Origin of the sequence: Paenibacillus sp. FSL H8-0034, from assembly GCF_038000305.1 — a bacterium.
Classification (GTDB): Bacteria; Bacillota; Bacilli; order Paenibacillales; family NBRC-103111; genus Paenibacillus_S.
In genome coordinates, this window is record NZ_JBBOBS010000001.1 from 6495276 (window position 1) to 6552946 (window position 57671).

The window sequence follows — 57671 nt, forward strand, 5'->3', positions numbered from 1 at the left end:
CTCTGTAGATGAATTTGCGATTGCCTTTAGTGAGTTAGCGGAACAATACAGAGCATGGTTCCGAAGCCAGGACGACTTGGAGCAAACCATTGTGCTCGAGAACCCGTACGCCCGTACGCGCATCACTCGATTATCAGAAATTGTGCTGCAAGTGGTTAACCACGGCAGTTACCACCGCGGCAATGTTTCTGCAATGCTGCGTCAGTTGGGCTACGCATCTACCATGAACGACTATTCACTTTTTTGGTACCAGGGGCCTGCGGAATCCATTTCCTCCATATGATGAGTTGATACCAACTGAGAACAGAGAATTAAGTCTCCTTTGCTATTACTCTCCATATGTTAGAAAGGAGATTGTATTTTATATATGGAAATTGAAAATCTAAGTACAGTACAATCGAGAGAAGATTTGAGGATTTGGCTGCAGGAAAATGGTAAGACTGAAAAATCTTGTTGGGTAGTAGTTAGTATGACGCCAAACCCGGATACGTTGCTATATTTGGATGCAGTCGAGGAATCTTTGTGCTTTGGATGGATTGATGGAGTCAAAAAGAAAATAGCTGAAAATGGGCTGGTGCAGAGACTGTCTCCAAGAATCCAAAGAAGTTCTTGGACTGAATTGAATAAAGAACGTGTCCGCCGGCTCGAAAAGCTGGGGTTAATGAGAGATGAAGGAAGAAACGTACTTCCTGATATGAATCACGATTCTTTTAAAATAGATAGGGTTATCGAGCAAAGGTTAAAAGAGGAACGGGATGTATATGAAAATTTCTTGGCATTTCCAGCTCTTTATAAAAGAGTTCGGATCGACACGATACAAAGCAATAAAAATCAGCCCGAATTATTTAAGAGTCGATTAGACAAATTTATAACAAACACTAAAGACAATACATTGTACGGTCAATGGCATGATAATGGACGCCTTCTAGATTATTAAGATGCGCTGCTTGTCCTAACTGCGGTCACAAAAATACGAACAGGGCTGTGGAAAACGGATTTATTGCGAATTGTTCTTGCACAGCCGCCGCCAGTCCATCAATGGATTATCGAAGTGGTCAGACGATGAAAGCCTGGCGTGCAGAGCCGCTCTATTGGTTCTCACGCCATTCCGTCGTCTTGATGGTTGTGCCGAGTGTAGTTAATCGATACAGACCAATAACAACTGGATTAGCCTGCACCAATCCTTCACGCAAAAGGTCTTTGAGTGACTGATTTACGTCGGATAGATTACTCGATGCTTTCGGAAGCTGACCAGCGATCTGCGCCGGTGTCTGCCATTCAGTGGTCAATGCCAATAATACCGATTGTTGCAGTGGAGTCATGCTCATGCTTTCTTCCTCCTTTTTTACTAATAAACTCCCTCAATGGAGAATCACTTTTGTTTGTTTCCTTTAAAGTTAAACTGAATAAAACCATAATCGGTTAAGGCTCCAAAGTACAAAGCCAGAACGTCGAAGAAAAAGAAATAAGGATACCGTTCACAAAACCTCGTCCAATATTTACATTGTAAATCATACGATCAAAATTTTCCAATAAATAACTACCTGTCCCAAACCATACAAAAAGCCTCCTCTAAATCCATAATGATCCTGGGATTGGAGGCGGCTTTTTATATTTTAATACGTTGTTTGATCAAGGCCAGAGATTCCTACTGTCTCGACAATTTCGGGATTTGCTTCTCTACCCGTAACTCTTTGTTTTAGAAGTTTTCTCGGCAAATTTATTGAAATAATTTTGGGTACAAAGAAGAAATTTCTCCAGAGAGTCCCTCTTTCACTTTTTTACTTACATCATCAGCAATAATTTCATATAAATCCAACTCAACTCCATCTATTGCGATTTTCGCAATATCCTTTGGATCTGCCTTCGGTGCTTTGACGTTGGCTGTCATGTCCGTATCCATGAAAGCAACGTGAAGTCCCGCAACTCTAATATTATTTAAGGCTAAACTTAAACGTAATGCATTTGTCATTCCCCACTCGGCTGATTTAGCAGCAGAATAAGCTCCTTCATTGCCAATACTGAACCAAGATAATACAGATAAAATGTTTAGTATCGTCCCCCCTCCATTGTTTTCAATTATCGGTGCGAAGGCACGAATCATAGATAATGTGCCAAAAACATGCGTGTTGAATTCCAAGTTTATATCGTCAAACTTACCAGTCAAAAGGTCAGCTCCTGTGGATGTACCGGCATTATTGATCAGAAGGGTTACATCGCCAGCGGCCGCAGCAGCGGCTGCCACAGATTCGGGATCTGTAATATCGAGTTGAAGCGGCACAGCGCCTGGCAAATCAATTGAAGCTGGATTCCTAGCTCCAGCATATACTTTAGCTCCTCTTTTAAGAAGCTCTTGGGCCAAATTCTTGCCAAGACCTCGGTTAGAACCACTGATAATTGCAACTTGTTTAGAAATATCCATGTCACTACTCCTTTTTTGTTTGTTCTTTAGTGTACTCAATTATTGTTTTTTATCGTCACCAGCTTATTCAAGCTTGTCTCAATCCTTTTGAGAACTATCGTTCTCAAAAAGGCAAAAAAAATTATCCAGTACTAACAGCAATCTTGCCTTCTAGTAATTTGGTCATGAGTTGTTGCTCCCCCGAATTGAATTTTGAATGATGCTAGATCCCCCTGCTACTGCGAATGATTACAATGGCAATGTCATCCCAGCTGAATCAACATGTGTATATGCACAGTTTGAAGTAAATAAATCATCGGGAGACGTTTCACAGTGCTCCCGTGATCCTCAACAAGTCGTTTCGAAGAGCGCGTGCGTGCTCATAACCAATTTCAGTTTCATATTCATGTTGCGCTGCTTCCCATAAAGGCATTGCTTCTTCGATTTTAAGGCATCCGCTTGGCGACAGAGAGAGCAAGTGCCGACGCGGCTCGTTGAGATGACGAGTGGTCAATACATAGCCTTGAATTTGTAAAGGCTTCAAGGCCCGCACTAAAGTTGTACGATCCATCAGCAGCATCTCAGCCAGCTCATTCATTGTCAGTTCCTGATGGCGCTCAATGAAGTTTAGTATCGCTAATTGAGTCGAAGTTATTCCAGACGGTTCAAGATGACGTTCATACAGTTTTGTTACGTACCGGGTCATTTGCCGCGCGACTAAACAGTGACAGGATAAAGGTCCAAGATCATTCATGTATTCAATATATATGTGTATATGCACAAAAGCAAGCTTTTTATGATATACAATTTTTTCGCTCTAATAATAAGCTTCCTTCATAGTTATAATTGTGGTGAAAAGAATATTACAATGACTAATTTGGCCAAGGTCGCCGAGGTGCGTGATATGAAAGTATTTATCAAAAAATAGCAAGCTGAAATAATGATGTTTATGGAATGATTTCGTCTTTTCTCTTATGAATAAACTCGAGTGCAGATTGATTTTCTATAATCGTTCCCTGCTCCATCTTAATGAAACGATCGGCGACTTTTCTAGCCAGGCTCAAGTTATGCGTAATAAAAATAAGTGAAAAGCCTTTTTCGTTCTGCAACTGCTTCAATAAACGCATCACATTGGCCTGTGTCGAAGGGTCAAGCATCGTGTGAATTTCATCGGCAATTAACAGCTTTGGTTGCAAAATCAGGGATCTCGCTATGGCGACGCGCTGGAGCTGTCCTCCGCTCAATTCGCTGCATTTTTGCTCAAGAAAGCCATCATGGTTCGGCAACTGCACCTGTTGCAGCAAATGCTTCACTTGCTCTAAACGGTTTGCCTGAGATCCTTGTTTGAGCACATCCAGCGGTTCCTGAATGGCCTGCTTGACCCTAAAGTAAGGACTGATTGCTGAATAGGGATCCTGCAACACCATCTGGATACCGTGCATTTTTGCTGAAGCCTGCTGCATTTTTACAGGTTCATTTTCAAAAAGAATTTCGCCGCAATCCGGGAGTAATAATCCTGCCAACATCAGGCCAAGCGTCGATTTACCGGAACCGGACTGACCGATTAGCGCCACAGCTTCACCCGCACGGATTGAAATCGAGCAGCTGTGGCAAGCAGGGCGCTTCCCAAACATTTTGCTTACTTTGTTTGCCTGCAGCAACGTTACAATACCACCGCGTAAACAGGAGACACGTTGATTATCCTCACCGCAATCTTGCAGTTCAGGACGTTCTGTTGCACAACGTTCGATCGCTTGCGTGCAGCGATTGTAAAACGTACAGCCACCATGGTCAGAGGGCGGACGCAGCGATGGAATGCCCCATAAGTCAAGATAGGGATTCAGTTCCGGAGAAGACTGGATTAGCCCCAGGGTATAAGGATGTTGTGGTTTTCGCAACAAATCGCTTGTATGCCCCTCTTCCATCACCTGACCCTGATCAAGCACGATTAACTTGTCTGTCAGACTTTGAATGACTGGGAATTCATGCGAAATGACCAAAAGTGCAAATCTGAATTGTCGCTGCAGCGTATCGATCAAGGTTATGATCTCTTGCTTAAGCTGCGTATCCATAGCGGTTGTAGGTTCATCGAGAATCACCAACTGCGGTTCGCAGGCCAGCGCCATAGCGAGCAAAAAACGCTGCCGCATGCCACCGGAAAGCTGATGTGGATACATGCCCATAATGTCCTCTTCTAGTTGGACCAACCGTATGTAATCGGCCGCTACGGCATACGCTGCTTTCTTATCCATGCTCTTGTGCTTGATCAAAGGCTCTACGATTTGTTGCGATAACGTTAAAACAGGATTTAAAACGTGCAGTCCATTTTGAAACATGAGTGCAGCCTGATTCCAGCGAATGCGATTGCGCTCGGATTCTTTTAACGCCAAAAAAGAAACCCCATCATAGCAAATGTCACCGCTGTAGATATGTTCATCTCGGATCAAACCCATCAATGCTCGGGCGACTGTCGTTTTTCCACTGCCGGATTCCCCGATTAGACCAAGTCGCTCACCGGCGCGAAGCGTGAAGGACAGATCGTAAATCGCCCTTTGCCGATCAGCTTGGGACGGGTAAGCGATTTTCAAATGTTGAACGGCGACTGAAAACATCATGGCCTCCTTATTCGCGGACCAAGTCCGACTTTTTCTCCAGCTCCCGGGTCAGGAGAGCAAGAGAGAGTACAAACAATAGCAGAGCAGCCAAAGGCGAAATCACCCACCACTTCCAAAACGGCGTATAATAGATGCTTTTAAATTGCACTGCATGATGCAAAATCAATCCCCAGCTTCTGGATAGCGGATCACCCAAACCGAGATAGGACAAGCTGGCTTCAGCAATCACAGCGTGATTCACCAAGCGAATGCAGCTTACCAACATTAAAGGCGTCAGTGACGGTAGAAAATGATGTGTAATGATATGCCACAATGAAGCACCATAGCTGCGGGACAACCACACATAAGGCTCTTCCTTGAGTGCGAGAGCTTTAGCTCGAATCAGACGAGCCGGTGTCATCCACGTAAAGAGTGATAGAATCAACAAAATATTGAATAGGCTGGGACCAAAAAAAGCGCCGCATACAATCATTATCGGCAAGGAAGGCAATGCCAGCGCAGCGTCAGCCAGCCTCATTATAAGCCGATCCAGCCAGCCGCCCTTATACCCTGACAGCATGCCAAGCAGTGCTCCACCAAGACCGGCCAGGCATGCTGTGCCCAGTCCGATAAGCAGACTGGTTCGTGTGCCTTGAACCAATTGGGCCCACAAATCTATTCCTAAATCGTCGCTGCCCAGCCAATGCGTTCTGTCAGGCGGCTGGAGGGCTCTCGTGGAGGGCTCATATGTGGAATGCAGGGACAATAGGTTGGCGAAAACAGCAACGAAAATATACAAGAGGAACACAACCAACGCCAGCTTACCGCTCATCGATAGGCGGCTTAAAAACCTGAGGATGCTCATGGGGCGCTCACTCTCGGATCCAGTTTTCTTAGAACAAAATCTGCGAACGCATTCGTCGACAGCACCAGCAACGAAAACATCAGAAAAATCCCTTGAATAACCGGATAGTCGCGCAGCATGACCGCTTCTTGCATAAACAGGCCAATACCGGGATAGCGAAAAACATTCTCAACCAAAATAGCACCGCCTAGCGCGGTACCCAAGCTGAGAAAAACTCGGGTTACGATAGGCGGAAGCGCGTTGCGAAAGGCATGGCGGAATATAAGAGTCGAAGGGTTTAACCCCTTTGCTCTTGCGGTTGTTAAGTAAACTTTATCCAGCACTGACAGCATGCTGCTACGCGAATATAGATAGGATGCGCCGACGCTGGAAAAAGACAACGTCAAAACTGGAAGCGCTGCATGATGCACCCGGTCTGCCGCAAGCTCTACCCAACTCGAAAATGAATGGTAATGACTTTTTCCGCCTGAAAACGGAAACCAGTCCAAGGTGGCAGACAACCAGAAGAGGAGGAGGACGCCAAATATAAAACCGGGAATTTCGGCTAACAGGACAAACAGGACATACATGGACTGATCCATTGCTTTTCTATGCTGCCAGGCCGACAGACAGCCCAAGACGGAACCGATAACCGTACTGATCACAAGCGCTGCAGCTACCATCGATAGCGTCCAGCCAATTCGATCCATGATCATCGGCAGCACGGCTTTCTTATAATATAGACTGTATCCCCAATCACCATGAAAAAGGCCGCCGATGTAGGTCGCAAATTGGATTGGAAGCGGCTTGTCAAGCCCGTAGAACGCATAGTAGAGTGACAGTTGTTCTTCCGTATAGGAAACCGAGGTAGAGCCGTCCTCCGTATTGAGCATTAGAAACGGATCCCCTGGCATTAACCGTGGGATCGCAAAATTGATCATCACCAGAAGCAGCAAGGCCAATAAAAAATGCAGCACTTTTTTGATAAATCGCGAAGATACGAACATCGCTCCACTACTTTCTGGTTAAATAAGTCAGCTTGCTGTGTTGGGCGTAATGGTGATCATACATGTACATCCAGCCGTCAAATTTGTTCGGACGAAACACAAAATACGATTTCTGGTTAAACAACGTGAGTGCAGGAACTTCTTCCGCAATCTGTTCTTGCAGTTGGTTGATGATTTCATGACGCTTGTTCTCATCTGGCTCCACCATTTGCTTGGCCGCCAGTTGATTGATTGCTTCATTCTTGTAACCGATCGTTTCTGAAGAGCCTTGACCGTTTGGATTCGTAGCAAAGGTCATGCGCAACAGATCCGGGTCCCCTCCCCAGCCGCCTGTCACACTCAAGATCAACTCATAGTTTCCACTACGAGCCATTTCATCGTTTGTTTTCGTATCATACGTTTGAACGTTGAGCACAATCCCGGCTTTTTTCAGACTGATTTTGATCAGTTCGGCGGTCCGCACAGTTTGTTCCGTATTCGGAATGTTCAGTTTAAATGTAAGCTCCTTACCGTTAAGCAGCTGCTTCGCTTTGGCCGGATCAAACGGATAGGGTTTGATCTTGTTGTTGTAGTAAGGATGTTCTTGAGGCAAATATCCGGCGCTTCCCGGTATTCCCGCACCCCGAAGCACTTTCTCCACCAATTCCGCCTGATCAATCGCATAGGCAAATGCCTGGCGGACGGCTTTGTCCTTCAATTCAGGCCGCTTTTCCATATTAAAGTTAAGACGCACACCATGAAATGGCGGGTTTTGGATCACGCGATATTCCGGGTTATTTTGAAAGCGGGACAACACATCCGGAGTGATTTCTGCAATGTCTTGCTCCCCTTTTTCAAAAGCTAATACCGGTTCGCTGACCGGAACTTGTTCGATGACAGCAACACGAGGTTTTGGACCCCAATAAGGGTCAAACGCCTTGAAACGATATGTCCCTTGTCCGCCATTGTAATCATCAAGCGTGTAAGGGCCTGATCCTACAAGCGCTTTTGGATCCTTCAACGACACTGGATTTTCAACACCTTCCCAAATATGCTTCGGGATAATTTTCATCGAAAATCCAATTTTCTCCAAGTATGAGGCGTTCGGTTGCTTGACGGTAATTCGCACCTGGTTTTTTTCGACGATTTCTACTTTTTCCACAAACGTTTCTTTTCCTTCGACAAGCATATTGCGGACAGGGGGGTGTTTCAAATAATAATCATAGGAAAACTTGACATCTTCTGCCGTTAATACGGTGCCATCATGCCAGTGTACATTGTCACGGATCGTAAATAAATAGGATTTTCCGCCTTTTTCGATTTTCCAATCGGTGGCCAGCCACGGAATCAGACCCTTCTCGTCCTTTTCCAGAAGTCCGTCAAACAGCAAATACATATTGTACAAACCCGGACCTCGTGTGGAATGGGTAAACGGAGACGGGAGACCGTAGTCGCCGCCCGCCAACCGGATGACAAGCGGGGCAGCTTGGCTTACTGTATTCACGTCCGAGGCAGGCACTTTTTGGGAGCAGGCTGATAGTACAATAGCGAAGAAAAAGAGAACGATGATCTTAACGGATTTCAATTTGAATCCCTCCAGTCTATAAAGTCACAAGAATATGGCCAAAGCGTGTTGCGGTCTGTATCGGCACCGAATTCGGATATTTCTCTGCTATGTAGCTTTGTACCCTTTGTTTCGTGTCGGCAACAATCGGGATACGATGAACGGGCAGTAATTTCATGATGGATTCCAACGCCTCCTCAGGCGACATCAGAACGTCACGTTGTTCTTCGAACACGCGAAACTCGAATTGATATTGACGGGCATAGAGTATATTCAGCATGTAGACGATATCCAAACGCATGTCTGGCTGTTCTCCTCCCATCAGCAACGGCCATAACTCACGTATGAGGTTATGCTCCCTTTTTCCAGCATACATGCTTAGAAAGCAATACTTTCGGGCGCATTGCAACGCCTTTTCGAGATATTGCCAACTGCTGATGGCCGGGCACATGGAGGCGAATACGAGATCAAAGGCCTGGTTCCAACCTTCATGATCAACAAGAATGTCTTCCCATAAAGCCTCCTTTCCGTCGATAACAACGCCGTGGCTGTGGGCATTTTGCTGCAGCAGTTCGAGCATCGCCGAAGAAGGATCAAGCGCCGTCACCTGAGCCGAACGCAGGGCAAACGGGACGGCAAAGGCTCCAGGACCGGAACCGATGTCCAAAACCGTGGCCCCCTCGAAACTTACGCCAAGCTGCTCCAGCCATTGAATGACTGGCTCTGTCCGTTTTTTCCCTGCATCTCCAAGGACGTTCCCGGCAAAAGATTGCGCTCGGTTATTCCACATAGTGATCGCTAGATCCCCGTGTTGTTTTTGCGTGTGCTGCCAGACTTGATCCCACGAGGAGCAATCCTTAATATTGACAGTTAACATAGCACTCACCTCATTATTGTATTAACTAGCATTTCAAAACTATATTCACGAAACCTATCAAACTTCTCCAACCAAGGTAACTGCGAGCAGAATTCCTCCTTTTTTGCTGACGATTGGCATGTAGTTTTGAAACTCCCCTAATTGAAAATGATTATCATTCCTATTGGTATCTTACTTGAAAACATATCTATGATCCAATGCATTTTATGTAATAATATCATTGATTTAAAGGAATGAGCGGTGGAAGCGACATGTATCGGAGTTCTATAAGGGGCTCATGAATGCGTAAAAAAGCATGCGGCAAATTCGCCGCATACTCAGAATGTCGAGACCCCTCGACAGAATTTATTATGGATTAGTGGTATATCATGATCACATTGTCTCTTTGGATATCGACCCAAAATATTCTAATACTACATGACGGAATTCCTGAGCAATCCGCGAAATGTACCTACTCTTGTGCCATAACAAAGCAATCTCCCGTACCAACTCGTGGTCCTCTAATTTGAGATAACAGATATGTTCCTGTGGATTTCTTGCTGTACTTGGTATAAAAGCTATGCCAATTTCTGCTTCCACAAGAGCGGTTAGCCTAGCAGGTTCATCTCCCTCATATACGTATTTAGGCGCAAATCCAACCGATTTGCACATAGAGTCCACTAGATCGCGAGTACCGTAGCCTCTCTTTACACCGACAAACCATTCATCCTTTAATTCTGCCAAGGATACGCTGCTTTGATCTGCCAGACGATGCCCTTTGGGAACAGCTACTAAAATCGGGTCTACATACACAATTTCGCATTCAATGTCATCCCCTTGTATGGAAGGTGAAGACAAGCAAAAATCGACCTCTCCTCTATGAAGAAGCGTAACCATTTCCTGTGTGGTCAGCATTTGCACATGAAATTGAACATTGGGGCGTTTTTTCCGAAACTCCCGAAGGATATTTGGCAGCTTGCTTGCGGCGGTCACCGCCAATTCGAGTGTGCCATATTCCGGGCTGGATAAATCAGTAAGCTCCTGCTTCCCCTGCTCCAATTCAAACAAAGCCCTTTCTGCACGGTGAAGGAATCTTTTGCCGTACTCATTCAATCGCAGCTTCCTCCCTATTCGATTGAATAGGGGGACTCCTAAATCCTCCTCCAAGCGTTGTATCGTTTTGCTTAGTGACGATTGCGTAACGTGCAGACTTTGCGCAGCTTCGGTCACATGCTCCAATCGAGCTAATGTAAGAAAATATCGTAGTTGAAGTAGTTCCATATTGCACTCTCCATTCATTCCTTCATGTCACTGAAATCATAACATAAAATGCATTGGAATGAATAATTCATTTCGGGTAAGTTGACATTAATATGATGGAGTAAGTGATACAAAATGATCACAGCAGGTGGTTGGTGGTATCCGTACTCCTTTCCAGGATTCATACAATTAGAAATTATCCGCGTTCCAAAATACAGAGGAAATTTCCGGAAAAAGCACTCTTAGGTATTGTATGCCCTCGGCTGACTGGTCTTCTAATGTGCGGTAACCGTTCAAAAGTAGCATGATCCACTGAGCCTCGTTGAGCTGCAGCGAAATATTATACACTGCAGATGCGGAACCTCTTACGACTTCCACCTCCTCCTCACGAATGCGTATAACCATTTCCTGATCACCAAGTCCAACCAGAGCGTTGCAGGAAGAACCAAGTTTTCTTTTGTCTCGCTTTGCAGCATTCGTCGCGAGAATTCAGGAACGAGCTTGCTAAGTAGCCGAAGGTCTCTGTTCGTCTCTCCATACAACGCCATGATCGTTTTCAGATCGGTATCCTCATACCCCCTTAAAGAGTATAACGTCGAATTATCAAGCCGCATCATGTTTTGAGCATCGGCACTCTATACTTTTTTGGGATAAGAGAACCACCCTACCTGCTCGTAAAATGATTGAATATTTGTATTCAGAAGTGATAAATCGTAGCCATTTTGTTTCATGAACTCAGATTGCCTGCGTAAAATGCGCTGTGCCAGACCACGTTTTCTGTATTCAGGCAATGTTGACACGTTGCCAATGCCACCAAGCTTTAATTCCAATGATCCGAATCTTATACGAAGTGTGAACAACTGGACTGCCGCAGCTATTACGCCATCTATAACCGCAATCCATGTTGTATCCGTGGAATAGGCGTTATCATATTCCAATCGTTCTTGAAAGAAGCTTTTTCCTCGCGGAAGGACAGTATCCCATACATCGTAGATTTGTTCCAATTCCTTTCGTGAATGGATAGTTCGAATATGGATCGTTTCCATCTTTCAGCACCTCCTAAGGCTCGATTTAAGACATAAGCTCCGTGTAGTCCTGTAGAAACTGATCGTAGATTTGATTTGGTAATTCCAGCAAATCTTTCGTAGCTTGCATATGCTCACGCAAATGCTGCAGCATCTGTTCAATACGCGCACGATAAATCAACTTTTGAAATGCAAGATTATTTCTCTCCTGAGGGTCGTTGATGACGTTGTACAGCTCTATATACGTCTCATTCTTAAACATATCGACGATCAGCTTATAATCGCCATCGACGATACATCGCCCAAAGTTGCCTCTTCCTCCATTGCCATCGTATTGAATAAAAATTCTTTCGCGTCCTTTTATACTACCAGCAATTAATGGCATGAGTGATCGGCCGGACATAGGAGACTTCGGCTGAATCTGCGTATAATCGCATATCGTCGGCAGCACATCAATACTGCTGACTAACGAGCTGCAGGAAGTTACGGCCGGTTTGAAATCAGCCGGAAACTTCATAAACAGCGGCGTACGTACGGATTCTTCATACATACACATTTTTTGCCATAATCCGTGTGAGCCAAGCATTTCACCGTGATCACTCGTAAAAATAATCAGGCTATTGTCGTACTGATTTTCTTTCTTTAATTCGTCGATAATTTGTCCCACGCCATAATCAAGTAATGAGACCAATCCCAGATAGACTTTCCATATTTGTTTCCAATCTTCCCTTGAGTATCGGGTTCCTATGGCGCCGGTCAAGTTGTATAACTGGAGCGGTGACTGATTCCGGCACCACTCCCCGACATTCACGGGTAAATCAATCGTATTGATCAAATCAAACCAGGGGTCGGGTATTTCAAGGGGAGGGTGAGGAGCATGGAACATCACATTGAGCATAAAGGGTTTGTTGCGATCGCGCTCCCTGATCGCTTTCAGAGCGTCTCTGGTTATAAACTCGTCAATGAAGAACTCCTGACCTTCTTCGTAACGGCCAACTGCGGGTATTGAATACGATTTTGGACGTGTTATCATTCCATAAGCCATTTCCGGGACGATCCCCTGAAAAGCCGGTCCGCCAGGCCTACGCTTATGATGCTCCTTCAAAAACGCTTCGTATCGGCCCTCAAGTTTTCTCCAGTTCGTTTGGCTGTCAGGGGATTTATCCAGACTAGGCTCCATCTTAAGATGCTGTTTTCCTGTATGCCAGACGTCCCAGATGTTATCCATAAGCCCGTATAGATGGTCAAGGTCCGGACTTACTAAGGAGTGCATTTCCTCACCCCGATTAATTATACAACCTGTTTCGTTAGGATACATGCCAGTAAAGAACGCTCCGCGTGCAGGGACGCAAATGGGAGAAGCGCAGTACGCTTTTTCGAATACGACGCTGTTTTCCTTTAACCGATTGATGTTTGGAGTATGGACGCCGATGGCATCCAGTCTCAATTGATCCGCCATAATAAGGATAACATTCGGTTTTTCCTTCCTCATCGGCATAACCTCCATCCAAGCAATTTTTATATATAATAAATTACACTTGTTTGAGCTCTACGATTCTATTCTCCATTCGGGACTGGTCTGCCGCAAATCCGATCAAGTGCCCATCTAGCGATTTCTCCAGTGATGTGGAGGAAATTGATGGTGACGCGCCCTGCAATACTTTGACGAAATCGGCGACAATACGCAAGTCTCCTCCTCCATGCCTATCCCCGGACACTCCAAGTTCGATCTTCTGCTCGGCATATTCATGACCTTTACGGGCATCGGGATGTCGGATGAAGTAAGTTCCTTCATCCATTTCTCCTTGAAGTTCACCCTTGGTTCCTATGATGTGGATAGAACGTTCTCGTTTCGAAACGCCGCCTGTCATAACATGCGTCGCAGTACTGCCGTCCTCGAACTCTACAATGACCGTCTGATGATCGACCACATCGTTATTGCAATGCCAAACGCATCGGCCGTACGGGCTGTCGATCCGCAGCGATTCCGCCAATTCCTCATCGCTTATCGTGACACCTAAATGTGTATTGTAAGTTACGTATTCTTTCCACAGACGCTGCTCGATGTAGTTTTTCCGTGCGGAGTAAGGACAAGTTTCCTCAATGGCACAATCGACCAGACACCGGGTGCCCGCCCCGACAGGCGCTTTCTCCGGCCGGAATTGCAGCAAGCTTCCAAAGCTGCTTACTTTCACCGGGCGGACATCCCCCTTCATCCAGGTCAAGATGTCCAAATCGTGGCAGCTTTTGGCCATGAGCATGGAGGAACCGCTTTTGGCCTTGTTCCCCCACTTTCCCCTCACGTAAGCCATTGCCATGTGGTGATAGCTGACATTCTCGCTTGTTGTCAAACTGACGATATCACCAATTACTCCGTCAGCAAGTTGACGGCGAATGGATTCATAGAAAGGCGCATACCTCAGCACGTGGCAAATCATAACCTTTCTGTCGCAGCGCTGAGCTTCTTCATACAACTTCAATACTTCATCTGCGCTGACACCAATCGGTTTCTCCAGCATGATGTCATATCCAGCCCTCAGCAGCGGAATCGAAGTAGCTACATGAATATGATCCAAGGTACCGTTAATTACGGCATCGGCCATCTTGGGCTTACAAGTAAACTCCTCGAGATCGGCAAAGCAGCATTCCTCAGGTAGCTCGAAGCGTTCCTTGGTTAGAGTTCTGCGCTCGCTATCCGGCTCGACGACCCCGACAATTTTCATTTGATCGGGATGCTGCTCTGCGAATGAAGCGTAAATCAGGCTGCGGTGACCGGCCCCCACTATAACGACTGTAACTGGCCCCTTATCACTATGTTTCACAGACATGATGTTCTTACTCATCACTGGCCCCCCAGACTTTGTAAACCGGACAAGTCGGCGATGAATACGCGGCGTGTGCCACCCACATATCCATTAAAGACAAGATGCTTATTGTCCGGTGCCCAAGCAGGGTGAGGATCGACGCGAAGCACACCTGATACCTTCGTTCCTGGATTAGCAATATTGATTCGTACAATAGTCGATTCGCTCTTTTCCTGAAGATCGATGAAACGCAGCGGAACGGTTCCGTCACCGAAGGCTACTTTCTCGTGTCCATAGGAATCGGTAACGATATGTCTTCCATTAGGATGGACAGTCGGGTGCCCGGATCCTGGAATCGAGTCGATAATTTTGCCAATATTCGTACCATCCGCATTGACTTGAACCAAATACAGCTGTTTATCGCCATCGAGACACAAATTCATCGAAAGCCGTTGGCCGTCGGGGTACCAGTTAATATGGTGGCCGCCCTTTTCCCATTGTTCTGGACCTACTGCGACTCGGATATCACTGCCGTCTGAATTCATAGTGACAACCCAGTACTTCAATCCCCCCTGAATCATATTCCACGGCTGTTCCTGTTCCGTATGAAACCATCTCATGGTAAATAGGATCCGGTCGCCCTGCGGGTTAAATTTGCAATGAAATCCATAGCATTCGCCATGTTCATACAGAGACTTATCGATACCCGGCATAGCGCGGTCAAATACATCCTTAATGGATACTAACAGCTTGCTCTCACCGGTTTCCGTATCCAATGCATAGAGACCATCGTCTTCTCGAAAGCCGTAGTTGCGCGAAACATGCTCATCTGGAACGACAACGCCGTATCCTTGCTGCGTTCGCCGCATCCTTTTTGCACAAGCGGAAATAATCGTTTTGCCGTCCGGAGAGATTCGGTATATACTTCCAGGCATATTCCGCTTTTCACCTGTATGCGGGTTTAGGCGCACGCACAGAGCTTCCCATGTTGTCGTATCCACATCGTTGTAAAATATGGAATCGTCGTCCGCGCCCCAGTTGATGTTAGCGCCCAGTTGCGGCTCCCAGCCGTATGTTTGCGCGACAATCCGCTCTTCAGCTGTATGGAGATCGACGAGTACAATGTTGGCCGCTTCTCCCGGTTCAGGAAGGCGAAGTTCCTGTGGAAGCTGCAGCAAGGCGACATAACGCCCAGACGGGCTGACAGGCGATGTATCGAAAAATCGGTGTAAACAACCATCTGTCTCTGGAGTTATGCACCACACAGGGACGAGTGGATTAAAATCGTAGTATCGGGGAAAATGCTCGCTAATGTTCAACAAAACTCACTCCTCTAATTTAACTGCCTTAATTCGTTACCTGTCCACTACTTAGCTTGACCTGATCGGATTCCAGTGCAATATGATCGCCAGTCATTTCCATATGGTTCTTCAGTATAGCCACAAGCTGGTTCAATTCTTGATTATGAGATCCTGATACCGCCAAATTTGTCGTTTCCTGAGGGTCGCTCACAACATCGTACAGCTCCAGAAAAGTCTCGTCCTTGAACAGATCCGCGATCAACTTATACTGCCCCTTGACGACACTTCGTTGGAAATTTCCTAAGGAGCCGTTTCCATCATACTGAATAAACACAGCCTCACGCTCTAAGCTCGTTCCTTTCACTAATGGCATTAAGGATTTCCCGGATAAGGACTCGGGTCTCTCCAAGCCGAGGAAATCGCATAAGGTTGGCAGCACGTCGATCGAGCTGACCACTTCATTGGATTCGCTGACCGCAGGGACATAGTCGGATGGGAACTTAATCCATAGCGGAGTTCGAACCGACTCCTCGTACATACACATTTTCTGCCATAACCGATGTGAGCCCAGCATTTCTCCATGATCGCTGGTGAAGATAATGAGGGAGTTATCGTAGAGGTTCTGCCTCTTCAATTCACCGATAATACGGCCGATCCCATCATCCAGCAGGTTGACCAAACCAAGATACTTGGCCCAGATGGATCGCCATTCTTCGCGGGAATAGCGAGTTCCAAGCACTCCTGTCAGATTATACATTTGCAGGGGCGATTGATCTGGATACCAGACCCCGACATTGTCGGGCAGCTCGATCTCTTCCTCCCTGATCATGGAATACCAAGGCTCTGGAAGGTGATAGGGTGGGTGAGGGGCTAAATACATGGTGCTTAAAAACAAAGGCTTCTCATTGTCTCTGGAGGTTAGAGCGTCTAATGAACGATTTGTAATATATCCGTCAAAAAAATAGTCCAACCCTTCCGTGTAGCAGTCCATAGCAGGGATGGAATAACTTCTGACTGTTGTATGCTGACCGGTTACCATCTCAGGCACGAGTCCCGTGAACTTCGGACCTCCCGGAGCTTGTTTTCCGTGCTCCAACAGGAAGTCCTTATAGCTGGCTTCGGTATCCCAGTGTGTTTGCGATTCAGCTTGCAGTTCGGGCTTCTGGTTATAAAATAAATGCTGTTTACCGGTATGCCAGCTGTCCCAATGCTTTTCCATCAGCTGGTACAGATGGGGAGTTCCATCCTTAACCATGCCGTGCATTCGATCCTGTTCCGTCCATGGGTTGATCAAACATCCAGTTTCATTGGGATATCTCCCCGTGAAGAACGCCCCCCGGGCGGGAACACACAACGGGGAAGCGCAGTAGGCTCTGTTGAAAACAACGGATTCCTTTTTCAGTTCGTTTAAGTTGGGCGTGTAGGTTCCTATGGCATCATACCTCAACTGATCAGCCATAATGATAATCACGTTTGGCTTTTGATTATTCATACACTTATTTGCCCCATTTCTTCCTATTTTGTTCGACTGCCGCAGTTAACTTGCTTAAACCGACATCGTTCATCTCTTTCACATATTGATCCCAGTTAGTGTTAATATCCTTGGCACCGGTCACAAAATTGATTGACCATTCCGTCTGTTTTTTCTCAATAGACGGCATCAAATCCTTGGTCGCTCCATAGGACAACGCCGTAAACGGAGGCGCGACACCGGATTTTAAGGAGTAATCCACGTTTTCCTTCAATGCGCCTTCCACGTCCATTGCTGCAAACGAATAATCTGTGGTCATGGCCGTTAAATGTCCCAATGACGGAATGATATCCCGATCATAGAGAGCCGTTTTAACCATCTTGCCATTTTCCATTGTATAATGGACACCTTCTATGCCGTAGTTGAGCATCTTGATCCCTTCTTCACTATGGGTATAATCAATGATAGCAGCAACTCTTGCCAGAAAATCTTCATCCCTGCCTTTCTTAATTACAACAATAGGCTCCGTATTGCTCGAGTCTACTCTACCCGTATCTCCTGCTGGCCCTTTAGGCATCGGAATGATCAGCGACAGCTTCGCATTTTTGTTGGATTCCGCTAAATCCTTTTCGAGGGCCACATATCTTTCCGTAGGAGCCACCATAACTCCGGAAACTCCGGTGATGAACTTGGCCTTGGCTTGAGCCTCATTCGATGTAAACACTTCACGGTCAACTAAACCTTCCCCATATAATTCTCGGGCAAATTGCAGAAATGATTTATATTGCGGCATAACGGGTTCAAACATCCATTTGCCGTCTACTTTCCCCCAGTTGTTCACTCTGGTAAAGCCAGTAGATAAGCCCATAAATGCGTTCGAGCCAAGTGCAAACGTTAAAGGGACTGTGTTGGTCCCCCCCATTTTATTGTCTTTAAAAGCTTTTAGCATCGATTTGAATTCATCCATGGTCGTCGGCTTCTTCAATCCAAGTTGATCCAGCCAATCTTGACGAACAACTATCACATTTGGAATGACTCCCGCTTTGCGGGACGGTAGCTGAAATACTCCGTTCTCCTCACGGAACTCCTCGGTCCCGGGTTTGTCCATGTAAGCCTTCAATGCTTTTAAATCATACTTTTCGGCGTACTCGGTGAAATTCATCAAAAAACCATCTTCTTGTAGCTGGTTGTAAACATGCGCCCCTGTACTAAGCGAATATCGGAACAGATCAGGCATATCACCCGCAGCGATTCTTAACTCCAGGTTTTTTAGGTATTCTTTAGCCAAGATCCGCTCCACTTTAATATTTACATTGAATTTTTCGTTCATATATTTGATAATCGCGTCATCGGGATGCACATCGCGGGGGCCCCACTGAAACCATTTAATGTCATACTTTTTCGCCAAGCTTATTTTACCTGGTCCTGCAGCGGAATCCTGATTCTTGGCACTCTTAGAATCCATGCTGTTACCGGAATTATTCGAGCACCCCATAACGGCAATAACCAGAACGAGAATAAGGATTAAAGCGGTCATTTTTTTTGACAACATACATAAACACCCTTTCCTATCTAGGTTTTGAAAACTAGCCTTTTAATGAACCCATCATGATCCCACTCACAAAATATTTTTGCAAAAACGGATATACCGTGAGGATTGGCAATAAAACAATTACGATATTCGCCAAACGTATCGTTTCAGAGCTAAAGCCCTCTTCTCCGGATTCTGCCAGCATGACGGACTCCAAATCCTGTGTGCTGTTAATCATTTTTTGCAAATATTCTTGAACCGTTTTTAATTCCTTGTCGGTAACAAAGAATACCGATTGCATATAGGTGTTCCAGAAGGACACCATGAAAAACAATCCGATCGCCGCCAGTATCGGCTTGGACAACGGCAAAACTATTGTGAAGAAGATACGGAAATCATTGCAGCCGTCAATTCGGGCGGCCTCCTCTAATTCTTTAGGAAATTCCATAAACGTCGATCTCATAATAATTAAATAGAAGGTATTGACCATATAAGGTACAATATATACGGCAAAATTATTGATCAGCCCGAGCTCCTTGTAGTTCATATAATCAGGAATTAAGCCGGCATTCATGAACATCGTCATAACAATCAAGAACATGACGAATTTGGAGCCTTTGAAAGGCTTGGATAATCCGTAAGCCGAATAGGCGGTCATAAATAAGGCGACGGCTGTACCTATTACCGTAATCAAGAATGTAACCCTTAGATGAATAAAGATCGTACCGTCTTGAAAAATTTGCTTATATGACGCTAAAGTTGGTGCTGTCACCACCATTTTGAACCGAGAGGTTAAATATTCGGATTCCGACATGAAAGAAGCGACTACCGTCTGCCAAAACGGATAGAGCATGATGACGCACAATAGTACAAGGACAGCCGCGATCACCGCATCTCCTATGGGATGCTTACTGTCCCGGATCGTATGGGCCATTAGATAATCCCCCTTTGCCCAATGACTTTGGCTAATCGATCCGCCGAATAAACGAGAATGGCTGCTACCAATGTTTTAAAGAGTCCTGCCGCAGTGGCCAAACTGTGCTTGCCTTCTTGGAGTCCTACACGAAATACATAGGTATCGATAATGTCCGCCACGCTGGTTACCATCGGATTGCTCATCACCAGAATCTGTTCAAAACCTACATCAAGCAAATGACCAATATTAATAATGAACAGAACTACGATCGTGTTGGAGATGCCCGGAAGCGTAATATGCCAGAGCTGCTGCATACGCGAAGCACCGTCCACACGAGCTGCTTCATACAGAGATACATCGATCCGGGTCAATGCCGCCAAATACAAGATGGTACCCCAGCCCATGGTTTTCCAGACCTCTGATGCAACCAGAATCCCACGAAAATATTCCTTGCTTCCCATAAAGTAGATCGGCTCGTGGCCGAACCATTTCACAACTTCATTGATTAACCCGTCATGTACAGATAATAAGCTGTATATGATTCCTCCCAGAACCGACCAGGAAATAAAATGAGGAAGATACAAAATAGACTGGCTGATTCTTTTGAAAATTGCGTTTCTCAGTCCATTCAGCATCAACGCCAGCAGTATAGGTGCAGGAAAACCAAACAAGATCTTATAGAAACTGATAATCAGTGTGTTGACTAGAGCTTGTTGGAAATCGGTTGAACTGAACAATGTGACAAAATGGTCAAAGCCTACCCATGGACTTTTCTCTAACGGCCGCGTAATTCTAAAGTCCCTGAATGCAATCTGGATAAAATACAACGGTTTGTACCTGAAAATAATGTAATAAAGTAAAGCCGGAATAATAAAAAGAAAAATTTGATGTTTAGAATAAAGCATTCGAATTTTATGTAATTTGTTTTGCGCCATCTTATCTCTCCTTTGGTGTGGAAACGCATACAATTGATATACCTAGTATACTTTTACTTCCCTATGAAAAACAGAAGGTGAAAACCAGATAAAACGTGGGTTATTTTACAAAACGAAGCCGGAGTAAAATTTAAAGCCTGTTATGTTTGCGGTATTCCCTCGGACCCATATGTTTGGATTGTGTAAACAGCTTGCTGAAATGCTTCTCGTCTGAATAACCAACTTCTTTGGCAATCTCATAAATTTTCATTTCCGTCCCGACCAGTAATTGACAGGCCGTTTCGATTCGTTTCGTGATTAAATATTTAGAGAAGGTCATGCCGGTGTACTCCTTGAACTTGGAGGATAAATAACCGGGACTGAAGTAAAATTGCTTGGCGACATCCTCCAGGCTCAAATTGGCCATATACATCCCGTCCACATATTCTTTTACGGCAGCTATGCTTTCATTCTTCTTCTGCTGTATTCTTCGGTGTACAATTGCACTCCGTGCTTCTATGACTCTGATCATATAAGCCTCTAAATCGATTAACGAATCAAATTCATTCAAAGTAATGGCTTCATTCTCTTGTTCCTTCGTCATTTTTTCAAATTGCGCGACAATCTGGATACATAAATATTTCATATCCGAAACACTTATTTTTTTGCTCACGCATGCTTCGGCAAATATAATCCTGATCCAGTTGATCAAGCTTTCGTTGTCTCCCGAATAAACCCAGTTGACCCAATGCATGTCCGAAACCAAGTTATAATTCACACTATGTTCCTGCCCTTGCCAATCTTTATAGAATAACACCGACCGTTCCGCACTTTCCGAGTCTCCCGACCTTAGATAATCGACCGTCTTCATCGCTTCCTTGTAGATGAGAGGAATCTCTGATCTGAAAGACTTGACGTTGCCGATTCCGATTTTGTAGACGGTTCGGTCTAGGTGATGCTCCACTATACGGATCGAATCAAGCAACCTCTTATGGAACAATTGGCTTTCTTCACCCTCCCTATAGAAAATGAAGTGAATATAATGGTTATCTCTTTTAATCAAATACTTCAGCGGAAGCGTGTCACGGTCACAAAAGTCCGCGTACAATGCACGGGGCGAAGAAAGCCAGACACTCACTACACAATAATTATCTTCATCCCCTGCGTGACCAAGCTCTAACGGACTGCGGCCACTCCTATATTCCTGAAACATATAATCGTTTTTAAGCAGCAGCAGCTGGTTGCGTTGCTTGGTCTCCTCCAGTCTATGGGATAAAGCTTGATGCAGCTTCTTTAATGATTCCTCCAGTTCCGGAAACATATTAAGTTTAATGATGTAATCGAATGCTCCTTCTTTTATCCCCTTTTGAGCATAAGTAAATTCGTCGTAACCGCTAAGCAAAATAACCTCCGTATCCGGCTGTTCATTTTTTAACTTCACCAGCACTTCCAGCCCGTTCATGGCCGGCATATGGATATCCATAATAACCGTTTGAGGCTTATGCTCCCGGAACAGCTCCAAAGCCTCTTCTCCGTCAGAGGCAACCGCTATTAGCTTAAATCCTAACGATCCCCAATCTATGGAATCTTGCAGTCCATCTCTAATAATTTTCTCATCATCCGCGATCATAAGCGTAAAAACATTCATCCAACCAACCTCCCGGCTTGCAAAATGATTTTCATTCTAATTCGTGTTCCCGCGTCATAGACGCTTTCAATTTCCAATCCGTACGCTTCGCCAAATTCAAGATTTAATCTTTCGTGGACATTGGATAATCCGCAATGAACGGATTGAGCCTTGTTATTCATCGTGTTAATGGTTTCGGCAAGCTGCGCAAGATCCATTCCTTTTCCGTCATCCTCTATAATAATGATCAGATCCCCATCTTCCCGTTGGCTGGAAATCTTGATGGTTAATAACCGGTTCTTTACCATGGCATGATGAATAGCGTTCTCAACAATCGGCTGAAAAATAAATTTAGGTATTTGAACCTTATAATAAGCTTCGTCAACTTCTATATAAAAAGCCAACTGCTTCTCGAACCGAATGCTCTGAATATGCACATAGTTGGTAACATGCTCGAGTTCCTCCTCAAGCGTAATTAAATCCTTGGACCCAGATAAGCCCGTTTTCAAGAACTTGGCTGTTGCCACAAGCATCTTACTCGCCTCCTCTGACTTCCCTGTTTTAAGCAGCAGCATGATGGATGTGAAAATATTTTGCAGAAAGTGCGGATTAATTTGCGACTGCAAAGCTTTAAACAAGAGCTTGTTGATCCGCTTTTCCATTTCCAGGTTTTCGTTTTCTTTAGTCATTAAATCTATCGATAATGCTTCCAGCCTGCTTAACATATTGTTGAAATTTGTAGCCAGAACAACAAATTCAAAATCATGCTCGGTTCCATGTAAGCGAATTGATTGGTCTCCCGGGTATTCTTCCATCAGATGGATCGCCCTGCGTACAGGAGCGGTCATACGCTTTCCCAATATCGTAGAGGCGATAATAATGATACCTAACATACAGAAAATTTCAAACGAGTACATTAGGATAAAAATATAGCGCTGCTCTTCCCACGATGCCGGAACAAACAGCCCTAAATTCCACTCTTCCTGATCATCTATGGGGATCGTGGAGAACAACGTCTTTTGGCCTTTCACGGTAATATATTTATAGTCAATCGGATCGCTTATCATATCCTCGGCGTGCTTATGAATGTATTCTGAATAAGGATGATCCAGGGGAGAGCTGATCATTTGGAGATTGTCACCGTCGGTTTTCCGGTTCATGAGGATGATGGCTGATGTACCGCTTGTATGTTGTCGGTTGTCGAGAACTCCATTGATTCCGAATTCCATATATCCCATATACTTAAATATGTTCGATTTATCAACCGTATTGCCTAGATATTTGAATTCCTTTTTCATGACTAATAGGGGCTGCGCGGACGCAAGGGCCGGTTTATTTCTCGTATTGGAGAACACAAGCCGGTTATGGGCATCGTAGATGGAAATATAACTTAAGCTCTTATCGATGATTCCCTTCCTGATTAATATGTCGGAGAATTCCCTGTTCCATTGCATCGATTCTCCGTTTGCCTTCATCATAAGCTCTTGAAGCTCTCTGTTAAGGGACAAATACCTCATATAAGATTGGTACGATTGCAAGTTATTTTCGATGTTTTTTGCGGTCTGCTTGAAAATATGAATGTTATCCTGTCGCGAGTTCTCCTCAATAATTTGATCGAAATTATGAAAAGATATGAGGATCGTACCGAGGGTTGGAATAATAATCATAGAGAAAAACAGGAACAGCTTTTTGTATACACTGGAATGCTCTTTATAGGTTGTAATATAATGACGGATCGAGTCACGTTCTTCAAATCCTTTGACCTGCTTGAGTTTTTTTATGAAATCATACACCGGATTTAATATGATTCCCGTGTTAATATAGGCGATTGAAGCAAATATAATAAAAATAATCAAACCGTAACCGACAAGATTCCACACTATTTGCTTGGTACTGTGTTCGACTTGACTAATATCCCTCAATAAAATATATCTGTCTCCCTGTTTATACTTTATAGAGACGATCTGATTTTCAAGCCGCGTTGTAACTATAGCCCCCGCATCTGTCGGCTCCATAATTTTATTATTAAAAAGTTCCTTTATTTTCAGTTGATCCCCGTATATCACTTGATCTTTCGCGTTAAGCTTGATTAATTTGAGATCACTTTGGTCGAGCAGCTTCTGAAAATCCAATATTGCAATGATATATGCCCCATCTTGTATCGGCGCAATTAATAAGCTTTCTTCGTAAAAATCGCTCTGTCCGTATTTCCAATCCTCCTTCAATTGAGTCCATAAGTATTCGTTTATCGCTTGCGAAGCCGCTCTTTCATCCATGTTGTCCGTATATGAAATAATTTCATTTGCTATGGAAGTCCCGATTAATACTTGATTCTGATACAAAAAAATGCCTTTGAACTCTTTATTCGAATACAGAAACGTCCGCAGCTCGGAATTAAAGTCAAAAGCCTTTCTTAATAGGGTATTGTCGTCTTTGACGTCGCTGTCAAAATTAAAATGGAAATCGTCCATAAACAGTTGGAACTTTTCTTTGCTTTTATAAACTGAATTTTCCATTGTTTCAAGGTTGATCGACAGCTCACTTTCGTTGGAAAGCTTCATATTGCCTATAATTAAATTTTTGGAAACAAGATAACTAATTAAGGAGGAAATTGCCATGAAAGCAAGCATAAGCCCTAAAAACAACCCATTCAACTTCATCCTGAATGACATTTGAGTCGCTCCTTCAACGCATATTTGTAGAATCATTAAGATCAATGTTATCAAAGTACAAATAATTTTACCATGATTTCGCAACACTTTTTTTAAGCCAAGTCTTTCAAGAAAGCAACTATACTTTGCTCAAAAAAGATCAAATAGAATAAGAAGCACATGTCATTATACAAAATATGTAAAAACGGATTCAGTCTACTTTCTTGACATAGGTCCAGACGAAGAGCAAATAAAAAAGAACCTCCTCAAAAGGAAGTCCCCATACTGTGTATTAAGTCACTTTATACATCCCTTTTTGCAACAGGGAAATTGGACACCCTGAATGTAAAGTTTCTAACATAAAAAAAAGAGAGCTGCTAAAGCTCTCTATAAGCTGGCTGCATCATCCCTTGAGTGGGCTGATCCTTGGTACTCATAATATTGCGACTGAACCGGTGCATGAATTTGTGCCTCCGCTGGCAATGGCGGCTGCTGATATGGCTCATCCACATACATGATTCTGCGCTGAATTTGCATGAGCCCATTCACAACGCGAAGCGCGATCCAGAAAAGTACAAGGCCAACGCCTACGTACAGCAAATATTGTTGATTATAGGTCCAATTTAGCTGAAAATAATTAAACAAGTTATTCTCTAAAATATCAAGCTGTATTTCATTCATCAAAATGATATGCACGACTGGAAGAGCAATAAATCCTATTCCTAGTGAAAGCACCGTTACCATAATAACAAAAAATACAATGCCTGTTACAAATTTTAGTAAGACGAGCAGTAGATTTCGAATGAATAGTCCACTGTCAAAACCTCTCACCATTCGCATCAACCAGTTCTGCCCAGCTTCAGACTGTTGATTGTAGGTATACGAAACAGGAGGAGTCGGTAAACCTAAAATTTGTCTAATCATGCTTTGTTCAAAATTCACAATCCCATTCAACAGCTTAGCTACTCCAAAAAACAGCGGTATTCCGATAAATATTGGAGTTAAACCGATTGATAGTGCAAGTCCCGTTATCGCTACTGTAAAATAGATAATTCCTAACGGGAGAGACAGCAATAAATAGAGGATCGTTGCATAGGTTTTTGGATTAAAAAGCACCCACCTTACTTTACCTGTTGGCGCTTTTACAGTCGCTTCTATTGTTTTCATATTCAAACACTTCCTTTGGCTTCATAAGTCACGCTCTAAGTTATCATTATATCCCCCTTATTTACCCGACACCACCGTCTTAGGGAGTGTCTGTACCTAGGCTTTAGACTAGGACTGATCCTGTTGAAAGACCAGTAAACTTATGCATAGCACTTTATTCCTATATTTGGTATAGTTGGATTTGACAGATTTCGAGCAAATTCTCTAGCCGATGGAGAGATAGACTGGAGTTGTTATACAATGTGGATATTTATTAGTGTAATGTGTTTTCTGGGATCACTTGCTTGTTTATTAGGGGCGATTGTATCGCTGTTTCAAAAACAAGGGTTGCACACAAAATACTTTTTAATATCAGGAGCGTTGTTTGTATTTTTTATCGCAGCTATAGTTGCAGCACCTGCTTCACCCGATGTTCCGGCTACTGCCAATAGAACGAATGTTGCAACTACCGCAACCAACCAACTGAACACTCCCGTTAAAGAGGCCCCAAAAACAGTGCCATATACCATTTTTGAAGATAATAAAAATGAGAAGGGGCCCACCAGAAAGGTTAGGGTTATGACTGACGCCACTACCGAAGCTGAATTCAGGCAAATAGTAGAAAGTATACGTAAGGATTCCATGGGCTTCGAATATGTCTGGCTCTATTTTCATGATCCCAAACCAAGCAAATATGGTAGTACTGGAGATTTCGTGGGAGCTGTTCGCTTTCCGCTCACTCGTCGAGGTGTAGCTTTATCCGGTGCCAAAACTATCGATGAATTATATCTTACAATTGGTAATCAATCAGCTCAGACCCTTAAATCCGAAGTCGCCATCGATGTTAAACCCTATGAAGAGGCGGTTACCAAGCGTGAACAATCAAAACGGGTGGGCACTATCAGTCCTAGCCTGGAGCAATTTAAACAGGCCTTTAATGCATCTGCCAAACAATTAGGGCTTTCCCATCAAATTAACAAAATCAATTTCATTGATTCAAAGCAAGTTAGTTTTCAAGTTGAATTTAGTGATTTGCTCTTCTTAAACGGCGACCTCAATGCCAAAGACGGAAGCCTGCGATCAGCCTTCATGGCCGGTGGAACGGATGGAACCGACAAAACTGGAAATAACATGCTGTTATCGTTTGTTGCCCTGATCGCGGCTACGAATCCCGGCTTGTCGCGGGAGGAAGGTGATGATATCCTCATGGATTTGGGTTTCGTAAAAGGCAATGATACGCTTAACTTGAAAGAATCCGTAATTAAGAATGGGGTGAAATATTCCATTCAATCCAGCAAAGAAGCTGGCTTTTGGTTTTTTGTAGAAGACCCTAATCATGAGTATTGATTGCAAGGATGCATCAAGCCCGCATATCAGTTATCTGATAGCGGGCTTGACATTTGCGGGTGTATTCCCGATATATCCTTACCACAAGGTTGTCCAAAAGTAACTATTGCTGATGATCGGGACAGATCCATTTGTTGGAAAAGGTACATATATGGATGAAAAGGGAGCTAAGCGGCTTGTACTCATCCCGTCAAATTGCAAAAGCGGTTGGCGCACCCCATGTGCAAGAACAACAAAAGCTCATTAATCCATATATTGCTCATCTGGCTCATGTAAAGCTGCAGCCAAGATTTTCTCTGCGACGAATTCAGGAGTATCAGCAGGAGCGGGAAAACCTTGTCGCTGCTGGCGAACACCCAGAGCGTTTTTGCCAAAGTCCGTTGCGGTTGAGCGCGGATTGACGGTAATAACCCGAATATGCTCTGAGGCTAATTCACCTCGTGCCGTATCGGAAAGCATATTCAAAGCGGCTTTGGTAGCTGCATAAGCTGCTATTCCAGCAATATGCATCTTGGAGACCACCGAACTTATATTGATGATCAGTCCTCCCCCTTGCTCTCGCATGATAGGGATCGCAGCTTGCATAGCTGCTAAGGGTCCAAACACATTGAGTTCAAGAATCTTTCGGAAATCATCAGGATTGAGGTCAGCGATCGTTCCAACTGCAGATTGTCCTGCGTTATTGATGACCACATCCAGGCGACCAAAGCGGCGCACCGTTTCCTCAATGACTTGTTGAACTTGCTTCGGATCGCTCACGTCAGCAGGAAGAGCGACAGCGTCGATTCCCTGACTCTGTAATTCCTCAGCAAGATGATTGAGTGCATCGGCAGATCGAGCTACCAGTGCTAATGTAGCACCAGCAGTGGCAAAGCGGCGTACTGTGGCTAATCCGATACCCGCGGATGCTCCAGTAATAAGAACGACCTTGTTACGAATTTCCATAATAAATGTTCCTTTCTTTGAGAAGATTAGCCAAACCGTTTTGGAAGGAAGCGATCAAGCAGGCACCTGAAAAAATTAACCGATTAATGAAAGGGGCAAAACAGATCGGCTACATGGTGCTCTGCTTGCTTTCCTCTCTAATCTTACAGTTGGAGCACTTGATACGGAAGTTCAAAAAGGTTAGCATGGTATTAACTAATAGTTTATACAAAAGGGAGGTCCTATAAATGAATGAACAATTGAATACATTTATTCAGGTGGCAAAGTCCGGCAGCTTTTCCAAGGCAGCTGAAAAACTATTTGTTTCTCCAACCGCTGTGATGAAGCAAATGAATTTATTGGAAAAGCATGTAGGAGTGCCTCTTTTGATTCGCACTAACCATGGTGTTGGGCTTACCGATGCTGGAGAATCCTTTAGCAAGGATGCGGCATTTATTTTGCAGTATTTTCAAGAAGCTATGCTACGCACGCGTCAAGCCGCTCAGGCAAGTCAGCATATTATTCGCGTGGGAACCTCTATGCTTAATCCCTGCAAGGTTTTGCTAGATTTGTGGAATGAAATCAGCGACCAACATCCGCAGTTCAAAATCAAAATCGTCCATTTTGAGGATGATGCTTATACACTCCCAACCACTTATCGCACGATCGGCAAGCACTTTGATTTCATCGTAGGGCCAACCCTTACTGAAAACTGGAAGGAATATTTCCATATGCTTGAGTTGGGAAGTTACCGCTTTTGCTTTGCTGTATCTCGCAACCATCGGCTGGCTTCCAAAAAAACACTGTCAGTCAAAGATTTGTATGGAGAGAAGTTGGCTGTGGTGAATGGAGGAAAAAGTGCAGTAATTGAGGAAATTCGTGTTTTTTTGAAAAGGAACCATCCTAAAATCCGAATTAAAGATGTTCCGCGCCTTTATGATATTGATGTATTTAATCGTTGCGAGGAAAGTGGTGTTGTCCTACTAACATTGGATGCATGGGCAGATATTCATCCGTCCTTAGTGACCATCCCAAGCGATTTGAACATCACAATACCCTATGGCTTGCTATATCCCTTACATCCATCCGAGGATGTCAATACGTTTTTAGAAATCATAAAAGAAATGCAACCTAAGCACAGCACTCTTCTCCCGCTAGAGCTTAATAACAGAATTTAAGTGTACACAATCATAAAAAATTGGTTGGATCTTGATCCCACTGGATGATGGCTTCATTAAAATAGAGTTTTTATTAACCTAAATTTAGCTCTTCCTTAATCTTCTTCATCTCAGTTATAGCATGTTTAATCATATTTTATTGATTTTTTCACCTGTGTATACATTGTTATCATCAATCACTTCAGACAGATATTCCTCCAATTCGGCATTAGACTTATCCAGCAATTCGATACCATGCCATTCTCCATCCCAAATCGCAGCAACACGCTGCCTATCATCGTCATTTAATTCGTCAAAATAAAATATCCAATACTTATACTTCTTGTTGATTCTCATCTTCTCATCCCCTCAAATGAAACCGAGATTTTAACACCATAAATCATTTCCAATTCTTTTTTCAGTGAAATAAATTGATTTACCTGCCATAGCAAAGTAATACATTGAAAGATCGAAATCACCTTGTTCATAATTTAGAAATCCTAAATTATAATATACTTCTGTAAAATCAAGCCTCTCATGGAATTCTTCAAAGCCATGGTAGAATCTTCCTTTGTCAGGAGTCTGATACAAAAAGAATTCATAAATCCTTATTGCCTTCGCATAATATTGTTCACTTCACATTTTAGTAGGGTACTGGGAGGTAAATGACTATGACGAGAAAAAATATACTGAGAACAAAGATAACAATATTTTCGAAAATGAATTTTTTCTCTCCTACTAAGGTACCGTAGTTATTGCAACTGTGTTTGTTTCCGCGAGCCAATCAACCTTTGCACCTAAGGACTCACTAATAAATCTGACGGGCACCATGGTTGTAGCATTTACTAACATTACTTTCTCATCTAGCAACTGACGTTTTTCATCTACTAGAGCTGTACGAGAACCTATTCTCAGCTTGACCACCTTGCTCCCCAATGAAGCTGTAACTTTTCTCTCAGCCTCATTCCATTCAACTTTGGCGCCCAATGCCGAATAAATGCCTCTCATTGGTACTACCGTTGTTTAATTTAGTAATACTGAGGATTGTTCAAATAAGAGTTCTTCACCATTAAGAGTAACTCTAATATGTTTTTCTGTTATTTCGTTAAATGACTTATCGGGGTCTAAGATCCTTACGTTGCGCCCCTTTAGTTCCTCAATTACTTGAAACGTTTCTGCCGTTAGTGGATTATTCTTTAAATATAGGCTATGTAATGATGGCATTTCCCTTAAAGGGGTTAAGTCACTGATCTCGGTGTCATTAAGATACAAAAATTCTAGTAGCGGAAGTCCTGCCAAGGGATGGATATCCGTCACTGAGGTGTTAGCAATATTAAGACCCTTCAGTTTTTTCATATCTTTAAGGACTGAAATATCATCCACCGGATTACTCTCCAGACGCAAAACAGATAATTGAGTGGCTTTATTAAGTGGAGATATGTCATACACCTGGTTATTATCTAGATCAACATTGATTAGTCTAGTCATATTCTTCAGTGGTTCTAAATTAGAAATCCGGTTATGATTCATGTAGAGAAACATCATCCGATGCATACCACTTAGCGGTCCAAGATCTTCAATTTCATTACCAATAAGCAGCAATTGATTGAGCCCTGTTGCATGTTCCAAACCTTTCAAGCTCTTGATAGCGTAAGGCTTATATTCTAATAACTTGTCCATTCTGCTAACATCAGCAGCCAAAATCGGTTTATCCGAAAAATTCAGCTTTTCTCTGATAACTTTCTCTAAATTCGGATCCTCGATAACTCCTGAAGCCGTAGCAATGCTTGAGAACAATAATGATACTGTAAGTATCAAACTAAGGGTAGCTAACAATATTCTCCCTCCGAATATCTTCTCCTTTGTGAAAGTTTGAATCAACCATTTTTACAATAAACGGAAAATATCTAAGATTCAATTTCGACAAAAGTTAACAAATACCCTTTATTCGACAAGTAATTTCCATTAAAGGTTCAAAATCTATCTTAGAGCTATTCCTCAGTTCAAAATGAATAAACTCCTTCTAACCCCCCTCAACCCGTATCCCACCGTTGTATGCTTGAATAAAGTCACTTTACGAAAACAAGAAAAAAGACAGAAATAAACAGGGGAAAAGCAAAATCGCCCTGCGATAGATCTAGGGGAAATGAATGGGGAGAAAAATGATTGGAGATGGATCGAGAAGTACGGGGGCAAGATAGGAATATCAAGGGTTTCGTGTGTCGCGGCGACCTGCTGAAAACCCATTGGTGTTTATCCATGTTAAAGAAAAACCGAGCAAACTCAGTGATATTACTGGGTCTCGCTCGGTTACTTTCGGTTTTTTAGTCGGCTTCAGGGTGTCGCTGGAGGTTAGCGGTATCTGCTGCCTTTATCATCCACTAATATCAGGGCTTTATTACGATTTTAGCAGGACTTTATTTGTTATAGCAGGGGTTTATTAGCTGGTTACACCTCCCGATATATCCTTACCACGCACTCTACATGTGTTGTATGCGAGAATGTACGTAGTTGAAGTTTTGGGAAAAACTTGATAATTTGGCTTTACTGTTTAATTGAATCAACCCACTCATCTACTCCAGATTAATACAATTTATCCCTGTTTATCTGTTTATCTGTTTATTACAACTACTTTTTTAAGAGTTGTAGGATTTGCTCATGCACTTGTATCGTGCCTACAATAATTCCCCCATCATAAGTAATATCAATCTCATTTCCTTCTAGGTCCGAAAATACACATCCGACTTCTTCCAAAATAACACGACTAGCCGCATAATCCCAAGACTTAATGGAGCATTGTACAAAAGCCCCCAATTTACCAATAGCTATATCGCATAATTCAATCGTAGTTGCTCCATATACCCTAATCCCTCTTGCGCTTGATGCCAATCGGAAAAACGAATTCCACTTAACATTATATTCCAATTCATTCCAAGGGAGATTGAAGGCTAACAATTGCTGTTCTAACCTCGCAGTTGGAAGCATCTCCAGCTTGGATTGATTAAGAAACGCCCCTTCATTCTTAAAAGCATGAAATAGCTTATTGTTCATCACATCATACACAATTCCAAACACACCGATTTTTTCATAACAAAAGGCAACGGAAATAGCGAAATCCTGTCTCCGGTTAATCATATTTGTCGTCCCGTCTATTGGATCTATGATCCATAAATACGTATGGCTTGAACTTGTATTCGCAATGCCTTCTTCTCCAACAATATTATGTTCCGGATAATGCCTTTTAATATTGTCTACTATAAACGTTTCAACCTTTTGATCAATAATTGTTACCAAATCAGCATGACTGGCTTTAATATTAACTTCCAAATCCGCTTGCAATAATTGCTTAATTAGTTCACCAGCTTCAATGACCCAATTCATTGCTTGATTATATATTTGTTGTTCTATCATCGTTTACATTCTCCTCCTTGTAAGAATAACTATTATAAACTTGCACTTGAACGATTAATTTCGAGATTGATTACTCCCATTGGACTGGCTATCAGGGAAGAAATTTTATGTTTATGTTTAATACTGGAGTTTTTTATTACAAATTGAATTTGTATCGATCGTTGCGGTTCAATAACATGAAGTTTAAGTGAATGAATGAATATCTTTTCTTCCGCGAAAAATTTCATAAGCTCTTCGATATCCCCGCTTTTTGCTAAAGTAACTACATATTCATCTGCACGCCCTGATTTCAACACTTTCTTTTCAACAATATTTAACAAGAATAAACTGATCAATACAAGTACGGTAGCAAGGGCAGCCGGATAATAAAACCCAGTACCTACAGCTAATCCAATAGCTGCCACAACCCACAGAGATGCAGCAGTTGTTAACCCAGATACCCCGATGCCCGTACGCATAATCGTTCCAGCACCCAAAAAACCAATCCCGCTTACAATTTGTGCCGATAGTCTGGATGGATCCATACGGACATTAGGCTCATAAGCAAATGCTGAAAACCCATAGATGGATGTTAACGTAATTAAAGCGGCACCCACACATACAAGTATGTGTGTGCGTAAGCCAGCAGGATGTTTCCCTCGTTCCCTTTCAAGTCCAATTATCCCGCCCAAAATCAACGCAATAATGATTCTAATGCTAATTTCATTCAAACTAATATGCCATACTTGCGAGTCCGCCATCATAATGGAATACCCTTGTTTGCATAATTGTCATCATTCGCTCTTAATTTATCTAATGGAGTGACAGAGTCTAGTGCATCCGATTCATCCACCATTTCCAGAACCCAAATAAGCTCATTATCTGTATCTTTTAATCCATGGATAAGCGTATTAAAGGGAATCGTTCCTTGCCCTATCGCTAAATGCTCATCCATATTGCCATGGTTATCGTTCAGATGTAAGCCAATCAAATGTGTTTTGCATTTTTCAAGTTCATCTAAAGATTGACCCGAACCAACCATATGCGCATGGCCAACATCCAATAGGATTTTTAATCTATCCGACTTAACCTCATGTAACACATCCATTAGAAAATCACAATCGGATCCAAATCGATTCGCACTTGGAGGCACATTTTCCAATGCAATTGGAATTCCTAATTCACCATTTGTTAGGGTAATGAGCTGGCGCATAAAATCAGCAGTTTGAGTGACTGCCTTAGCTCTAAGCAGATTATAGCCTGACAAGTCCATGGTAGGGTGAGGTATTGAATCCTCGATGAAACCTGGATGAATTACTACATAAGAAGACTTTAATCTTTCAGCAATTTTAATAGCACTTTTCAACAGTTGGAAGCTTTGTTCAATTATTCTCGGATCTCTTGAGGTGGGATTTACTCCTTCTATAGGCGCGTGCAAGGACCAGCTAATGCCATTTGTTCCGGTTAATGCATCCAGCCAATTCAATTGTTCTTCGTCCCAATTCAGTATTGAACGATGTTTGCCTTCGCACATAATTTCTATGGATGTCCAGCCTGATCGAACCATACGTTCCAATGCATCTTCAAGCGGAATATCTAAGTATACAAGGGTAGATATTCTGTAATGATTTTTATGATCTCGAGTCATTTAAACACCCCTTCCTTATTTAATACCTGAGCTGATAAAGCTATTAATAAATTTCCGTTGAAAGATTAGAAACCCAAGCAGCAACGGTGCAACAACAATTAGTGTAGCAGCAGTGATCATCGACCATTGTGCGCCAGTCTCAGCAGATTTTGCAAATAGTGCAAGGCCGACAGTAAGCGGACGATTCTCAACAGAGTTAGTAACAATTAGTGGCCATACAAAGTTATTCCAATGATAGCTGACAGATACAAGGCCGAAAGACAATATTGCAGGGCGCGCCAACGGGAAATAAATCGTCCATAATATACGCCACTTACTGCAACCTTCAATTTGAGCAGCCTCTTCTAATTCAATTGGTATTGTTTTAAAATATTGCCTGAGCAGAAAAATCCCAAAAGCAGAAGCAAAATAGGGAATCATAATCCCTAATTTAGTATCTAATAATGATAGATCTCGCAGCACCAGATACTCCGGAAAAATCAAGACATCTACCGGTATCATAATTTGGATAAGAAAGAGTATGAATACGAAGCTTTTCCCAATAAATTCAAGCCTGGCAAAAACATAAGCAGCCATGGTGCTGGTAATCATTTGAAAACCAAATATACCAACAACAATAATGATTGTATTAATAAAATAAGTCAGGAATGGAGCTGCGCTCCAAACATTGATAATGTTGTCTAACGTGAAATTAAAGGAAAATCCTTTTGACAAAGGAATATCTTGTGGCCTAAAAGCCATATAGATCATCCATATTAGTGGAATTGACCAAATTATTGCAAATGTATAAACCAATACTATGAATGGAATTTGTTTAATTCTTTTCATTTAATCCGACACCCTTCAACGATAGTGAATTTTTTTATCCATTCCGAAAAACTGCAGTATAGTCATTACTAACATGATAAGTATCATAATTACCGTTGCCGCTGCAGCCATTCCGTAATCCCAGAATGCGAATGCTTGCTGATAAATATAGTACAGGAGTAAATTGCTTGAATTGTTGGGCCCGCCTTGCGTCATGACAAACAATTGATCTACGGTTTTGAACGAATTTGTTAAGGCAACTATTAAAACAAACAATGTTGTAGGCATCAGCAAAGGAAATGTTATTCTCCAGAATACCTTAAATGGATGAATACCATCTATTTTGGCAGCTTCATAAATTTCAGGAGATATGTTCTGAATTCCAGCCAAATAAAAAATCATAAAATATCCAGCTTCTTTCCAAATCATCATAATAGTCAAGGCTGTCATGACCCAAGTTTCAGAGCCTAACCAGCTTACATTGCCCATATGGAGAAAATTTGTTAATCGGCTTAGCAATCCATATTCAGGTGTATAAATAAACAACCATATATTAGCCAACGCTATCATAGGCACTACATTCGGATAGAAAAACGATGTTCTGACGAAACCGCGAAATTTAAGAGCTTTATTAGCAAAAATGGCAAAAATCAAACCTATGCCAATCGATGTTGGGACCGTTCCAATCATGTACCAAAAGTTATTTATCATTACTTTATGAAATATGTCATCAGCGAATAGATGCTTGTAATTTGCGAAAGCAGTAAATGATGGTTCTATTACCGCCAAGTTTTTTTCGTAAAAGCTCTGAACGATTGTTATGCCTATTGGGTAAAAGGTAAAAACTGTCAATAATAACAAGGATGGAAATAATAATGACCAAGCAAAGATTTCAGATTTCCATTTTTTCTTTATGGAACTAAACATATTAATCCTCCAATTCCTGTCTGAAAATAAAGAGCCGTTGGGATGATTTTAAGACCCCGAGAACGGCTCATCTCCTAATTTACTGCTTGAAAGGTGCTAGTGCCTTCTCTGCATCAATTTGGGCCTTTGCCAGGGCATCGGCCGCAGAAGTTTTACCAAATAACGCAGCTTGAATACTATCATTTAATATAGAGGTTACTTTCCCATTGTTATGAGTTGAAAGCTCCCCTTTAGCATATTGAAGTTGTTCACGTGCTATTAGAGCTGCAGGAAATTGTTTAATATATTCTTTCATAATCTCTGTATCATAAGAGGACTTTCGCACTCCAATATACCCTGTATCAATACTCCATTGAGCCGCTCTTTCCGGATCTGTCATGAATTTTACAAATTTCCAAGCTGCTTCTTGTCTTTCCTTACTGATCCCTTTGAATATATAGAGATTGCCTCCCCCTGTAGCTGTTCCATATTGCTTGTTCATAGGAAGAAAGCTTACACCAAAATCAAATTTTGCACTTTTTCGAACATTAGTTAGATTTCCGGTTGTATGATACATCATTGCTGTTTTTTGCTCCAGAAAATCTGAAGGTACTGTAGCCCATTCAATTATTTTCTCAGGCATGACTTTATGTTTTTTTGATAAATCGATCCAATACTGTAAAGCTTCTATGTTGCCTGGTGTGTTATAATACACTTCTTTGCCATCTTGATTCATTAAATTTTTTCCATTTTGCATGGCTAACCCGGAGAACATCCAAGTTGAGAACGTAGGTGCTGATGAAGGTATTTCTACGCCCCATCTTCCTTCTTTCTTCAATTTCGTTGCCATTGTTGTTAACTCATCCCAAGTTGTAGGCGGTTTCTCCGGATCAAGGCCTACTTCCCGGAAAGCATCCTTATTATAATAGAGGAGCACTGTGCTTCTTTGGAAAGGAATACTGTAGGTTTTACCATTAGCCTGTGCATTTTCCATAAATGCAGGATAGAAATCGGATATGAACTTCTCCCCACCATCTTTAGCAATAAAGTCATCCAAGGGCTCAATAGCCTTCATATCTAGGAAACTAAATAAATCTGCTGCCAATAAAACGGCTACATCCGGTGGATTACCTCCTTGAACGGCAGCCTGCGTCTTTAAAGTTGTATCTCCATAAGCTCCAGTGTATACGGGTTTAACTGTAATTCCAGGGTTTTCTTTCATAAACAATTCTGCCATACCTTCAATAGATGCAGTTAAGGGTCCTCCAACCTGAATTGGATAATAGAAGGTAAGCTCTACTGGCTTAACTGGCACAGCCGGAGTATTACTTGGCACCACTGTGCTGTTTTCCGGTTTTTGGGTGGGCTCTTTGGTTTCAGTTGCCCCTTTTGTATCTCCTCCACTAATTCCGCAGGCAGTACATACGAATAACATGACAACGGTTACAATCGTGACTAATAATTTTCGTTTCAACTTTATCTCTCCCTTTCTGATTTAATATGTTTATCATACTCTCCTTAAAATTGAATAGAAACGACTTGATTTTAAGCTTTGGTATGAAATATTATGCATATAAAATTTTAAGTCCCCATGATAGAATGAGAGTAACAAAACCTAGCAAACACGAAACGAGGGTCGACTATGCGTTCTGAATTTCGTTTAATTCCTCCAAGCCTGACACTTTCGACTAAGCTACTTATCCTCTTTATTTTATTAATATTATTACCATTGATTACCCAAGGAATCGTAACCTATTTTGATTTCTCTTCGACCATAGAACGGAGAACAAAAATATATGCCATTCAGATTGTTAATCAAATAAATAAAAGTCTCGACAAAACATTTATGGAAGAAAAGCAAAGTTTATCTTTACTTACCATATACAACGGGGAGATGAAGCAGATTCTCCAAAACCACAGTCAAGCCAATAATAAAGATTCTATACCCTCCACACTGGAGAAATCCACCATGTTTCGTTATATGGCTGCTTCCTCTCCTTATCGATCCGAAATCAGAGGTATTCAGATAATTACAACCAATGGATATTTATTTACTGACATGGATCCTTATTTAATAAAGTCCTTTTACTTTGATGATAATGAAACGTGGGTGCCAAGAGTTCGCAATGCGGCTGGATTATGGGTAGCCATCCCGCAACACTACCCAAAATATTTAAGTGAGACTAAACCTATGCCATACATTTCATTAGCCCGAATGATTATAGACCCTGGTAGTATGCAGTCCCTCGGAATTATAAAGGTTGATTTTCGCCTTGAGGTATTTAGTCAAATTGCAGCTAATTATAAATTCGGTGAAATCGGGAGTCTTCTTATCTTAAATAAAGACAACGAACTATTCTATGAACAAAATATTGAAGGTATCAAAACAGATTTCAAAGAAATCAATTCCGTTTTGCAATTACATAATGAAAGCGCATCATTTGAAGCGGAAATTAATGGTAAGAAGCATCTCGTCATTATAGATCAATCTGATAACACCGGTTTAAAGGTTGTAAGTTTAATACCTGAGCATTTACTGCTCAAAGAAACATTGCCTATTAAACGGGTATCCATCCTGATTGGAAGCCTATGTTTAATCGTAGGTATTATATTAGCCTTGTTTTTTTCATACCGATTAAGCCGTCCGCTTGTAGAATTGCGCAACAAAATGAAATTAGTACAATTAGGTAATTTCCGCCAAAGCATCGATGTCCATACACAAGATGAATTTGGACAGCTTGCAAGAGGTTTTAATCGAATGTCTGCAGAAATAGAACGATTAATAGAAGAAGTTTTATTAATTGGAATTAAAGAGAAGGAAGCAGAAATATCGGCTCTGCTTAGCCAAATGAATCCTCATTTTATGTACAACACATTAGAATCTATCAATATGAAAGCGATTCAAAATCAAAATTATGATGTTTCCGATATGGTTTCGGCTTTAGGAAATTTATTGCGTTATACGATCAACACTAGCTCTAAATATGTTCCTCTAGCGTTAGAACTATCCTCCATAGAATCCTATATTCAGATTCAACAAATCCGCTATGGTGAACGTTTAAAAGTATTCATTCAGGTAGAGAATCAGCTTCGTTCATTGCTTATCCCCAAACTACTATTTCAGCCACTTGTTGAGAATGCTATCTACCATGGGATCGAAGATATGAATAGGGGAGGAGAAATCTGGATCCGTGTAGATACCTTTGAGAATAACCTATTGCTCACCGTTCGTGACAATGGAAAAGGATTGACAGAGGATGAAATTAAATGGCTATATACTTCATTAAAACAACCGATTAACGCTTCTTCCAAAGGCAGTGGAGTTGCCCTTCGGAATATCGACCAAAGGGTCAAGCTAATGTATGGTGAAGAATTCGGACTTCATATAGATGGAATACCAGGCGAGGGAGCTTCTTTCACCATTACATTACCAATCGAACCAAGGAGAGATTACAATGCCCAAAATCCTAATTATTGAAGATGAAGAAGTCATACGTAACGGTATTAAAAACTTAATCCAATCTTTTCCTATAGCAATTTCAGTAACCGAAGCTGAGCATGGAAAAGCAGCCTTAGAGCAGCTCCACTCTTATATCCCTGATTTAATTATTACAGATATTAGAATGAGGGAAATGGATGGAATCTCATTCATAAAAAAAGCCAAGGATATGTTTCCCAACATCCCCATTATGATTATTAGCGGTTACGGGGAGTTTGAGTATGCCCAACTTGCCTTGCGGTATGGAGTTTGTGAGTATTTACTAAAACCAATAAACCGAAATTTATTCTTTCTAGCTCTGGAACGAATTTTTTCCTCCCAAAACTACTCCTCAGCTAGTCATGTAAAGATCGTCGAAAAAAATTTTCCTGATGAAATTATTGTTAACAATAAAGACAAATTCATTATTTCAAAAATTAAAACATATATACTAGCTAACCTTGAAGGAAACTTAACTCTTCAATCAATTGCAGAGCAAGTCAATCTTCATCCTACATACCTAAGTCACCTGTTTAAGAATGAAACAGAGATTACGATTACGGATTATATAGCTCAAGCTCGTATTGAAAAGGCAAAGTATCTCTTGTCAGCCACAACTTTAAAAATATACGATATTGCTCTATTGTCGGGATATCAAAGTCCAAAGCACTTCATGCTTGTTTTCAAACAACAAACAGGTAAAACGCCAAGTGGCTATAGAAACGAATTGCTGGAATAATTAATTAATCCCGATTTACCGGAAGATAAAAGTAAAGGAAGAACACTCAGTCACAAGTGTTCTTCTCTTCGATAATATTCATTTATCATTCCGTGTTGGTTTAAGGATGTTCGCACATGCGAACCAAATCCGATTCGGATATATGTTTAGTTAGCTTATCTAACTCAGTTGAAGCAAACCAGTCAACCTCAATGCCCCCAGCTCCGTATTTAACTACGTGCGTAACAGTAAATGGCGACATGAATAGGTTGTGATGAACAAGAGGAATAAAGATTATGGCTTCTCCCTCTTTAATAAACTTCAAGGATAACTCACCATAAGAGGTAAGCTCAGCGTAAACAAACCATCCACTTTGCACAATATAAATTTCTGTTAACTCTTTATGGTAGTGGCTGTTCTGCCATCCACCAACGCTTGATGCTTCCGTTCGTATGTACGAACTTCCATCCGAACTAACTAAACGGAACCTTCTCTCACCGTTTTCCATTTGTTGATGAACCGTTTCAATGCCAAATGATCTAGCTTCTTCAGAAGAAATGTTTATCGACATGGAATCCCCCCTTCTCTAAAGCGGCGACTTCATTAACGATAAGTAATTACAAGCACAGGTCTTTTACCCACAGAAGCATTCTCAGAGGATGCAAAATCTTTGCTGCCTGTCGAAGTATCCACCACATTCTCCAATAAGACAACACCATTGTTCGTTTTTGAACCATCTACCCACCCTTGAACCAGATCGGTAATATTAAAAGTGTACCAACCCTCCTTCACGCTATGGATTGTTAAGTTGTCAATGATGCTTGCACTATTAGACGGACGATTATTCCAATTTACTCCAGAAACCGCTTGCCCATTGATCCCTACCCCAGATCCTTCTGTCCATGAGCCTGTAACCTCTTGAAGACTTAGCAATTTATCCACCATGCCGTTTCGTGTGTTATTTAACATAAGATCCAAATGAGCGCTAGTAATAATAGCTGTTGCTGGAATACCTGAAAGTGAGAATTTGAAAAGTCCATTCTTTTCATCTGCACTTGTCCCTAAATAAGAAGTAACCTCGACTTCATCATGTCCACCCGTATTGTTGTCCATATAGGGCGTAAATTTGATAACATGCGCATCTGTAGCACCGGAATAGCTTTTTTCTCCCTGTCTGAAAGTAGCTGTAGTCAAACTATACGGTAAAGATGGGGTGACGGTTACGTCTGAAAAAGTTGCTTCAGTAAGAGCACCGTCATTATGTGAGGTAGCTGCCAAGCCTACATATACCAAGCTGTTCATACTTACTGTTTGAGCGCTGCCAATTTGCTGCCAGCTTGCTCCATCCGAAGATTTATATGCAGTAAACGTGCTTCCACTGCGAACCAGCTTTACATACTGAGGCGCAGTAACACCAGCTGCAGTATCGTAGTAAGTTGTACCTGTACCAGATAAATTTAATCCTGTCGTTGGACGACGTTGAAACATTGCTCCATTCGATGGAGACACTACCACATCCACAAACTTACTATCCGCATTTAATGATTCACGAATCATAATACCTGCTTTTGCAAATCCATCTGTATTTTTTAAATATCGAACCTTTGAAATAATAGTTACATCTCCAGTGACTGGTTGATACACATATTGAAATTCATCATTTGCCGTCCAAATATCAAAACCTGATGCCGATAGTGTAAATTGACCGTTTCTGTAACCGGCAGAGCCCACAGCACCAACAGCTCCTATATCTTTACGATTCCAGCCGGAAGGCAGGCTTTGTCTAAGATTCAAATAATTGATTAGCAACTGGGGGTAGTCTGTTTGGATCATCTTAGCCCCTTTGTTAATCATCCATCCCCAAACAGCCTCAGGGTTACTTACAGCATCGCTGTCTACATGTCCTGCGGAATAGTTGTTACTGAGATTTAAAGAGTTTATAAAAATTTTCGCTCCTGAATTCCTCATGGCGTTCAGGTTCGTATCACTTACTTGAGTATCTGATTCTGAATCAAATAGCAATTCAAAAACATCTGGATGCGCTCCGTTTATTAAATTTGTGATATCCGCTGCCTGAGCATCATCCACAACTGCAGCATAAAGCGGCCTTGGTGACTTTGAATCCATCCAGGCATCAACAACAGAGTTAGGTTCTTGACTCTTAAATATAGCTATGTCCGTAGTGCCTGTCGCTACAAGTACGTCCCAAATGGCATCTCTATATGACCACGCTTTATCCAGGTTAATCATAATATTTCCTTTTGCCAAATTCATAACCTCGGTTAAAGTAGGTACTCTTTCACTGGTGAGAGGCCTGCCTCCGCCCATCCCTTGCTGTAAATAAAGCGCTTTAATTTGAGCCAATGTTTTGGAAGCAACTGATCCTGTTCCGTTGGTTGTTCGATCCACCGTATCATCATGCATTAATACCAGTTGGTTATCCGATGTCATATGAATATCAATTTCAGCCATTTCAACACCCATATTAATCGCTCCCTGTACAGCAGAAAGCGAGTTTTCCGGACCGCTTCTCCAATCCGATTTATGAGCAACGACATGCACAGGACCATTGGGATCATGGAATTCAGAAACAATCGTACTAATCGAAACCGCATGAACTGGAGCCACATGAACCGTCATAATAGTTCCCAATCCTAACAAAGCAGATAAACAATAAATAAATATACACTTATTCATAATCAACCTCCCACTCGAATTGTAAACGATTACATTTTAATTATCGTTTATTGATTTAATTTTAGTCCTTTTTTAAATACTATGAAATCCTATGATTTAATTTATGGTATTAAATTATAAGGTATATTTAGTTAAATACCTCAATCTCTTGTAGAGCATAATGAGACCATGTGAGATTCGCGCTATTCATCTTAATCCTTACTCCTTTAACGTTGGCGACAGGAGTAAAAGACAACTGCCTAGATTCTGTTGCACCATTCGTCAGCCATGTCACGGCTCCTGAAGAGGCTACGGTTGTCCAATTCGTGCTCCCATCCGTTGATACTTGGATATCCCAATTCGTCGGTGCTTGCCCCTGGGCGTAATTAGTTGCAAGGTTTACTGCACTCACGGACTGTCCAACTCCCCAATTCAAGGTAACATATTGCGGAAAGCCTGGATTGTTGTTACTTACGATTGGTGCAGTTGTACCGTCATTAATGTTACTTGTTGGAAACTGGCCATCATTGCTTGTCGTGCTTGGTATTGCAAATAATGCAAGGTTATGATTATATACCGCGAGTTCCTCAATGGCATAATGTGACCATGTAAGATTCGCATTGTTAATTTTGATTCTTACTCCCTTCTTGTTGGTTACCTCATTGAAGGAAATCTCCCTGGATTCTGTGCTGCCGTTTGTCGACCACGATACTGCTCCGGAAGAGGCCACTGTTGTCCAGTTGGTGCTTCCATCAGCAGAAACTTGGATATCCCAATTCGTCGGAGCTTGCCCTTGCGCATAATTCGAAGAAAGTTTAACAGCATTAAAGGATTGCCCTGCACTCCAATTTAAGGTAACATACTGCGGAAAACCCGGATTATCGGTGCTTACGATTCCTGCACTTGTGCCGTCATTGACTTTACTTGTTGGATAATAACCATTGTTGCTTGTTGTACTTGCCGTCGCATTCAATGCTAGATTGGTTGGGCCTGCAGGTATGCCATTATTATAATGAAGTTTCACATATTCCGTGCCGCTTACAGCAACAGAAAACGTACCGTCAGTATTATTTGTAATGCTTTTCGAACCAGTTGAAACCCAATTATGATTCGCATTATAATAACCAACATCCGCTGAGCTCGGTATTCTGTTCGTTACTTTAAATGTGCCACCACCACCTAAGCCCATAAGCATGATATCGTTACTTGTTTTAAGAGCTATGCCGAGCCCATAATTGGACGTACTGAAATTCACATCAAAACCTATTGATTTGGTCTCACTACTGGTTTGACTCGGATTATAGAAGTAACTGATATCTGTTCCTGATGTATAGGACGTTAAATAGGGCTCTTTCGTAATTTGATTATTGGCATTGACGATTGTAGTTGCAGTTGGTCTCCATGTATGATCTAAACCTACCATCCCTTCACCGTCAATGGATTGAAACACTAATTGATAAATATCATAATGAACTGCGCCCTTGTCGTAGGCAGCTAATTCTAAATAAGGCGTATTGGCATACGTACTATTTTCAGAAATGGATAAGAATTTAGTCGAAGGATCTATGGAGTTGCGAATATTATTAATTTCCGACGTATACGGATCATTCCCCCAGAAGTCTATGTTAGGCGCATAGGTTAGCAAATTATTAATAATTGAAGCATTTTGACACCAATAATTCATCCGCGTATAAACGGAATAATCACTTTGTTTAATGACCTGGGCTAGCTGATTCTGATAAACGGCAAGCTGGTACTCTGCGAACGCAGCTCCATTGGTGTATCCTGAGGCATTATAAGCCGCTGTTGTGTCTGCATCGTAAGAACGATCCCACGGCCCACCATTGCTGCATGCCAGCGCATTTACCATCGACTCGTTGTTTACTTGAATGCCTATAGTCGTATGCGTAGTATCAAAGGAACCCAAATGATTCATCATAGCTTGCAAAGCTGCTTTTTCCCGGTTCAAAGTGTCCGAATCTGCCAAACTGTATCCTGTACAAGTTCCATCTTGATCGTGATTATAGGAAAAGATAGAACCATCACTATTACTATGTCTAGCATATACGGACGTATTACTTGTTATATACGAAGGCAGGAAATTAGAGCATCCGCCCCCTGCTACATTAATTCCGAACCAAATGATTTCAAGTTTCAATCCATTGTTTTTACTATTGGTAATATAAGAGTCCAACCAGGTCCAGTCATAATTATTCTGGGTAGGCTCCATTTGGCTCCAAGGTATGGGAACACTTATCGTATTAAAGCCTTGATTCTTTGCATCTGTATAAAAGGCTGCTGTATCTGCCAACGTTTTGCCACCATACCACACTGCACGATCAACTCTTAGTTGAACCGCAATTGGATTGAATGGCTTTCCCCCGACTTCAAGGTATGCTTTCCCCGCAGCGGTCGTTGATACCTTCGTAATGACAGTTGCCGCACTCGTAACAGCAGGGACACTTATTAAACTTATGAATAGAACAAGTGCTATTACCCTACTTACATAGACTTTGATAAATCTTGCTGAACCATTCTGCATGCTTTTTCCTCCTTAAATGGTTATAGCTCTTTACAAGCAAGCCTCATTTGTATAGCGCTTTTATTCCTTCGAATACCACCCCCTTTACAATTAAGCGTTGCAGTTCCCCATACATTGTTGTGCTATAGAATATGCATGCCCCCATTTTATCCAGCCTGCAATCTACCCCTTCACGGCCCCAGTTACAATTCCGCTAATAATAAAGCGCTGCATGACCACGTAAAAGAGCAGCAACGGCGCAATTCCGAGTGCCATCATGGGGAAGAATGCCGTCCAATCGACAGAAAATTTTCCGATATTTCTATATACCTCCAGCAAAATGACTCCCTTTTCCCTTGATTGCAAGAAAAGAAGTGGCGTATAAAAGTCGTTCCAAGTTGTCAATGAATCCAAAATCCCGACTGTCGCGATGACGGGTAATAAAAGAGGAAATGTAATTTTCCAGAAGGTAGCGAACACACCACATCCATCAATTGAGGCAGATTCTTCTAATTCCAAAGGAACGGTAGAGACAAAATTTTTGATTAGAAAAATATTAAAGGAAATCATGGTAAAAATATTGATTAGAATGACCGCTGTAAAGGTGTCAACGAGTCCTAACGACTTCATTAATTTAAATAGCGGAATAGTTGCTACCTGAAATGGCAGCGTCACACCAATCAGTATAAAAAAGAATAAGAAATTGTTGATGCGGTTCGGACGTCGAGCGAACGTGTACGCAGCAAGTGAAGCACATACAATCACGCCACTTACCGAAACAGCTGTAATAAAGAAATTATTCAAAAACACACGTGGATAATTCATCGTCTTCCAAGCTGCAGCATAACCACTAAAGTTGAACTTGTGAGGTAAACTCAATGGGTGTTCTGCTGCTTCAATTGGCGTTTTGAATGTTGTTACGAAAAGGTAATAGATGGGGATAATCATGATAGCGGCGAGCAGCAGCAGAATGATCTCTGTCATCACATTCCCGCGTCGTATAGATGATGTCTTCACAATAGTTTATCCTCCCATCTCTTTAAGATCTTCATTTGCACGGCAGCGATTAAGATAATTAGCAGAGAAAACACAACGGCAAACGCTGATCCATAACCAAATTGAGATTCACTAATCCCTTTGTTCATCAAGGTCATGACAATGGTCTCCGTGGAATGTCCTGGTCCTCCCCCCGTCATCGCAAAGACGATATCAAAAGCTTTTAGTCCTCCAATCATGCTCATCACGGTATTGAAAGAGATAGAAGGAATTAGTAGTGGAAGTGTGATTTTCCAGAAAATCACTCTACTATTTGCGCCATCAATATACGCGGCTTCGTACAGTTCCTTCGAAATCCCCTGCAAATTAGCTAAATAAATGACCATGGCATACCCCGTCCACTGCCAAACTTGCGTTATGATAATGGAATACAAAGCTAATTTGGGATTTCCAAGCCAATTGATTTCTGAAAGACCTATTGCTTTCAAACCTTGGTTAATCAATCCATAATCCGTAGCGGACATGATATACGACCATAAGAATCCAACTACGAGTGGACTTAAAACTGCTGGAGCAAAGAAAACAAGTCTTAATATATTTTTCGTTTTTAAGGGACGATTCAAGGCGACAGCCAACGGAATGGCCAAAGCATTCTGTAAGATTGTCATCGCAATGGCATAAATAATCGAGTTTTTGATGCCCACTATGGCCGAATCATCCCGAAATAAGTGAGTAAAGTTACGTATCCCTATAAAGTTCAGCTTGGGCTTATATAAGGACAAGTCCGTAAAACTGTATACAAAAGTGACAACTAAAGGATACATATAAAACAGTAAATATCCGAATAGAGCTGGCAATACAAACGCTATGAAGATGAGTTCTTTCCTCCACTGAAAGCCGTTAAGCTTTATCATGCTATCACCCCTTAAAAGCGAAATGTGGCATTCAAAACTGCCACATTTCTCCCTTTTTTCTACTTTTTCAAGTTGCTGCGAAGCTCATCTGCTTTCTTGTCAGTACCTTTTAATACTTCATCGATCGATTTAGCCCCTGACAGGTGGTCCTGAAGCAGCTTGCCTAATTCAGTAATAATCGTATCTCCAGAAATTACACCCCAGTTCGCCCATGGCACATAGACGTGACCTTGGTTGAATGCTTCTGCTGAATCCGAATATTGCTTTGGTAGACTACTGCTATCTGCACCTTTCAAGAAAGAAGTTCCAAAGCTATCTTTGATGAGCGCTGCCTGTGCTTCTGGCGTCGAAGTGAACTCCAAAATTTTCATTACATCTGCTTTATTTTTACTAGCTTTATTAACGGCCCAAGAGCTGCCAGGACCTCCAATTAGCCAACCCGTTCCTTCACTTTTTCCAGGTATCGGGAACATACCTAAATTTAAACTCGGGTTTTTCTTCATTAAGTCTTCATAAGACCAAGGACCTGATTCCCACATCGCTGCTTTGCCTGTTGCAAATTCATCCATCGCCTGATCGTATTCAATGCCAAGCATAGTCGGCGTCAAGTTTTTGTTTTGAATTGTTGTATCCCATAGCGTAAATGCGTCTTTCCAGCTATCGGACAATCTTTTAGTGCCATTTTCAAACTCTTGATCGAAGTTTTTGTTCTCTGGTTTCGCATAGAATTCATTCAACGCTACAGCGATGGATTGCTTCATCATCGGCTCCCAGGACTTAGCTCCCATCGATTGAGGCTTAATACCAGCTGCCTGGAGTTTCGCGTGGCCATTCATCCAATCAGCATATGACTTTGGAGGTTGTATACCCACCTTCGCGAAAAGATCTTTGTTATACCAGATCCCCTCAAACCAAGACTGCAGAGGAATCGAATACAGTTTTCCGTTAATTGTTAAAGGTTTTATCCCGGTATCATAGTATTTGGAAACAAATGGTTGCGAGGTCAGGTCTTCCAGATAGCCTGCAGCTGCCCATTTTGCATCTCCACCTTCGATAATATCAGGGCCTTCTCCACTGGCAAGATAGGTTGTAACGATATTCTGGTACGATTTGGAATCAACAAACTGGAACTGAATATCATAATTCGGAAATTGCTTGCGAAGCAGGTCTAAGTATGTCTTCCGAACATCTTCTTTGTTAAACCCGATAAATTTAATAGGTACTTTCTTCTCTATCGTGTCCTTGCTTGGGGTCGATGTTTCCGACGGGGCAGGGGTCGCTGCCTGTGTGCCTTCATCATTTGAACCACATCCCGCTAATAGAATCGAAGAAGTTAACACCGTTAAAGCTGTCCATGATACCGCTTTCTTCATATAGTAATTCCTCCCTTTTTATGCTACCCAAGTGATTGCTCGATAACCTTGACACTTTTATTGTAACGTCTTCCCATTTGCTTTGATGCGACTATATTTACGAATCACTAACCCAATATCACTGACTTTAAGCGCTTACAACGGAATACTAAGGTGAAAGAAAATCAGACAACTACAGCTCAGTTTCTTCTGAACTTTTGTTGTCTGTGTACCCATTTATCTACATTTCCTTACTAATTATGGGTTTTATACTCATTTGGACTAATTCCAACTTGCTTTTTAAACATCTTTGTGAAATAACTCGGGTTCTCGTAACCTATCTCTAAAGCAATCTCGTAATTTTTCATCGTTGTCTCCACGAGCATCCTCTTCGCTTGCTCTATCCTATATTCCGTTAAATAGTCCCATACATTCATACCCGTCTCTTTTTTAAAGAAGGTACTGAAATAGCTGCGACTTACAGAAACAGCTTCACAAATCTGTTCTAATGAGATATTCGTATTATAGTGCTGTTTGATATATTGTTTGGCTTGGTAAATGAGTGGGTTATGTTCGCTTTTCTCAAATCTGCGTAACGCATTTAGTTCTAATAAGATATCAATTATGAACTGTTGCAGTTCGGTTAGTGATCGAAACTTCTTGTCTACGTTCAGTCGAATACTATCCAACATTTGGAATGCTGTATGTTCGTCACGATTCCACAGCCTCATTTTCATCACGAACAATAGATCATAGAAACGGTGGTAAACATCATCAATATTCTTATCTGTATGGATTTCGATAACGTTCCAAAGCTGTTCGGCCAAATAATCCGTAGTAGAAGCATCCAACCATTTATCTACCCACCGTTGAAGTGATTGAATAAATGCTTCATTCGTAGACAGCCTCTGATCTTGTACAGAAGGCTGATAGATGAAAATTTGTCCGTCTTCGTGAAAAAATCGGTATTGAAGTGAATCAAGCGCTTCTTTATAGGCTTCGCTCAGTTGGTTTAAATCTGTTTTCACCAAACTTATACCTGCAAGGATTTGTATCCCGAGCCAATCTGTTCTTGCCTGCAGAATAGCGTCCAACGCTTCTACTTGGAAGGAAGCATGTAACGCAAATATCCATTCGCCAGGATAATTTTCAAAGAGAATATTTTGAAATACATCTCTATCTAAACGGATTCTTATTTCATTTTGCAACACTTTTGATACCTCAACCATTGTTTCTTGCAAATGCAGTTGTTCACCATAAGTCACACTTTCGGTTTTCAGAACAGCGAGACGATACTCGGTATGAGGCAGTGGAATACTTGACGACATCTGCTGAGGTAAGGGAGCGTACAGGAGATTTCGCCAGGATTGCTCTGCCTTCATTTGTTGCATTTCTTTCTCCTGCTCCTGTTGGGCAGCCGTCATTAACCATTCCTTTTGAATTTCTTTCATTACCGCCATAAGCTCGTTCTCATCGAGCGGTTTCAATAAATACCCTTTAGCACCGTTTTTTATCGCTTCACGCGCATATTCAAATTCTGCATAAGCGCTGACAATAATAATTTGCAAATCTGGTTTGGAGCTCAGCGCTCTGCGGATCAGTTCCATCCCGTCTACTTGAGGCATGCGTATATCGGTAATCAACAGATCGGGGTCTGTATCCTCAATCATCTCCAAAGCTTGTGCACCATTGATTGCTGATCCTACGATCTCTATTCCCATCTCTTCCCAATCGATAATATGCGCCATTAATTGCAGGGTTAATATTTCATCGTCTGCCAGCAGCATTTTCATAAGAATTCCTCCCAGGGAATGACAATTTGAATACAAGTGCCTTGTTCCACGTTCGTTGCTATCTGTAAGCCATACGCTTCCCCATATTTCATCTGGATGCGGTGATGAACGTTCATCAGTCCAACACCACCTTCCGTTTCCGTACCTGGCTTCCCGGAAAGCTTGCTACGTAATCGATCCGAATCCGCGGCACTCATACCGTTTCCATCGTCATAGACCGATATCGTCAGATCCTTCGCTTTCTGTACAAGGATACGAATGCTGCCCTGACCTCGATTGTGAAATCCGTGCAGAATTGCATTCTCAACAATAGGTTGCAGGCTTAATTTGATCATCGAAATCGATTTCAGACTGTCATCGCAATCGATATCATAGCGGAATTGATCCGGGTACCGATAATTCTGTATCTGCATATACATTTCGATATGTTGAAGTTCACTGGATACCGTTACAATATCTTGCACATTGTTAATCGCATACCGCAGCATACCGCCAATCAATGTTACCATCGTGCTGATGTCCTTGTTCCGCCCCGTTACTGATAATGCCTTTATTGATTGCAGTGTATTGTACAAAAAATGCGGATTGATCTGGCTTTGTAATGCTCGTAACTCCATAACTTTGCTTTGAATTTGATAGGTGTATACATCCCCCGTCAATATTTTAATATTCTCTATCAACGAATCGATTCGGTAAGTGAGCTTCTCAATTTCTTCTGTGCTTGTGTCGTATAACTTAAGATGATTATCTCCTCTTTCAATTTGTTGCATTTTTTGGATTAAACGAACGATAGGTCGCGTTAATTTGGCAGAAATGATAAAAGAAGCGATAAGTACAAGAATAATGCAAATGCCCGTTGCCATTAAAAAGTAGGTTCCAATTCGATAGGTATGTGCACTAATCTCTTTCAAAGGAATCAGGCTCACAATTTTCCAGCCTGTTACTTTCGAGGTATCGTACACAACCACGAAACGAACACCGCTTTCGTTCAAGATAAAATTCCCTGAGTGGGTATCCACTTGTTTCTGTAAAGCAGCTGACAGACCATCCCAATGAATATTAGTAGATGGCTTAAATATGGGTTCCCCTTTCGCATCGATGACAATTAAGAATCCTGACTTCTCCAACTGTGTTTCTTTCGCTAAAGACTGAATTTTACTTACACTTAAGTTGCATAACAGCATGGGAAAGGAAGAGTCCAGTGGACGAAAAAAATCATAGATAGGCGCAATGGCAGAGACAATCATTTCATCCGAGTTGCTGCTTGCATAATAATCTTGCGAGTGCACGCCGATAAAATTAACACGAAAGTAGGGAAATAACTGATTGGAATACCAAGATTGATCTTTAAAACGATACTCTGGTCTTACCGCTGCTCCTGTCTGATCGATCGCAATGCCATTCTTATCAAGTACAATAAAATCTTTGATGATCGGATTAAATTTCTGCACGTTCTGAAGATAATCATCAATGCGTCGCTGATTATTCAGTAATCCTGCGAAATCCGTCGGACTTACCGGTTGTGTCGCTTCATTGAGTACAGCGTTGCTAGCTGTTTGCTGCATTAAAGTGACAACCTGAGAAAATAGCGAATCGATATTACTTTTCTTTTCTTCAATGATCTTCTGAGTGTAGCTCAAGATTTCCTTAGACATGGTATTTGAAATGTAATTATAAGAAAGACTTCCAAATAACAAGATGATAATCGTAAATATAATACAAGAATACAAAGCGATATGACCGCGTATCGTTCTTATCTTGAAACGAAGTCGTTTCATAGTCAAAGCCCCGTTTCTTCTGAAGTTGCCGAAATGGAAAACGCTATCAATATAGGATGATTATAGATGAATTATCCTTGGATTGCTACGACAATAACCCTGATTTCTAACACAATATTACGCTCTGGCGTTAAAAAAGACCAATCGATTCGCGTCGATTGGCCTTACTTTTCCAGATACATCTTTAGTTAAATACCTCGACCTCTTGTACCACGTAATGAGACCAAATCAAGGTAAACACAGTTATAACTCATACAGTAAGCGTGATCTACAACTGCTAGAGGCCTGCCCACCAAGCATCAATTTGGGTTGGGATAATGAAAACCATCGAGAATTGGTATCTTGATATAACCTATTTCACTGCCTTTTGAGTAACAGATCCGCTTATTCGATTAACATCAGTTATTCCTTTCCACCATTTATAGGAAATGATTCCGTCGTCCTTCCTCTACTCGTGATGCTAATATTTATCTCGATATTTTGTAATGAATCCTCAGTCAATGGAAATGATTTTGAAGCTTTTAGTTGAGCCCATTCATGGTTTTTTTGGCGGTACAGAGATTCTAACAAATTGAGAGCATCTACCTTTTGTTTGAGTCCTTTCGCAAAGGTATTTCGGATCTCTTCGCGGATCATTTCTTCCGCTCGACTCCTGATGATCGAATCGGAAACTTCACTATCCATTTCATTGATGTTACCCCTTACCTTAATTTTGAGGTTAAAAAAAACCTTTCCTTGGCGAATTTCTGGTGTTATTTGTGTTTGTGGATGTTTAAAAACAACTGTTGCAACAGGTTGCTTTTCCGAATCGAGTGCAAGAGGTATACGTGCCGCTCGACTATCCAGCCACCGTGCCCCAGTAAAGGCTTCTGCGGATAAAAAACCATACCACTTCCCTGCATCAATTATGCCTACGCCCCCGACTTTGAGAGCTCGATATCTCATTTTGTTATCAACCCAATGTCCCTCCGATAAATTGATCATGGGAAGTAATACGGTTTTTCCAGGCTCCCGAATGTCGGTAATAAGGCTGTACAATCGCATGGGGTGTATAGACGAATTTTGATCATATACATCAGTTGGATCGCCTAACTGAGAATAAACAGGAGAGGATTCCATAATTGGCGAAGAAAGTAATATATCTTCCACTGAATTCTGCGTACCGAATATCCATAGGCTATAGCGAAATTCGCTATATCGTGTAAACTGATCTAATATTTCATGGATGCCAAACTTCAATACGGCTTCGCTAAGTACGGCAGTGTTCACATGTCCCCAGTAAATCCTTCGTTGGGTTGTCGCGTATAAATCATGAAGAGCAGCTTGAAATGTTTTACCTACTCCTTTCCCAACCCAACTCCCTTGCTTATCTCCCTGCCCCCCTCCGCTTTCTTGTTTCCCTAATGTGGTAAAATCCAAAATTTGTACATATATTTTGAATTGGTTATTCTGATAATCGACACCCACAGCATGAGCATAAAACATATGCTCCAATTCCCTCATATTCCAACAACCTGTTAAAAGAGGAAAGACAAAAAGGACAAACAAAACCAGGACAATGATACGCTGTTTCATTTATTTTTTGCTCCTCTCTCTTGTCGAATCCTGTACGTTCAGCATCTTAGGTCGTTTATTCTGAAAAGAAGCAGGCAGACGAACCAGTGAAGCGGTGACGTCACGCCAAGTGATGGGTGAAATCGGAGCCAGAAAAGGGATCCCGAAAGATTTCAAATTGGCGAGACTTATTAACAGGACAAAAATTGAGAGAAAAAAACCGAAGATCCCCAAAAAAGAACTGATGAGAAGAATTCCCAGCCTAATAATGCTCACACCCCCAGCCAATGATTGGTTCACCAAGGTAAAGGTAGATACAAGGGTTGCTGCTATCACAACCAATAACGAGGGGCTTGTAAGCCCTGCACGAATGGCTGCTTCCCCGATGATTAGACCACCAACTACCGCCAGAGTTTGTCCAACGGCGCTAGGCAGACGCATTCCTGCCTCCCTGAAAAGCTCGAATAATACAAGCATTACAAAGGCCTCAATTGGAGTGGGAAAGGGTACCCCCTTTCTCGAAGTTACGAGTGTAGCCAGCAATGTTAATGGGATTTGATCCTGGTGATAAGTAGTGATTGCAATATAAAAACCGGGAAGAAACAAGGAAATGCACAAGCCAAATAGCCTAAGTATTCTTCCGAATGTAATGTTTGAATACGAATTATGTATATCCTCTGCGGTTTTAACCAGCAGCATCAAATTTGCAGGAGCAATGATTGCCGTCGGGACACCGTCCAAAATAATCGCAAAACGCCCACGCAATAAGGAAGACACAACGTAATCTGGCCGGCCTGTGTAATCGAATAGCGGGATCAATGAGAATTTTGATTCGGACAACAACTCCTCCAATTCATTACTACTATAGACAGCATCGGTATCAATAGATGACAATCGTGCTTTTGCTTCTTCTACAATTTTTGGCTGGATGATATCTTTGATATACAGGAGCCCTGCTTTAGTTTGACTTCGTTTTCCAAGTGTAAATTGCTCATAGGAGAGGGACTTGGTTCGTAACCTTTTACGAACCAATGCAACATTAACGGAAATATCCTCGATAAACCCATCCCGTGGCCCGCGTATGGAAATCTCTGAATTGGATTCCTCAGGGTTCCGTGTTGGTGGTTTCGCAATATTAATAATGAAGGCGGACTTCACGCCTTCGAAGAATAGAATCAATTCCCCGTCGAACACTTTTGTCACTATATGGTCTAGTATCGTTTCTTTATGCAGTGTCGACATGGACCACCCAAGCAGAATCGTATCCTCAGTTAGAGGTTGCGAATCCACTTCCTTCAACCAATCATGCAGACTTGGAATGATCGTTTCGTTGATTTGTTTCGTGTCAACTATTCCTTCACAATAGATCAATAAGCTCGAAATATTGTACTCTGCATTCATAATCATTTTTTGAATTTTTACATCCTGACAGCCTGCGAACGTTAATAGTGCCCAACTTTCATTTTTAACTAAAGATAAATCAACAAATTGGGTTACACTATTACTATCTGTTTTCTCGCCATGTGCAATTGTTTTTTTGAAAGGCATTGAAAACAGTTTCCAAAGCTTCATATCTCCATCCTCCTCTTCCCGAATATCCATGCGACTGAGACGAACAGAACAGATAAAATCAAGGATAAAAGAAGCGAATAAGGAAGATACATGGTCGTCAGAAATTCGACGAACGTTCGATCATTGATTTGAATTTGAGAACCTATGATCATAATGGCGAATAACAAAACCAGCAAAACAGTTCGTCTCTTCCCTCTCTGAACGTCTAACAAATCGGGGATCAGGAATATCCCAATCGAGATCCGCGTAAATGAACCGACAAGCCATTGATATATGGAAAAAAAGTCAATGTGCTCGAGGAAGTGACCGAAAGTAACAAGCCTCCATTCTTCATAGGCAGGAAAGCGCATTCTTGCAGCTTCAAAGGGACCGAATATCGCAATGGCTCCCATCAATGGGCCCAATGTTAATCCCACTAAAACGATCCCCACCCACAGTAAGGAACGTAAACTCATTTTTGACTGAAGACGATGCTGAATGTATACAAAAAAAAGAATTCCTGTAAGCCCTGATCCCGCATACATAACTCCCTTAATAGCTGGTTCAAAACCATATTCCAAAAGGGGAAAAAGTAAGGAGTAATTTTTATGCGGGAAATTAGCTGTCGCAACAAAAATACCAAGTAGGATGACGAATGGGAATAGAATACCATTTACAATGGCAATCGTGCGTATACCGGAGTATACAGCATAAAATGAAACCAAGACCAAAGAGGAGACAATAACCACATTCGGCGTATCCGGTAGATAGGTGATGTTGCTCCAGTATGTAACATCCTTAATAGTCATTATGCACATTACAAATAATTGAAAAATGATAATCATGATGATCATCCAAGCAATTGGTACACCTAAACGTCGTTTTAACCATATAAAAAGATGTTCCTGCTTGCTTTGATCCATGATATAAAAAACAAAAGGAATCCAACATAAAAATAGTAGGCCCGCGACTAACACGGAAACCCAAGCGTCTCGACCTGCCGATCGCAGCAATGCAGGAAGCAAGATAACATGATCCAGAATTCCCAGCATAGTAATAATTATAAAGGATGCTTGCAAAATACTTATCCTTTCGATTTTCGCCATACTGAGCAACTCCTAGTTGATTTTATTTACTTCGAAAGGTATTTTTATCATAAATATCCAAATTTATTCATGTTCAATAGAACTTGCTGACAAAGACATTGTTCACAACATCATGCTTAGCCACTTCCATAAACCTTCCAAGGGATTCAGTTAAGGACTGTACTTGAGCAGATAGACGAGCCGTAGTCGTTTGTGCTCACGGAGAAAAATGACAAAATATTAATAACGAAGGTCGTCTGCAGTTGTTCATCAGAAATCTCAAGCAGAGACTGTCGAACGAATTGGACACCTGCTTTATTGACGAGAATTTCAATATGGCCAAATGCTTCAAGTGTTGCTTTTACTATACAAGAACTCGACTCTTTATTCCTTAGATCAATCGGGATCAGCAAACACTTCCTCCCCAGTCTATTCACAGCTTCCCGGGTTTCTACAGCATCCTGATGCTCATCCAGATACACAATAGCCAGATCAGCTCCTTCTTTAGCAAATGCTACCGCTACCGCACGGCCAATGCCATTGTCACCACCCGTAATAATGGCAACCTTATCTCTAAGCTTACCTGTTCCTCTGTAGTCGGGATTATCGAATATGGGACGCGGGACCATCAAATACTCAAGACCGGGCTGTTAAGGTGCCTATAACTATAAACAGAAACGGGTGAAATGAAATGAATTTTTCTGTTCTTATGGATGCTGTATATAATGGAAAGAATTTTATTGAGGGTCTGGAACAAATAAAGGCAGTCGGTTACAATGCCTTTGAATTTGCCAGTTGGTGGGACAAGGACCTCCAGGCTATTCAAGCTGCCAGAGAAAAGTATCAGCTCTATGTTTCAGGAACGGTTACGAAAACCTTTGAGTTAACTGATCCTGCTAGAAGAAGAGAATATATAGTGGGGCTGGGACAGGCAATAGCTGTTGCGCAAATGCTCGGATGCAATACCCTCTTCACCCAGGGAGGAAGCAGAGTTCCCGGACTATCCCCAAAGGAAATGCATCAAAGTATTGTGGATGGCCTGAAGGCGTGCATCCCATTATTGCAATATAACGGTATCATGCTTGTCGTTGAACCTGTCAATACACTTGTAGACCATCCGAATGCCTATTTGAACCATACGAAGGAAGCCTTCGAGATTATTGATCAGGTCGGTAGTCCCCATGT

General features: G+C 41.9%; 50 protein-coding genes and 1 pseudogene (2 of these 51 cut by a window edge). 7 read left to right on the plus strand and 44 right to left on the minus strand.

The annotated features are described in order from the left end of the window. Positions 1-283, plus strand: partial view of a DinB family protein gene (locus tag NST47_RS29145; protein WP_341158262.1) — the 3' portion only. It extends 245 nt beyond the left edge of the window; the window shows 283 of its 528 coding nt (coding positions 246-528); its start codon lies beyond the left edge, outside the window; its stop codon occupies positions 281-283. An 84-nt stretch (positions 284-367) separates the two neighbouring features. After that, positions 368-937, plus strand: a complete 570-nt coding sequence (locus tag NST47_RS29150) for a YdeI/OmpD-associated family protein (RefSeq protein ID WP_341158263.1) — start codon at positions 368-370, stop codon at positions 935-937. Positions 938-1088: 151 nt separating this feature from the next. On the opposite strand, the gene NST47_RS29155 is transcribed toward NST47_RS29150, so the two are convergent. From NST47_RS29155 to NST47_RS29255, 21 genes and pseudogenes are all read right to left on the minus strand, one after another. Continuing rightward, positions 1089-1328: a hypothetical protein gene (locus tag NST47_RS29155; protein WP_341158264.1), complete on the minus strand. Its 240-nt coding sequence runs from the start codon at positions 1326-1328 to the stop codon at positions 1089-1091. 392 nt (positions 1329-1720) lie between these two features. After that, the gene (locus NST47_RS29160; RefSeq protein ID WP_341158265.1) at positions 1721-2422 is read right to left on the minus strand and encodes an SDR family oxidoreductase; all 702 of its coding nucleotides are present in this window, start codon (positions 2420-2422) and stop codon (positions 1721-1723) included. 307 nt (positions 2423-2729) lie between these two features. Then, a complete protein-coding gene (locus NST47_RS29165; protein WP_076233764.1) occupies positions 2730-3155 on the minus strand; it encodes a MarR family winged helix-turn-helix transcriptional regulator in 426 nt (141 codons plus the stop codon). 193 nt (positions 3156-3348) lie between these two features. Beyond that, the gene (locus NST47_RS29170; protein WP_341158266.1) at positions 3349-4989 is read right to left on the minus strand and encodes an ABC transporter ATP-binding protein; all 1641 of its coding nucleotides are present in this window, start codon (positions 4987-4989) and stop codon (positions 3349-3351) included. A 34-nt stretch (positions 4990-5023) separates the two neighbouring features. Next, entirely contained in the window at positions 5024-5860 is an 837-nt protein-coding gene (locus NST47_RS29175) for an ABC transporter permease (RefSeq protein WP_341158267.1), read from the minus strand. Beyond that, a complete protein-coding gene (locus tag NST47_RS29180) occupies positions 5857-6846 on the minus strand; it encodes an ABC transporter permease (RefSeq protein ID WP_341158268.1) in 990 nt (329 codons plus the stop codon). The genes NST47_RS29175 and NST47_RS29180 overlap by 4 nt, the downstream gene beginning before the upstream one ends. 7 nt (positions 6847-6853) lie before the next feature. Then, the gene (locus tag NST47_RS29185) at positions 6854-8410 is read right to left on the minus strand and encodes an ABC transporter substrate-binding protein (RefSeq protein ID WP_341158269.1); all 1557 of its coding nucleotides are present in this window, start codon (positions 8408-8410) and stop codon (positions 6854-6856) included. Positions 8411-8426: 16 nt separating this feature from the next. Further along, positions 8427-9266: a class I SAM-dependent methyltransferase gene (locus tag NST47_RS29190; RefSeq protein WP_341158270.1), complete on the minus strand. Its 840-nt coding sequence runs from the start codon at positions 9264-9266 to the stop codon at positions 8427-8429. A gap of 372 nt (positions 9267-9638) precedes the next feature. Next, positions 9639-10526 (minus strand): LysR family transcriptional regulator, encoded by an 888-nt coding sequence (locus tag NST47_RS29195; protein ID WP_341158271.1) that lies wholly within the window; start codon positions 10524-10526, stop codon positions 9639-9641. Between the two features lie 168 nt (positions 10527-10694). After that, complete coding sequence (locus tag NST47_RS29200; RefSeq protein ID WP_341158272.1) at positions 10695-10910, minus strand: hypothetical protein; 216 nt, start codon at positions 10908-10910, stop codon at positions 10695-10697. Between the two features lie 230 nt (positions 10911-11140). After that, on the minus strand, positions 11141-11551 hold the full coding sequence (locus tag NST47_RS29205) for a GNAT family N-acetyltransferase (protein WP_341158273.1): 411 nt from the start codon (positions 11549-11551) through the stop codon (positions 11141-11143). Between the two features lie 25 nt (positions 11552-11576). After that, positions 11577-13022 carry a sulfatase family protein gene (locus NST47_RS29210; RefSeq protein WP_341158274.1) on the minus strand — a complete coding sequence of 482 codons (1446 nt, stop codon included), beginning with the start codon at positions 13020-13022 and terminating at the stop codon, positions 11577-11579. A gap of 40 nt (positions 13023-13062) precedes the next feature. Next, complete coding sequence (locus NST47_RS29215) at positions 13063-14373, minus strand: Gfo/Idh/MocA family protein (RefSeq protein WP_341158275.1); 1311 nt, start codon at positions 14371-14373, stop codon at positions 13063-13065. Then, positions 14373-15653, minus strand: a complete 1281-nt coding sequence (locus NST47_RS29220) for a TolB family protein (RefSeq protein ID WP_341158276.1) — start codon at positions 15651-15653, stop codon at positions 14373-14375. Before NST47_RS29220 ends, NST47_RS29215 begins: the two co-directional genes overlap by 1 nt. 28 nt (positions 15654-15681) lie before the next feature. Next, entirely contained in the window at positions 15682-17127 is a 1446-nt protein-coding gene (locus NST47_RS29225) for a sulfatase family protein (RefSeq protein ID WP_341158277.1), read from the minus strand. A 4-nt stretch (positions 17128-17131) separates the two neighbouring features. Then, positions 17132-18658 (minus strand): extracellular solute-binding protein, encoded by a 1527-nt coding sequence (locus NST47_RS29230; RefSeq protein ID WP_341158278.1) that lies wholly within the window; start codon positions 18656-18658, stop codon positions 17132-17134. Positions 18659-18692: 34 nt separating this feature from the next. After that, positions 18693-19571, minus strand: a complete 879-nt coding sequence (locus tag NST47_RS29235; protein WP_341158279.1) for a carbohydrate ABC transporter permease — start codon at positions 19569-19571, stop codon at positions 18693-18695. After that, the gene (locus NST47_RS29240; protein ID WP_341158280.1) at positions 19571-20458 is read right to left on the minus strand and encodes an ABC transporter permease; all 888 of its coding nucleotides are present in this window, start codon (positions 20456-20458) and stop codon (positions 19571-19573) included. Before NST47_RS29240 ends, NST47_RS29235 begins: the two co-directional genes overlap by 1 nt. Before the next feature lie 160 nt (positions 20459-20618). Continuing rightward, on the minus strand, positions 20619-22115 hold the full coding sequence (locus NST47_RS29245) for a response regulator transcription factor (protein WP_341158281.1): 1497 nt from the start codon (positions 22113-22115) through the stop codon (positions 20619-20621). After that, entirely contained in the window at positions 22112-24712 is a 2601-nt protein-coding gene (locus NST47_RS29250) for a sensor histidine kinase (RefSeq protein ID WP_341158282.1), read from the minus strand. Before NST47_RS29250 ends, NST47_RS29245 begins: the two co-directional genes overlap by 4 nt. 410 nt (positions 24713-25122) lie before the next feature. Beyond that, positions 25123-25912: pseudogene (locus NST47_RS29255) on the minus strand (sensor domain-containing protein). A gap of 240 nt (positions 25913-26152) precedes the next feature. On the opposite strand from NST47_RS29255, the gene NST47_RS29260 reads away from it, so the two are divergent. Beyond that, a complete protein-coding gene (locus NST47_RS29260; protein WP_341158283.1) occupies positions 26153-27238 on the plus strand; it encodes a hypothetical protein in 1086 nt (361 codons plus the stop codon). A 243-nt stretch (positions 27239-27481) separates the two neighbouring features. On the opposite strand, the gene NST47_RS29265 is transcribed toward NST47_RS29260, so the two are convergent. Beyond that, the gene (locus tag NST47_RS29265) at positions 27482-28183 is read right to left on the minus strand and encodes an SDR family NAD(P)-dependent oxidoreductase (RefSeq protein ID WP_341158284.1); all 702 of its coding nucleotides are present in this window, start codon (positions 28181-28183) and stop codon (positions 27482-27484) included. A gap of 227 nt (positions 28184-28410) precedes the next feature. Between NST47_RS29265 and NST47_RS29270 the strand changes: the two genes are divergently transcribed. Further along, on the plus strand, positions 28411-29340 hold the full coding sequence (locus tag NST47_RS29270) for a LysR family transcriptional regulator (RefSeq protein ID WP_341158285.1): 930 nt from the start codon (positions 28411-28413) through the stop codon (positions 29338-29340). A 129-nt stretch (positions 29341-29469) separates the two neighbouring features. Here NST47_RS29270 and NST47_RS29275 read toward each other — a convergent pair whose 3' ends face one another. From NST47_RS29275 to NST47_RS29315, 10 genes are all read right to left on the minus strand, one after another. Next, positions 29470-29676, minus strand: a complete 207-nt coding sequence (locus NST47_RS29275) for a hypothetical protein (protein WP_341158286.1) — start codon at positions 29674-29676, stop codon at positions 29470-29472. Beyond that, on the minus strand, positions 29673-29807 hold the full coding sequence (locus NST47_RS29280; protein WP_341158287.1) for a hypothetical protein: 135 nt from the start codon (positions 29805-29807) through the stop codon (positions 29673-29675). Before NST47_RS29280 ends, NST47_RS29275 begins: the two co-directional genes overlap by 4 nt. Positions 29808-30057: 250 nt before the next feature. Next, the gene (locus tag NST47_RS37230) at positions 30058-30327 is read right to left on the minus strand and encodes a copper amine oxidase N-terminal domain-containing protein (protein ID WP_445667412.1); all 270 of its coding nucleotides are present in this window, start codon (positions 30325-30327) and stop codon (positions 30058-30060) included. 15 nt (positions 30328-30342) lie between these two features. Then, entirely contained in the window at positions 30343-31155 is an 813-nt protein-coding gene (locus tag NST47_RS29285; protein WP_341158288.1) for a leucine-rich repeat domain-containing protein, read from the minus strand. A 792-nt stretch (positions 31156-31947) separates the two neighbouring features. Next, positions 31948-32730, minus strand: coding sequence for an inositol monophosphatase family protein (locus NST47_RS29290; protein WP_341158289.1), 783 nt, complete (start codon positions 32728-32730; stop codon positions 31948-31950). A gap of 32 nt (positions 32731-32762) precedes the next feature. Continuing rightward, entirely contained in the window at positions 32763-33473 is a 711-nt protein-coding gene (locus NST47_RS29295; protein ID WP_445667413.1) for an MgtC/SapB family protein, read from the minus strand. Further along, positions 33470-34357, minus strand: coding sequence for a sugar phosphate isomerase/epimerase family protein (locus NST47_RS29300; RefSeq protein ID WP_341158290.1), 888 nt, complete (start codon positions 34355-34357; stop codon positions 33470-33472). The genes NST47_RS29295 and NST47_RS29300 overlap by 4 nt, the downstream gene beginning before the upstream one ends. 15 nt (positions 34358-34372) lie before the next feature. Continuing rightward, positions 34373-35185 carry a carbohydrate ABC transporter permease gene (locus NST47_RS29305; RefSeq protein WP_341158291.1) on the minus strand — a complete coding sequence of 271 codons (813 nt, stop codon included), beginning with the start codon at positions 35183-35185 and terminating at the stop codon, positions 34373-34375. Between the two features lie 15 nt (positions 35186-35200). Then, on the minus strand, positions 35201-36091 hold the full coding sequence (locus NST47_RS29310) for a carbohydrate ABC transporter permease (protein ID WP_341158292.1): 891 nt from the start codon (positions 36089-36091) through the stop codon (positions 35201-35203). Positions 36092-36170: 79 nt separating this feature from the next. Next, the gene (locus NST47_RS29315; protein WP_445667487.1) at positions 36171-37505 is read right to left on the minus strand and encodes an ABC transporter substrate-binding protein; all 1335 of its coding nucleotides are present in this window, start codon (positions 37503-37505) and stop codon (positions 36171-36173) included. A gap of 207 nt (positions 37506-37712) precedes the next feature. Between NST47_RS29315 and NST47_RS29320 the strand changes: the two genes are divergently transcribed. Together NST47_RS29320 and NST47_RS29325 are read left to right on the plus strand one after the other, a co-directional pair. Next, positions 37713-39548, plus strand: a complete 1836-nt coding sequence (locus NST47_RS29320) for a cache domain-containing sensor histidine kinase (RefSeq protein ID WP_341158293.1) — start codon at positions 37713-37715, stop codon at positions 39546-39548. Next, entirely contained in the window at positions 39526-40287 is a 762-nt protein-coding gene (locus NST47_RS29325; RefSeq protein ID WP_341158294.1) for a response regulator transcription factor, read from the plus strand. The genes NST47_RS29320 and NST47_RS29325 overlap by 23 nt, the downstream gene beginning before the upstream one ends. A 100-nt stretch (positions 40288-40387) precedes the next feature. On the opposite strand, the gene NST47_RS29330 is transcribed toward NST47_RS29325, so the two are convergent. The 12 genes from NST47_RS29330 to NST47_RS29385 all read right to left on the minus strand — a co-directional run bounded on the left by NST47_RS29330 (position 40388) and on the right by NST47_RS29385 (position 57115). Continuing rightward, positions 40388-40837, minus strand: coding sequence for a hypothetical protein (locus NST47_RS29330; RefSeq protein WP_341158295.1), 450 nt, complete (start codon positions 40835-40837; stop codon positions 40388-40390). Positions 40838-40869: 32 nt separating this feature from the next. After that, positions 40870-42963, minus strand: a complete 2094-nt coding sequence (locus NST47_RS29335; protein WP_341159784.1) for a DNRLRE domain-containing protein — start codon at positions 42961-42963, stop codon at positions 40870-40872. 127 nt (positions 42964-43090) lie between these two features. Next, entirely contained in the window at positions 43091-45484 is a 2394-nt protein-coding gene (locus tag NST47_RS29340; RefSeq protein WP_341158296.1) for a discoidin domain-containing protein, read from the minus strand. Between the two features lie 162 nt (positions 45485-45646). Further along, positions 45647-46480, minus strand: a complete 834-nt coding sequence (locus NST47_RS29345; RefSeq protein ID WP_341158297.1) for a carbohydrate ABC transporter permease — start codon at positions 46478-46480, stop codon at positions 45647-45649. After that, complete coding sequence (locus NST47_RS29350; protein ID WP_341158298.1) at positions 46477-47373, minus strand: carbohydrate ABC transporter permease; 897 nt, start codon at positions 47371-47373, stop codon at positions 46477-46479. The genes NST47_RS29345 and NST47_RS29350 overlap by 4 nt, the downstream gene beginning before the upstream one ends. 59 nt (positions 47374-47432) lie before the next feature. After that, positions 47433-48746 (minus strand): ABC transporter substrate-binding protein, encoded by a 1314-nt coding sequence (locus NST47_RS29355; protein ID WP_341158299.1) that lies wholly within the window; start codon positions 48744-48746, stop codon positions 47433-47435. A 233-nt stretch (positions 48747-48979) separates the two neighbouring features. Beyond that, the gene (locus NST47_RS29360) at positions 48980-50518 is read right to left on the minus strand and encodes a response regulator transcription factor (protein WP_341158300.1); all 1539 of its coding nucleotides are present in this window, start codon (positions 50516-50518) and stop codon (positions 48980-48982) included. Continuing rightward, positions 50515-52296 carry a sensor histidine kinase gene (locus NST47_RS29365; RefSeq protein WP_341158301.1) on the minus strand — a complete coding sequence of 594 codons (1782 nt, stop codon included), beginning with the start codon at positions 52294-52296 and terminating at the stop codon, positions 50515-50517. The genes NST47_RS29360 and NST47_RS29365 overlap by 4 nt, the downstream gene beginning before the upstream one ends. A 402-nt stretch (positions 52297-52698) precedes the next feature. After that, on the minus strand, positions 52699-53871 hold the full coding sequence (locus tag NST47_RS29370) for a Ger(x)C family spore germination protein (protein ID WP_341158302.1): 1173 nt from the start codon (positions 53869-53871) through the stop codon (positions 52699-52701). Continuing rightward, positions 53872-55422, minus strand: a complete 1551-nt coding sequence (locus tag NST47_RS29375; RefSeq protein ID WP_341158303.1) for a spore germination protein — start codon at positions 55420-55422, stop codon at positions 53872-53874. Next, the gene (locus NST47_RS29380; RefSeq protein ID WP_341158304.1) at positions 55419-56507 is read right to left on the minus strand and encodes a GerAB/ArcD/ProY family transporter; all 1089 of its coding nucleotides are present in this window, start codon (positions 56505-56507) and stop codon (positions 55419-55421) included. The genes NST47_RS29375 and NST47_RS29380 overlap by 4 nt, the downstream gene beginning before the upstream one ends. A gap of 146 nt (positions 56508-56653) precedes the next feature. Continuing rightward, positions 56654-57115: an SDR family NAD(P)-dependent oxidoreductase gene (locus tag NST47_RS29385; RefSeq protein ID WP_445667414.1), complete on the minus strand. Its 462-nt coding sequence runs from the start codon at positions 57113-57115 to the stop codon at positions 56654-56656. 62 nt (positions 57116-57177) lie between these two features. On the opposite strand from NST47_RS29385, the gene NST47_RS29390 reads away from it, so the two are divergent. Continuing rightward, on the plus strand, positions 57178-57671 hold the 5' portion of the coding sequence (locus tag NST47_RS29390; RefSeq protein WP_341158305.1) for a hydroxypyruvate isomerase family protein. Its footprint extends 277 nt past the window's final position; the window shows 494 of its 771 coding nt (coding positions 1-494); its start codon is at positions 57178-57180; the stop codon falls past the right edge of the window.

Bases quoted from the DNA above. Each gene is read 5' to 3' on its own strand.
- NST47_RS29150 (WP_341158263.1), top strand. From the start codon at position 368: ATGGAAATTGAAAATCTAAGTACAGTACAATCGAGAGAAGATTTGAGG.
- NST47_RS29155 (WP_341158264.1), bottom strand. From the start codon at position 1,328: ATGAGCATGACTCCACTGCAACAATCGGTATTATTGGCATTGACCACT.
- NST47_RS29160 (WP_341158265.1), bottom strand. From the start codon at position 2,422: ATGGATATTTCTAAACAAGTTGCAATTATCAGTGGTTCTAACCGAGGT.
- NST47_RS29165 (WP_076233764.1), bottom strand. From the start codon at position 3,155: ATGAATGATCTTGGACCTTTATCCTGTCACTGTTTAGTCGCGCGGCAA.
- NST47_RS29175 (WP_341158267.1), bottom strand. From the start codon at position 5,860: ATGAGCATCCTCAGGTTTTTAAGCCGCCTATCGATGAGCGGTAAGCTG.
- NST47_RS29180 (WP_341158268.1), bottom strand. From the start codon at position 6,846: ATGTTCGTATCTTCGCGATTTATCAAAAAAGTGCTGCATTTTTTATTG.
- NST47_RS29190 (WP_341158270.1), bottom strand. From the start codon at position 9,266: ATGTTAACTGTCAATATTAAGGATTGCTCCTCGTGGGATCAAGTCTGG.
- NST47_RS29195 (WP_341158271.1), bottom strand. From the start codon at position 10,526: ATGGAACTACTTCAACTACGATATTTTCTTACATTAGCTCGATTGGAG.
- NST47_RS29200 (WP_341158272.1), bottom strand. From the start codon at position 10,910: ATGGTTATACGCATTCGTGAGGAGGAGGTGGAAGTCGTAAGAGGTTCC.
- NST47_RS29205 (WP_341158273.1), bottom strand. From the start codon at position 11,551: ATGGAAACGATCCATATTCGAACTATCCATTCACGAAAGGAATTGGAA.
- NST47_RS29210 (WP_341158274.1), bottom strand. From the start codon at position 13,022: ATGAGGAAGGAAAAACCGAATGTTATCCTTATTATGGCGGATCAATTG.
- NST47_RS29215 (WP_341158275.1), bottom strand. From the start codon at position 14,373: ATGAGTAAGAACATCATGTCTGTGAAACATAGTGATAAGGGGCCAGTT.
- NST47_RS29225 (WP_341158277.1), bottom strand. From the start codon at position 17,127: ATGAATAATCAAAAGCCAAACGTGATTATCATTATGGCTGATCAGTTG.
- NST47_RS29230 (WP_341158278.1), bottom strand. From the start codon at position 18,658: ATGTTGTCAAAAAAAATGACCGCTTTAATCCTTATTCTCGTTCTGGTT.
- NST47_RS29235 (WP_341158279.1), bottom strand. From the start codon at position 19,571: ATGGCCCATACGATCCGGGACAGTAAGCATCCCATAGGAGATGCGGTG.
- NST47_RS29240 (WP_341158280.1), bottom strand. From the start codon at position 20,458: ATGCTTTATTCTAAACATCAAATTTTTCTTTTTATTATTCCGGCTTTA.
- NST47_RS29245 (WP_341158281.1), bottom strand. From the start codon at position 22,115: ATGAATGTTTTTACGCTTATGATCGCGGATGATGAGAAAATTATTAGA.
- NST47_RS29250 (WP_341158282.1), bottom strand. From the start codon at position 24,712: ATGGCAATTTCCTCCTTAATTAGTTATCTTGTTTCCAAAAATTTAATT.
- NST47_RS29260 (WP_341158283.1), top strand. From the start codon at position 26,153: ATGTGGATATTTATTAGTGTAATGTGTTTTCTGGGATCACTTGCTTGT.
- NST47_RS29265 (WP_341158284.1), bottom strand. From the start codon at position 28,183: ATGGAAATTCGTAACAAGGTCGTTCTTATTACTGGAGCATCCGCGGGT.
- NST47_RS29270 (WP_341158285.1), top strand. From the start codon at position 28,411: ATGAATGAACAATTGAATACATTTATTCAGGTGGCAAAGTCCGGCAGC.
- NST47_RS29275 (WP_341158286.1), bottom strand. From the start codon at position 29,676: ATGAGAATCAACAAGAAGTATAAGTATTGGATATTTTATTTTGACGAA.
- NST47_RS29280 (WP_341158287.1), bottom strand. From the start codon at position 29,807: ATGAACAAGGTGATTTCGATCTTTCAATGTATTACTTTGCTATGGCAG.
- NST47_RS37230 (WP_445667412.1), bottom strand. From the start codon at position 30,327: ATGAGAGGCATTTATTCGGCATTGGGCGCCAAAGTTGAATGGAATGAG.
- NST47_RS29290 (WP_341158289.1), bottom strand. From the start codon at position 32,730: ATGATAGAACAACAAATATATAATCAAGCAATGAATTGGGTCATTGAA.
- NST47_RS29295 (WP_445667413.1), bottom strand. From the start codon at position 33,473: ATGATGGCGGACTCGCAAGTATGGCATATTAGTTTGAATGAAATTAGC.
- NST47_RS29300 (WP_341158290.1), bottom strand. From the start codon at position 34,357: ATGACTCGAGATCATAAAAATCATTACAGAATATCTACCCTTGTATAC.
- NST47_RS29305 (WP_341158291.1), bottom strand. From the start codon at position 35,185: ATGAAAAGAATTAAACAAATTCCATTCATAGTATTGGTTTATACATTT.
- NST47_RS29310 (WP_341158292.1), bottom strand. From the start codon at position 36,091: ATGTTTAGTTCCATAAAGAAAAAATGGAAATCTGAAATCTTTGCTTGG.
- NST47_RS29315 (WP_445667487.1), bottom strand. From the start codon at position 37,505: ATGTTATTCGTATGTACTGCCTGCGGAATTAGTGGAGGAGATACAAAA.
- NST47_RS29320 (WP_341158293.1), top strand. From the start codon at position 37,713: ATGCGTTCTGAATTTCGTTTAATTCCTCCAAGCCTGACACTTTCGACT.
- NST47_RS29325 (WP_341158294.1), top strand. From the start codon at position 39,526: ATGCCCAAAATCCTAATTATTGAAGATGAAGAAGTCATACGTAACGGT.
- NST47_RS29330 (WP_341158295.1), bottom strand. From the start codon at position 40,837: ATGTCGATAAACATTTCTTCTGAAGAAGCTAGATCATTTGGCATTGAA.
- NST47_RS29335 (WP_341159784.1), bottom strand. From the start codon at position 42,963: ATGAATAAGTGTATATTTATTTATTGTTTATCTGCTTTGTTAGGATTG.
- NST47_RS29340 (WP_341158296.1), bottom strand. From the start codon at position 45,484: ATGCAGAATGGTTCAGCAAGATTTATCAAAGTCTATGTAAGTAGGGTA.
- NST47_RS29350 (WP_341158298.1), bottom strand. From the start codon at position 47,373: ATGATAAAGCTTAACGGCTTTCAGTGGAGGAAAGAACTCATCTTCATA.
- NST47_RS29355 (WP_341158299.1), bottom strand. From the start codon at position 48,746: ATGAAGAAAGCGGTATCATGGACAGCTTTAACGGTGTTAACTTCTTCG.
- NST47_RS29360 (WP_341158300.1), bottom strand. From the start codon at position 50,518: ATGAAAATGCTGCTGGCAGACGATGAAATATTAACCCTGCAATTAATG.
- NST47_RS29365 (WP_341158301.1), bottom strand. From the start codon at position 52,296: ATGAAACGACTTCGTTTCAAGATAAGAACGATACGCGGTCATATCGCT.
- NST47_RS29370 (WP_341158302.1), bottom strand. From the start codon at position 53,871: ATGAAACAGCGTATCATTGTCCTGGTTTTGTTTGTCCTTTTTGTCTTT.
- NST47_RS29375 (WP_341158303.1), bottom strand. From the start codon at position 55,422: ATGAAGCTTTGGAAACTGTTTTCAATGCCTTTCAAAAAAACAATTGCA.
- NST47_RS29380 (WP_341158304.1), bottom strand. From the start codon at position 56,507: ATGGCGAAAATCGAAAGGATAAGTATTTTGCAAGCATCCTTTATAATT.
- NST47_RS29385 (WP_445667414.1), bottom strand. From the start codon at position 57,115: ATGGTCCCGCGTCCCATATTCGATAATCCCGACTACAGAGGAACAGGT.